The 57,671-nt window shown below is 33.0% G+C and carries 50 protein-coding genes (1 of these 50 running past the window's edge); 36 read left to right on the forward strand and 14 right to left on the reverse strand.

All coding sequences use genetic code 11. The features are described from left to right. The coding region (locus BLT80_RS17140) for a DUF4397 domain-containing protein (protein ID WP_139181096.1) at window positions 1-503 on the reverse strand (503 nt) is incomplete at its 3' end. 217 nt (window positions 504-720) lie between these two features. Here BLT80_RS17140 and BLT80_RS17145 point away from each other — a divergent pair. Further along, window positions 721-1,725 (forward strand): App1 family protein, encoded by a 1,005-nt coding sequence (locus tag BLT80_RS17145; protein ID WP_092470262.1) that lies wholly within the window; start codon window positions 721-723, stop codon window positions 1,723-1,725. Here BLT80_RS17145 and BLT80_RS17150 read toward each other — a convergent pair. The 5 genes from BLT80_RS17150 to BLT80_RS17170 all read right to left on the reverse strand — a co-directional run bounded on the left by BLT80_RS17150 (window position 1,715) and on the right by BLT80_RS17170 (window position 5,928). After that, the gene (locus BLT80_RS17150) at window positions 1,715-2,032 is read right to left on the reverse strand and encodes a glycosyl-4,4'-diaponeurosporenoate acyltransferase CrtO family protein (RefSeq protein WP_175455641.1); all 318 of its coding nucleotides are present in this window, start codon (window positions 2,030-2,032) and stop codon (window positions 1,715-1,717) included. The genes BLT80_RS17145 and BLT80_RS17150 overlap by 11 nt on opposite strands. 141 nt (window positions 2,033-2,173) lie before the next feature. After that, complete coding sequence (locus tag BLT80_RS17155; RefSeq protein ID WP_092470266.1) at window positions 2,174-2,788, reverse strand: deoxynucleoside kinase; 615 nt, start codon at window positions 2,786-2,788, stop codon at window positions 2,174-2,176. 3 nt (window positions 2,789-2,791) lie between these two features. After that, on the reverse strand, window positions 2,792-3,586 hold the full coding sequence (locus BLT80_RS17160; protein WP_245710290.1) for a hypothetical protein: 795 nt from the start codon (window positions 3,584-3,586) through the stop codon (window positions 2,792-2,794). A 127-nt stretch (window positions 3,587-3,713) separates the two neighbouring features. Next, window positions 3,714-4,397: a response regulator transcription factor gene (locus BLT80_RS17165; RefSeq protein ID WP_092470268.1), complete on the reverse strand. Its 684-nt coding sequence runs from the start codon at window positions 4,395-4,397 to the stop codon at window positions 3,714-3,716. Then, a complete protein-coding gene (locus tag BLT80_RS17170) occupies window positions 4,390-5,928 on the reverse strand; it encodes a sensor histidine kinase (protein WP_092470270.1) in 1,539 nt (512 codons plus the stop codon). The genes BLT80_RS17165 and BLT80_RS17170 overlap by 8 nt, the downstream gene beginning before the upstream one ends. A 124-nt stretch (window positions 5,929-6,052) precedes the next feature. Between BLT80_RS17170 and BLT80_RS17175 the strand changes: the two genes are divergently transcribed. The 5 genes from BLT80_RS17175 (at window position 6,053) to BLT80_RS17195 (ending at window position 12,056) form a co-directional block, all read left to right on the forward strand. Then, window positions 6,053-6,445: a hypothetical protein gene (locus tag BLT80_RS17175; RefSeq protein WP_092470272.1), complete on the forward strand. Its 393-nt coding sequence runs from the start codon at window positions 6,053-6,055 to the stop codon at window positions 6,443-6,445. Next, window positions 6,445-7,296 carry a GLPGLI family protein gene (locus tag BLT80_RS17180; protein ID WP_092470274.1) on the forward strand — a complete coding sequence of 284 codons (852 nt, stop codon included), beginning with the start codon at window positions 6,445-6,447 and terminating at the stop codon, window positions 7,294-7,296. The genes BLT80_RS17175 and BLT80_RS17180 overlap by 1 nt, the downstream gene beginning before the upstream one ends. Before the next feature lie 137 nt (window positions 7,297-7,433). After that, on the forward strand, window positions 7,434-8,261 hold the full coding sequence (locus BLT80_RS17185) for a GLPGLI family protein (protein WP_092470276.1): 828 nt from the start codon (window positions 7,434-7,436) through the stop codon (window positions 8,259-8,261). A 116-nt stretch (window positions 8,262-8,377) separates the two neighbouring features. Continuing rightward, window positions 8,378-9,253: a GLPGLI family protein gene (locus BLT80_RS17190; RefSeq protein ID WP_092470278.1), complete on the forward strand. Its 876-nt coding sequence runs from the start codon at window positions 8,378-8,380 to the stop codon at window positions 9,251-9,253. A gap of 76 nt (window positions 9,254-9,329) precedes the next feature. Next, complete coding sequence (locus tag BLT80_RS17195) at window positions 9,330-12,056, forward strand: TonB-dependent receptor (protein ID WP_092470280.1); 2,727 nt, start codon at window positions 9,330-9,332, stop codon at window positions 12,054-12,056. A gap of 187 nt (window positions 12,057-12,243) precedes the next feature. Here the strand turns inward: BLT80_RS17195 and BLT80_RS17200 are convergent, their stop codons facing one another. Next, window positions 12,244-14,664 carry a sodium-translocating pyrophosphatase gene (locus tag BLT80_RS17200; protein WP_092470282.1) on the reverse strand — a complete coding sequence of 807 codons (2,421 nt, stop codon included), beginning with the start codon at window positions 14,662-14,664 and terminating at the stop codon, window positions 12,244-12,246. Between the two features lie 145 nt (window positions 14,665-14,809). Further along, window positions 14,810-15,337: an inorganic diphosphatase gene (locus BLT80_RS17205; protein WP_092470284.1), complete on the reverse strand. Its 528-nt coding sequence runs from the start codon at window positions 15,335-15,337 to the stop codon at window positions 14,810-14,812. Window positions 15,338-15,577: 240 nt separating this feature from the next. Here BLT80_RS17205 and epsC point away from each other — a divergent pair, with 240 nt between their 5' ends. After that, on the forward strand, window positions 15,578-16,366 hold the full coding sequence (gene epsC, locus BLT80_RS17210) for a serine O-acetyltransferase EpsC (RefSeq protein WP_092470285.1): 789 nt from the start codon (window positions 15,578-15,580) through the stop codon (window positions 16,364-16,366). Between the two features lies 1 nt (window position 16,367). After that, a complete protein-coding gene (cysM, locus tag BLT80_RS17215) occupies window positions 16,368-17,246 on the forward strand; it encodes a cysteine synthase CysM (protein WP_092470287.1) in 879 nt (292 codons plus the stop codon). Between the two features lie 56 nt (window positions 17,247-17,302). Here the strand turns inward: cysM and BLT80_RS17220 are convergent, their stop codons facing one another. After that, on the reverse strand, window positions 17,303-19,813 hold the full coding sequence (locus BLT80_RS17220) for a DUF5686 and carboxypeptidase-like regulatory domain-containing protein (protein WP_092470289.1): 2,511 nt from the start codon (window positions 19,811-19,813) through the stop codon (window positions 17,303-17,305). A gap of 90 nt (window positions 19,814-19,903) precedes the next feature. Continuing rightward, window positions 19,904-20,881 (reverse strand): pyruvate dehydrogenase complex E1 component subunit beta, encoded by a 978-nt coding sequence (locus BLT80_RS17225; RefSeq protein ID WP_092470291.1) that lies wholly within the window; start codon window positions 20,879-20,881, stop codon window positions 19,904-19,906. A 317-nt stretch (window positions 20,882-21,198) separates the two neighbouring features. Between BLT80_RS17225 and BLT80_RS17230 the strand changes: the two genes are divergently transcribed. The 6 genes from BLT80_RS17230 to BLT80_RS17255 all read left to right on the forward strand — a co-directional run bounded on the left by BLT80_RS17230 (window position 21,199) and on the right by BLT80_RS17255 (window position 27,015). Beyond that, window positions 21,199-21,945, forward strand: a complete 747-nt coding sequence (locus tag BLT80_RS17230; protein WP_092470293.1) for an electron transfer flavoprotein subunit beta/FixA family protein — start codon at window positions 21,199-21,201, stop codon at window positions 21,943-21,945. Window positions 21,946-22,027: 82 nt separating this feature from the next. Continuing rightward, window positions 22,028-22,990, forward strand: coding sequence for an electron transfer flavoprotein subunit alpha/FixB family protein (locus BLT80_RS17235; RefSeq protein WP_092470295.1), 963 nt, complete (start codon window positions 22,028-22,030; stop codon window positions 22,988-22,990). A gap of 188 nt (window positions 22,991-23,178) precedes the next feature. Beyond that, complete coding sequence (locus BLT80_RS17240) at window positions 23,179-23,796, forward strand: bifunctional nuclease family protein (protein WP_092470297.1); 618 nt, start codon at window positions 23,179-23,181, stop codon at window positions 23,794-23,796. Between the two features lie 16 nt (window positions 23,797-23,812). Continuing rightward, a complete protein-coding gene (locus BLT80_RS17245; protein ID WP_245710291.1) occupies window positions 23,813-25,612 on the forward strand; it encodes a NupC/NupG family nucleoside CNT transporter in 1,800 nt (599 codons plus the stop codon). 155 nt (window positions 25,613-25,767) lie between these two features. Continuing rightward, the gene (locus BLT80_RS17250) at window positions 25,768-26,592 is read left to right on the forward strand and encodes a thymidylate synthase (protein ID WP_092470503.1); all 825 of its coding nucleotides are present in this window, start codon (window positions 25,768-25,770) and stop codon (window positions 26,590-26,592) included. A gap of 9 nt (window positions 26,593-26,601) precedes the next feature. Continuing rightward, on the forward strand, window positions 26,602-27,015 hold the full coding sequence (locus BLT80_RS17255) for a hypothetical protein (protein ID WP_139181098.1): 414 nt from the start codon (window positions 26,602-26,604) through the stop codon (window positions 27,013-27,015). 63 nt (window positions 27,016-27,078) lie between these two features. Here the strand turns inward: BLT80_RS17255 and BLT80_RS17260 are convergent, their stop codons facing one another. After that, window positions 27,079-27,375, reverse strand: a complete 297-nt coding sequence (locus BLT80_RS17260; RefSeq protein ID WP_092470303.1) for an isoamylase early set domain-containing protein — start codon at window positions 27,373-27,375, stop codon at window positions 27,079-27,081. Between the two features lie 297 nt (window positions 27,376-27,672). Between BLT80_RS17260 and BLT80_RS17265 the strand changes: the two genes are divergently transcribed. From BLT80_RS17265 to BLT80_RS17275, 3 genes are all read left to right on the forward strand, one after another. Continuing rightward, window positions 27,673-28,605 carry a dihydrofolate reductase gene (locus BLT80_RS17265; RefSeq protein ID WP_092470305.1) on the forward strand — a complete coding sequence of 311 codons (933 nt, stop codon included), beginning with the start codon at window positions 27,673-27,675 and terminating at the stop codon, window positions 28,603-28,605. 182 nt (window positions 28,606-28,787) lie between these two features. Then, window positions 28,788-29,672 (forward strand): ABC transporter ATP-binding protein, encoded by an 885-nt coding sequence (locus BLT80_RS17270; protein WP_092470307.1) that lies wholly within the window; start codon window positions 28,788-28,790, stop codon window positions 29,670-29,672. 22 nt (window positions 29,673-29,694) lie between these two features. Beyond that, window positions 29,695-33,276 (forward strand): M1 family aminopeptidase, encoded by a 3,582-nt coding sequence (locus BLT80_RS17275; RefSeq protein WP_092470309.1) that lies wholly within the window; start codon window positions 29,695-29,697, stop codon window positions 33,274-33,276. A 105-nt stretch (window positions 33,277-33,381) separates the two neighbouring features. Here the strand turns inward: BLT80_RS17275 and metK are convergent, their stop codons facing one another. After that, on the reverse strand, window positions 33,382-34,671 hold the full coding sequence (gene metK / locus BLT80_RS17280; protein ID WP_092470311.1) for a methionine adenosyltransferase: 1,290 nt from the start codon (window positions 34,669-34,671) through the stop codon (window positions 33,382-33,384). Window positions 34,672-35,004: 333 nt separating this feature from the next. On the opposite strand from metK, the gene BLT80_RS17285 reads away from it, so the two are divergent. The 10 genes from BLT80_RS17285 (at window position 35,005) to BLT80_RS17330 (ending at window position 44,296) form a co-directional block, all read left to right on the forward strand. Next, window positions 35,005-36,210 carry a polysaccharide lyase family 7 protein gene (locus BLT80_RS17285; RefSeq protein ID WP_175455642.1) on the forward strand — a complete coding sequence of 402 codons (1,206 nt, stop codon included), beginning with the start codon at window positions 35,005-35,007 and terminating at the stop codon, window positions 36,208-36,210. A 32-nt stretch (window positions 36,211-36,242) separates the two neighbouring features. Then, window positions 36,243-36,653 carry an RrF2 family transcriptional regulator gene (locus BLT80_RS17290; RefSeq protein ID WP_092470315.1) on the forward strand — a complete coding sequence of 137 codons (411 nt, stop codon included), beginning with the start codon at window positions 36,243-36,245 and terminating at the stop codon, window positions 36,651-36,653. Between the two features lie 124 nt (window positions 36,654-36,777). After that, a complete protein-coding gene (locus tag BLT80_RS17295) occupies window positions 36,778-37,038 on the forward strand; it encodes a DUF2061 domain-containing protein (protein WP_092470317.1) in 261 nt (86 codons plus the stop codon). Continuing rightward, entirely contained in the window at window positions 37,035-37,655 is a 621-nt protein-coding gene (locus tag BLT80_RS17300) for a phosphoadenosine phosphosulfate reductase domain-containing protein (RefSeq protein ID WP_092470319.1), read from the forward strand. Before BLT80_RS17295 ends, BLT80_RS17300 begins: the two co-directional genes overlap by 4 nt. A 9-nt stretch (window positions 37,656-37,664) precedes the next feature. After that, window positions 37,665-39,752: a HEPN domain-containing protein gene (locus BLT80_RS17305; RefSeq protein ID WP_092470321.1), complete on the forward strand. Its 2,088-nt coding sequence runs from the start codon at window positions 37,665-37,667 to the stop codon at window positions 39,750-39,752. A gap of 10 nt (window positions 39,753-39,762) precedes the next feature. Next, window positions 39,763-40,542 carry a uroporphyrinogen-III C-methyltransferase gene (gene cobA, locus BLT80_RS17310; protein WP_092470324.1) on the forward strand — a complete coding sequence of 260 codons (780 nt, stop codon included), beginning with the start codon at window positions 39,763-39,765 and terminating at the stop codon, window positions 40,540-40,542. 2 nt (window positions 40,543-40,544) lie between these two features. Beyond that, entirely contained in the window at window positions 40,545-41,123 is a 579-nt protein-coding gene (locus tag BLT80_RS17315) for a precorrin-2 dehydrogenase/sirohydrochlorin ferrochelatase family protein (protein WP_092470327.1), read from the forward strand. A 3-nt stretch (window positions 41,124-41,126) separates the two neighbouring features. Further along, window positions 41,127-42,176 (forward strand): NAD(P)/FAD-dependent oxidoreductase, encoded by a 1,050-nt coding sequence (locus BLT80_RS17320; protein WP_092470329.1) that lies wholly within the window; start codon window positions 41,127-41,129, stop codon window positions 42,174-42,176. A gap of 288 nt (window positions 42,177-42,464) precedes the next feature. Next, entirely contained in the window at window positions 42,465-43,556 is a 1,092-nt protein-coding gene (locus BLT80_RS17325; protein WP_092470332.1) for an acyloxyacyl hydrolase, read from the forward strand. Beyond that, complete coding sequence (locus BLT80_RS17330; protein ID WP_092470334.1) at window positions 43,553-44,296, forward strand: head GIN domain-containing protein; 744 nt, start codon at window positions 43,553-43,555, stop codon at window positions 44,294-44,296. Before BLT80_RS17325 ends, BLT80_RS17330 begins: the two co-directional genes overlap by 4 nt. A gap of 149 nt (window positions 44,297-44,445) precedes the next feature. Here BLT80_RS17330 and gldA read toward each other — a convergent pair whose 3' ends face one another. After that, window positions 44,446-45,342, reverse strand: coding sequence for a gliding motility-associated ABC transporter ATP-binding subunit GldA (gldA, locus tag BLT80_RS17335; protein ID WP_092470337.1), 897 nt, complete (start codon window positions 45,340-45,342; stop codon window positions 44,446-44,448). Window positions 45,343-45,704: 362 nt separating this feature from the next. Between gldA and BLT80_RS17340 the strand changes: the two genes are divergently transcribed. The 5 genes from BLT80_RS17340 to BLT80_RS17360 all read left to right on the forward strand — a co-directional run bounded on the left by BLT80_RS17340 (window position 45,705) and on the right by BLT80_RS17360 (window position 51,479). Further along, on the forward strand, window positions 45,705-46,532 hold the full coding sequence (locus tag BLT80_RS17340) for a prephenate dehydratase (RefSeq protein WP_092470339.1): 828 nt from the start codon (window positions 45,705-45,707) through the stop codon (window positions 46,530-46,532). Beyond that, window positions 46,529-47,671, forward strand: a complete 1,143-nt coding sequence (locus BLT80_RS17345; RefSeq protein ID WP_092470342.1) for a pyridoxal phosphate-dependent aminotransferase — start codon at window positions 46,529-46,531, stop codon at window positions 47,669-47,671. Before BLT80_RS17340 ends, BLT80_RS17345 begins: the two co-directional genes overlap by 4 nt. A 30-nt stretch (window positions 47,672-47,701) precedes the next feature. Continuing rightward, window positions 47,702-48,553: a prephenate dehydrogenase gene (locus BLT80_RS17350; RefSeq protein ID WP_092470344.1), complete on the forward strand. Its 852-nt coding sequence runs from the start codon at window positions 47,702-47,704 to the stop codon at window positions 48,551-48,553. A gap of 21 nt (window positions 48,554-48,574) precedes the next feature. Further along, window positions 48,575-49,657: a bifunctional 3-deoxy-7-phosphoheptulonate synthase/chorismate mutase type II gene (locus BLT80_RS17355; protein ID WP_092470346.1), complete on the forward strand. Its 1,083-nt coding sequence runs from the start codon at window positions 48,575-48,577 to the stop codon at window positions 49,655-49,657. Window positions 49,658-49,829: 172 nt separating this feature from the next. Then, complete coding sequence (locus BLT80_RS17360; protein WP_092470348.1) at window positions 49,830-51,479, forward strand: hypothetical protein; 1,650 nt, start codon at window positions 49,830-49,832, stop codon at window positions 51,477-51,479. 61 nt (window positions 51,480-51,540) lie between these two features. Here the strand turns inward: BLT80_RS17360 and BLT80_RS17365 are convergent, their stop codons facing one another. Continuing rightward, a complete protein-coding gene (locus BLT80_RS17365; protein ID WP_245710295.1) occupies window positions 51,541-51,954 on the reverse strand; it encodes a hypothetical protein in 414 nt (137 codons plus the stop codon). A 140-nt stretch (window positions 51,955-52,094) separates the two neighbouring features. Here BLT80_RS17365 and rsgA point away from each other — a divergent pair, with 140 nt between their 5' ends. The 4 genes from rsgA to BLT80_RS17385 form a co-directional block, all read left to right on the forward strand. Next, window positions 52,095-53,045: a ribosome small subunit-dependent GTPase A gene (gene rsgA / locus BLT80_RS17370; RefSeq protein ID WP_092470352.1), complete on the forward strand. Its 951-nt coding sequence runs from the start codon at window positions 52,095-52,097 to the stop codon at window positions 53,043-53,045. 47 nt (window positions 53,046-53,092) lie between these two features. Continuing rightward, window positions 53,093-53,545, forward strand: coding sequence for a D-aminoacyl-tRNA deacylase (dtd, locus tag BLT80_RS17375; RefSeq protein ID WP_092470354.1), 453 nt, complete (start codon window positions 53,093-53,095; stop codon window positions 53,543-53,545). 248 nt (window positions 53,546-53,793) lie between these two features. Next, the gene (locus tag BLT80_RS17380; RefSeq protein WP_092470356.1) at window positions 53,794-55,710 is read left to right on the forward strand and encodes a DUF3857 domain-containing protein; all 1,917 of its coding nucleotides are present in this window, start codon (window positions 53,794-53,796) and stop codon (window positions 55,708-55,710) included. Window positions 55,711-55,749: 39 nt separating this feature from the next. Further along, on the forward strand, window positions 55,750-57,671 hold the 5' portion of the coding sequence (locus BLT80_RS17385) for a transglutaminase domain-containing protein (protein ID WP_092470358.1). It continues 31 nt past the right edge of the window; the window shows 1,922 of its 1,953 coding nt (coding positions 1-1,922); it begins with the start codon at window positions 55,750-55,752; its stop codon lies beyond the right edge, outside the window.

Raw genomic sequence — 57,671 nt, forward strand, 5'->3', positions numbered from 1 at the left:
GGATAAGAAATATCGTCAACTAAAATGGCAGGACCAGTTACTTCATTAACATCAACAGTTGGAGCGTCAGACGCACCGTGATGTACCAAAATATCTGTATTACCTATTGTGCTAGCAGCTTCACGTGCACCAGCAAATACTTCAATTGCAAAGTTAGAAGTTGCAGTATATCCAGAGGCACTAATATTTCCATCAGCCACAAGGATATAAGTCTCGTTAGCTGCTAAAGTTGGATTGATTTCATAAATCGCATCAGCAGATGAGGCACTGTTTCCTGGTGCCACTTTAAGGCTAAGTTCTACACCAGCAGGTGCATCAATAAAAGGAGATGCTGTTCTAAATTGAAAATCGTTTAGTAGAATAATATCATTAAGATAAACATCTACAGTTTCGGCTGCTAAATCGGCAGAATTGTGAATTGCTTGAATTCTAGCAGTTTGAGCAAATGTAAATAAGGATGTTAACATGATCGTTAAAATCGTTAAAAAGTCTTTTTTTTCCATTTTTGATTCTTTTTAGTTATTAATTTTTTATAAAATTATAGAATGAACTATAGTTAATATTTAAATTTTTGTTAAACTTTTTTGGTAAAAGATTAAACAAAATGAATTATTTGAGCTGAGATTAGTGTTTACACGACTTTTTAATGAAAATTTATTTTTAATGAAAAGATGAATTAAATTAAGAAGTGCCTTAACTTGTTAAAAAAAAGAGAGATTAATGCCTATTTTTAAAAAAGACCCTTTGCAAATCATTGCTTTTCAGAGCTATGGAACGGATTCGCATTTTTATGCTAGAGGCAGAGCTTTAGAAGATGAGTCTATTGATTTAGAAGCCAAGAGTACATGGCAACTTATTGTTAACTCATGGAAACGTTTTGGAACCGATGAAATTAAGAATGTCGGTTTAAATTTAAAACTAGCTAACAATAAGGTTTTAAAAGCGACAACGGATCACAAAGGTTATTTTAGAATTGAAGCCAATCTTGAAGATTTAAAAGCACTAACCAACGAGGAAGGTTGGTTGTTTTTTGAATTATCCTATAACGACGTTAACATCAAACGGAATATTCAGAATCAAAATCGGTTTCCTGGTGAATTATTAATTCCATCAAGCAAGGCGCAGTTTGGAGTGGCAAGCGATATCGATGATACTATTTTGCACACAGGCGTGGTCTCCTTATTAAAATGGAGGTTAATTTACAACTCCCTTTTTAAGAGTGCTAAAAGTAGAATTCCCCTCGAAGGTTCGGTAGATTTCTTTCATAAATTGCATCGTGGAGCATCTGGTGAAAATGCAAATCCTATTTTTTATGTCAGTCATAGCCCATGGAATTTATACCGCTATCTAGAACTCTTTTTAAAACAGAATGATTTTCCTAAAGGGCCAATTTTATTAAGGAGTGTTAGCGAAGCATTGAAGAAAAAACAACAAGGAGAAAAGCCTCAAAAACAAAAAGAGATTTTGAACCTTCTTAAAACATATCCTGATTTACCTTTTATCTTAATAGGAGATAGTGGAGAGCACGATCCCGATATTTACATGGAAATTGCAGATGAATTTCCAAATCGAATTTTAGCAATTTACTTACGAAGTGTAAAACACAAAAAGAAAATGTTACGTGTTAAAAGTATAGTAGATAGTTATAAAACAATACCAATTTTGTTAGTAAAAAATAGCCAACAAGCCATAGAACACGCTAGGCAAAATGGATTTATTGCTTAAGAATAGTATCAATACGTTTTTTATTGTGTTGCTGTAATAATGCAGGATATAGGTTGAAAATAACATTAAACACAAGCATAATTAATGCTGACATATACTGAGCACTCCAAAGTTTTATAAGTATGATTATTATAATAAACGTAAAGCCAATAATATGGCCTATTTCAGCATAAACCATTTCATTTCTGAGCTGTTTTAAATCTTCACGAGAAGCTCTTTGTTTAAGTTTTATATTTTGATTGAAAACTTTAAAGAAGCTATTTTTGATAATCCATCCAAAACTATTTAATCCCAAAATTTTGCTCAACCCGTCGTTCTTAATAAAGTTTAAGTTTGATATTTTGGAATAAAACTTGGCTGTTTTAATGGCGTTGTTAAGTAATAATCCAATTGTCCAGGATACAAAAGTGATGATAATGGCATTTAGAAAATGGAGTACCACAATTCCTTAGAATAATCCATTTATCTGAGCATCAATTTTATTAATAATGTCACCTAAATCTTCAGGATTGGCAACAAAATCTAGATTATCAACGTCAATTATAAGCAAGTTCCCTTTGTCGTATGTAGAAATCCAGGCTTCGTAGCGTTCATTTAAACGACTTAAATAATCGATACTGATGGTGTTTTCATAGTCGCGACCTCTTTTATGAATTTGAGACACTAAATTAGGAATAGAACTGCGTAAGTAAATTAGTAGGTCTGGTCCATTTACAAATGATTCCATAAGTTGAAATAATGACGAGTAATTTTCAAAATCACGATTGGTCATTAAACCCATGGCATGCAAGTTAGGTGCAAAAATATGGGCATCCTCATAGATGGTTCTATCTTGTATAATGTCTTTTCCACTATCATGGATTTGATTCACTTGGCGAAATCTGCTGTTTAAGAAATAGACTTGTAAATTGAAGCTCCATCGTTCCATCTGATTATAAAAATCATCTAAATAAGGGTTATCTACAACGTCCTCTAATTGCGCCTCCCATTTAAAGTGTTTGGCGAGTAATTTTGTGAGCGTTGTTTTTCCAGCTCCTATATTTCCTGCAACAGCAACATGCATAATCTATTCTATTTTTAATTGGTAATGACGTAGTAAATTTAAGCCGTAAATATACACCGTTTCATTGGTTACCAAAAACTGTTTTATTAACATTTTTGGATGTTTTATGGGGTGAATTATAGCTTCGTTTTTTTCTAAGATAAATAATGATTCCCCCTTTTTTAACACCAAATGCGCTTCGTTAAAAGCTAAACTTTCGTAGCCTGAATTTTCTATTTTTCGGATTAAACTTCCAAAGTAATTATAAACGTAGAGGTAATTTTTAGTCAATAAATAACAATAATTATAATCGCTTTTTAAATCTAAAACTTCAGATTGAACAGGAACCGTTTTGAGTTTTATCTTATTGGTTTGATAATCGTATAATTCGAGATACTGGTAATCTTGATTAAATAGCCATAACGAATTATCATAACCAGAAGACACAAAAGAGACGTTTTTGTAGGGTTGAATAGAATTGAAATCTACTTTTTTAATTTCAGCTAAACGATTATCTAAAACTACAACCGTATTAAAGTCTTTATAAAATAAATTTATTTTTAAAGGATTAAACGTGTTTGCAGAAGTAATGTCACCAAGTTGAAAGTTGGCGTATGTAATAATGGTATCCTTTGTTTTTTTATGAAAGGAATTGTTTTCCGTAGCATAATAGAATGTCCCAAAATTATCAATTCCAAAAATGGCTTTAGCTTTAAGCTGTGTCGAATCTTTTAAAGTCGCTTTAATTTGCCGTTGCGTTTTATCTTGAGAAAAACTGAACAAACTAAAGAAAAGAAATAAAAGGACTAACTTATGCATAATTGTGGGCGAATGAACTTGAAAAATACAACAATTACTCCAATTTCTCTTTACAGAGCTTTGAGGTTATACTAATTAGAAAGAACTTGTGAATAGATTTTAAATAGTATGGATTGACACTTTTAAATTAATCCGTCAACTTATACCCAAAACCACGGACATTAATGATTTGAATATTTTCATCTTTACTTAATTGCTTTCTTAATTTACTTATAAAAACATCCATGCTTCTAGCGGTGAAAAAGTCGTCTGTTCCCCAAAGTTTATTCAGAATTAAGGAACGATCTAAAACTTGATTTTTGTTATTAATTAAATGAAATAACAAATGCGATTCTCTATGAGTCAGCTGAATCGATTCTTCATCCTTAAATTTTAATTGCTGTTTAGCTAAATCAAAGGCGAACTCCCCAATAGTTATGATTTTAGTGGTCTTTTGAGTTTTAGTTCTGTCAACCAAATTATGAACCCTAACAATTAACTCTTCTATACTAAATGGCTTTTTGAGATAATCATTGCCACCAATTGAGAAACCTTCAACCACATCTGCGGTTTGCGACTTGGCTGTTAAAAATATAATAGGAATAGTGTCGTCAATAGCTCTGATTTCTTTAGCTAATGTGAAACCATCTTTTTTGGGCATCATCACATCTAAAACTAAAATTTCTGGAGCTTCAGATTTGTAGTTTTCAAAAGCTTTGTCCCCGTTTTCGCAAAGAATGACTTCAAAATCTCGTGTTTCAAGACTTTCTTTTAGTATTTGTCCTAAAGCAGCTTCATCTTCAGCCAATAATAATTTGATTGTATTAGCCATTTGGAAGTGTGATTTTAAACGTAGTTAAATTTTTATTGAGTTCTAAAGTAATTGATCCGTTATGCTTGTCAATTATGGTTTTGGTGTAATAAAGGCCTATTCCAAACCCTTTTACATCGTGGGTATTCCCTTTTGGAACACGATAGAATTTATCGAAAATCTGATGTTTGTTTTCATGGGTTAAACTATTTTCATTATCTGAAATTGAAACTTCAAAATTAGTTTTCTTTGTTTTCAATTCAATTGAAATAATCTCTCCTCCATACTTTACGGCATTATCTAAAATGTTGTTTAGGGCATTTTCAATATGAAAGATGTCAGCATTAATAATTAAACTTTCGAGATGAATATTGCTGTTAAATGTCTTATCAGGAAATTGAATCTTATACTTACTAACCAAAGCATCAAGTAAACTAATGATATCGAAATTTTCTTTATTCAATTCTAAATTACCACTATCTAAAGTAGCGGTTTCTAATAGTTTTTCGACCATAACATTCAACTTTCCTAATTGCTGGGAAGACATGTTAAGGTATTTTTTAGTTTTGGCTTTATCGTCAATAGCATTAAAATTACTAATGCTTTCTAGTGCTGCACTTATAGTTGCGATTGGTGTTTTAAACTCGTGCGTAATATTGCTTATAAGGTCATTTTTAACTTCGGCGAGTTGCTTTTGATGTTTAATGATTTTTAATAGATAGAATAGACAGCTGATTACGACTAAAACTAAAAGTGTTGAAATTAAGACGCCTCCAAGAATGCGGTATAAAATAGCTTTAGTGGTGTTGGTAAATAAAATGGTTAAAAACGTGCCTTTCGGTAGAAATCTAGATTTTGTATCCGTTTGAAGGTAATCGTCAGACATGTGATTAGGATCTAATTCTGGTAAGGATCCGTTTACCATAAAATAGCCAGCGTTACGTTCGAGGTCTTTATAGTCTAAATAAAAATCGACATTAATGCTTTTTCGTTCTAGTTCTATCGCTATTAATTCTTCAACAGCCTTAACATCAAGTGTGTCATTTTTTATCGAAATCATCACTTTAGAGGTCAGAAATTCGGCATTTTTTAAATTGACATCTTTATTGTTGCTTTTAAGACTATCTATTTTTAATTTTAGTTGATCTCTTGATAAGGGGTTGTGTGTTTTATCATGAGCCTCTGACATTGAATCTGCCTTAAATCCTCTAAAAACCGTTATACCTTTAATACTATTTGTATCTAAAGAATCAAGGTTTGTAAACTCTTTATTAGATTCATCAATGTTTTTAAAAAAATTTTCCAGCTCACCACCGTCTTCGAAAGCATTTTTTTGCTGGTCACCTTCAAGAATAAAACCAAAAGTGGTGCGCTCTGCTAAAGCTGTATAATAATCATCTACCGCTTTATCTAAACTAATTTGCACATCGTTAATCAGCTGCTGTTTATTGGTTTGATAGTTTTTATAGTTCCAATAGACTTGTATGCCAATCGTAGCCGTGATTACGGCAATGATGGTGTATAAAATTAGGCGATACCGTTTATCATTCATGTTTCAAATGTATAAAGTTATTATTAAGTATAGGTTATCGGTTAACACACGTTAACACTAGTTAACCTAAAAAATCAATTGGTGTTGAGATATTTGTAAGGTATTAATCATAAAACCATAAAAAATGAAATCAAAGATGCGTGACTGTTTTAGTCTAAAAAAAGTGTTGACTTGTTTAGTGATGTTAATTTCTGTTGTTGGATTTAGTCAGTCTAAAGTTGATGAAGAATCAGTAAAAGTTGATGCGTTTAGTATTGAGGTTACAATTGATTCTCTTGAAGAACTAGAATCCACTTTTAAAGCGGAAGATTTAGATGAATTATTTATGATGATGGATAACAATGAAGAATTGAGTTTTACTTTAAATTGTAGCTTTTCAGAGGTTAAGGATAATCTAAAAGGTAGCATGACTTATACTGTTGTAGGAAGGGCAAATGAAAAAGAAAAACTTCTAAAGAATATTGAAAAAATGAAAGCTACAGCATTGAAATTTTATAATTTAAAAAACAGAACATAATGACAACAATTACTAGAATTCTAATTTTGATATTAATAGGAGTTATTTCCTCTGTTAACGCACAAGATTTCCAAGGTGTAGCCACTTACAGAACCCATCGCGATTTGGATATTAAAATGGATAGTACCAAAATGAATGATGCGATGCAAAAGCAGATGATGGAAATGATGAAAAAGCAGTTTCAAAAAACATATATCTTAACTTTTGATAAAAGTGCGTCATTATATAAACAAGAGGAAGAATTAGATAAGCCACAAGTTGGTAGTGGTTTTCAGATGTCTTTTGGTGGGGGTGGCTCTGATGTATTTTATAAAAATATGCAAAACAAAACTTATGCGGATCAAAAAGAGACAATGGGTAAAAAATTTCTAATTAAAGATTCTATTTATCCAATCGAATGGCAGCTAGAATCTAATACCAAACATATTGGCGAATACATGTGTTTTAAAGCAACGTATACAAAACAAGTGCCTAAAGTTAATAGGAATTTTAGTAGCATTTCAAGTATAGATGATGACAATGAAGAAGAAAAAGAACCAGAAATGGAAGAACGTATTATTACTGCTTGGTACACTCCTCAAATTCCTGTTAATAATGGGCCTGCGAAATACCAAGGATTGCCAGGATTGATTTTAGAAATACACGATGGGAAGCTAACTGTGATTTGCAGTAAAATTGTCATCAACCCAGAAGACAAAATTGAGATTAAAGAACCAACTAAAGGAAAAGAAGTGACTCAAAAAGAGTATGACGATATTATGGATAAGAAAACCAAAGAAATGATGGAGCGCTACGCACCTAGAAAAGGTGGTAAGAGTGGTGATGCCATTGAGATACATATTGGTGGGTAGTATGCTTATGTGTTTAAATTCAAAACACTAGGCTGATGCGGATTTCTTAAATGCACTGTTAATTTTGTGGTAAAGTGAAATATATTGTTTAGCATAACTATATATTTGTTAAACAAAATAAGTAAACTTAATTTATTATGAAATCAATTCTATTAAAAATCAGTGTAATTTTCCTTACTATCGGCTTATCAAATGGTTTTACTACAGATGGCGCTGAAGACATACAAGACTTTCAAGGTAAAGCCTACTATTTTTCAAAAGCTAAAATGGATTTAGGAACTTGGGGAGCACGTCTAAGCGAAGGTCAGAAAAAGGAGATTGAAGCCCGAATGAAAAATAGATTGCAAAAAAACTATGTTTTAACTTTCAATAGAGAAGCGTCATTTTTTGAAGAAGCAGAACAATTAGATGCGATGTCTGGAGCAACGGATTCTTGGGGGAAAAACTTTACACCTGGTCACCAATATAAAAATGTAAAAACCAATTCACAGGTTCAGAATCAAGAATTCTATGGAAAAAACTTTTTAGTAAAAGATAGCTTGCAGCCTATTGAATGGGTTATGGAAAAAGAAACAAAACAAATAGGAAACTATACATGTTTTAAAGCTACCGCATCAATTTCTACTCATGATCTAGCTTGGTATAATTTTTCTTGGAACACATTAAACGACGACTTAGATGGTGATACCGAAAAAGAAACTCCAATGACAGCTGTTGAGGCTTGGTATACTCCTCAAATTCCTGTTGGGCATGGTCCATTAGAATATTGGGGTCTTCCAGGATTAATTTTAGAAGTTAGTGCAGGAAATACAACCATGTTATGTTCTAAAATAGTATTGAATCCTAAGGATAAGGTTGAAATTAAAGCTTCCGATAAAGGAACAATAGTAACAAAGGATGAGTATCAGCGTATTATCAGTGAAAAAATGAAAGAGTTTAGAGCCAATAGAGGAGGACGCAGATAACGTTAGTTTTCTTAACACAAGTTTAACAAACCTGGACTTAACTTTTCTTCAATTGTGGAGTCTTATGGAAGTAAGATTAACATAATTTGTTATAATATTTAACTAGACTATTTAAAATGAAGAAATTACCATTAAAAATTGCATTACTCTTAACTGTGTTTTTTGCCAGTTCTAATTTGTTTGCTCAAGATTTTCAAGGCAAAGCTTACTACATGTCGAAAACGACCATGGATCTCGATCAATTTGGCGGACAAGACATGAGTGCGGAGCGAAAAAAGCAATTTGAAGAACGTATGAAGAGCTTTTTAGAGAAGGAGTACACACTAACGTTTACAAAATCAGAGTCTATTTATAAAGAAGAAGAAAAGTTGGCTGCACCTGGTGGAGGTGGTGGACGAGGAGGCTTCGGTGCGAGTTTAACCGGAGGACCAAAATATAAAAATGTTCAAACTAAAGAAGTCATCCAAGATCAGGAGTTTTTTGGAAAGCAGTTTTTAGTTAAAGACGAATTAAAAGATTTAGAATGGAAAATGGGTACGGAAACCAAATTAATTGGTCAATACACTTGTTTTAAAGCTACCGCAACTGTAGTTCCTAGTGGATTTGATATTAGCAGTTTTAGAGGGCCAAGAGGTAGAGATCAAAAAAGTGAAGGAGAAAAAGGTAAAGATTCTACAGATTCAAACGAGCCTAAGGCACCAAAAACAATAGAGGTTGTTGCTTGGTACACACCACAAATTCCTGTAAACCAAGGGCCAGATGATTATTGGGGCTTGCCAGGATTAATATTAGAAATAAATGCAGACCGTACAACCATACTTTGTACTAAGATTGTATTAAACCCAAAAGAGAAGGAGTCTATTGATAAGCCTAAAAAAGGAGAAGAAGTTACACAAGCTGAGTACACTGAAATCACGACAAAGAAGATGGAAGAAATGCGTGAAATGTACGGTGGACGTAACGGTAGAGGCGGAGGACGCGGTAGAAATTAAAATTATAAAAAACGAACTCTAATGATGAGCAGAGTATAAATCACGCTCTCAAATACCAACCAAAGACATTATTTATATGAAAAATATTTTAGCACTGCTATTTACTTTAGTAGTTATGAGTTCTTTTGCTCAAATTAAAATGACCGGTATTGTAAAAGATAGCATTGGCTCTCCTTTAGAATTGGCCAATATTATTGCTATCAATAAAGAATCTAATACATTAGAATCTTATGCCATTACTGATGCTAGTGGAAAATATGTGATTTCACTGGGAAAAAACGGAACTTACAATATTCAAGTGAGTTATATTGGTTTAAAATCAGTTGATGAAACTGTGACAACTAAAGAAGTTGATATTACGAAAGACTTTAATATGGTTTCTGATAATATGTTAGATGCTGTAGAATTGACTTATGATATGCCAGTAACGATAAAAGGAGATACTTTAATTTATAATGCAGATTCATTTAAAAATGGTACCGAACGAAAGCTTGAAGACGTTCTTAAAAAATTACCAGGTGTAGAAATTACAGCAGAAGGTAAGATTGAAGTTGAAGGTAAAGAGGTTACAAAGCTGATGGTAAATGGTAAAGATTTCTTTGATGGGGATTCAAAATTAGCGACAAAAAATATTCCTTCAAACGCGGTTGATAAAATTCAAGTGCTACGTAATTATGCTGAGGTAGGCCAATTAAGTGGTGTTCAAAATAACCAAGATAATGTAGCCATTAATATTAAATTGAAAGAAGGAAAAGAAAACTTCTGGTTTGGAGATGTTACTGCTGGTGGAGGTGTTGCGCCATCACCAAATGACAACCTATATCTCTTGCAGCCAAAATTATTTTATTACAGTCCTAAATACAGTATTAATGTTATTGGTGATATCAACAATATTGGTGAAGTTGCATTAACCGGTCGTGATATTCGGAATTTTGGTGGTGGTTTTAGACGTCCAAGTTCTAGTAGTGGAACAAGTATTAATCTTGGTGATAATGGATTAAGTGGTTTAACAAATCTTGGGGATGCACAAACTATTGAATCTAAACTAGGAGCAATGAACTTCAGTTATGCTCCGAATAAGTCATTAGACCTTAGTGGATTTTTAATTTATAATGCGAACCGTTTAAAAACGAGACAAGAAAGCTTTGTACGTTATACAAATCCAGAATTAGGAATTCCTGATGAAGAAACAGTTCAAACAGGTAGAGAAGCGACCAACCAAGGTTTAGCAAAATTAAGTGCGAGTTATAAGCCAAATGCTAATAACCAATTGAATTATGATGTTTTAGGGCGTATTTCTAGCGATTCTGAAATGCAAAATGAATTTTCTTCTGTAGTTGGAAATACCAATGAGTTGAATGAAGCAAAGCCATTTAGTATTAATCAAAATGTAAATTATTATTACACGCTAAACGAAAATAATATTTTTGCTTTCGAAGCGCAGCATTTAATTAAAGATGAAGATCCTTTTTACAATGTAATAGGATTAAAAGAAGAAGGTGCTTTTGAAAGTACAGCAAACAGTTTAGGTTTAAATACAGGTCAGGCTAATTATGATCTTAACCAAGAACGTCGTATTAAATCTAATCAGCTAGATGCTAAATTAGACTACTACAATATTTTAAATTCTAAAAGTAACATCAACTTTACGTTAGGTACTATTTTAAGTTCTCAAAAATTCAACTCTAATATTTTTCAATTTTTAGATGATGGTTCTTTTTATGATCCTATTGCTAGCCTAACAGATACAGATGGTAACCTATTACGTAATGAAAACGATACAGAATATAACTTTAGTGATATTTATTTAGGATTCCATTATAGATTAAAGACAGGGAAATTTACAATTACACCTGGATTCTCAGTTCATACATACGGAAACAAAAACACACAGTTTGGCGAAACATATGAAGATAATTTCTTTAAAATATTACCAGATTTTGAAACGCAAATTCAATTTAAAAAGAGTGAGAGTTTAACGTTCCGTTACAATATGCAAAATTCATTTACCGATGTTACAAGTTTAGCAGAAGGGTTGGTTTTAAACAATTATAATAGTATACAATATGGTGAGCCAAACTTACAGAATTCATTATCGCATAACTTAAACTTACGTTACTTTAGTTTTAACTTGTTTAACTACACTAATGTATTTGCATTTATTAATTATAACAAGAATATCGATCAAATTAGATCACTTACTAATTTTGATAATGTAATCAGAACCAACACATATTTCAATTCAAATTTTGCGGATGAGAGTGTTTCTGCTAGTGGTCGTATACAACGTACTTATGGTAAGTTAAGAGCAAGTATGCGTGTTGGTCTTAACTACAGTAAGAGTAATCAATTTGTTCAAGATGTAAGATCTGTTAATGAAACGTTTTCTCAGTCGTATACTCCAGAGTTAAGTACTAACTTTAGAGAGGCACCAAACTTTACGTTAAAGTATGGGTATAGCGTTAGTGATACAAATCAAGGAGATAATGATACGCAGTTTATCACTAATGCTCCTTCAATAGAATTTGATGCTTATATATGGAAAGCTTTAACACTAAGATCTGATTATTCATACACAAGTCAAAGCAGTAATGTTAGTGATACCCAGTCGTATCAAACATGGAATGCGAGTTTAGCATACAGAAAAGATCAAGATGCTAAATGGGAATATCAACTTAAAGCCACAAACTTATTGAATATAGATTCGGAAGTTAACAATGGGTCGAATAATATCTCTGTATATAGCTCAGAAACATTTATTTTACCAAGATTTATAACGTTTAGGTTGACTTATACCTTATAGAATATAATTGTAATAATAAAAGCCTCATATTTTGTTTTAAAATGTGAGGCTTTTTTGTTTATATATTGAGACTTAAGTGATCTCTCAAAATTTTAGATTCTTTCTATATGATCTATGTCTCTAAAAAATAAAACCCTCAACATTTTGAATAATGTTGAGGGTTTTTAAATACGTGTATTTCTAAGATTTAACTTTTAGAAATATCTACTTTTTCAATAACTTTTATAACGTCACCAGCTTCGTTTGTAAGCGATGCTTCAAAATTATTTAATTCTTTTTCAACTTCGACCTGTGTGCCTTCGAAAATAATAACTTCAGATGTTTTCTTTCCTTCTTTTATGGTGGAATAATTAACGGTGGCTTTAGCTAAATCTTTAGAGTCAACAATCATTTCAATAGAAACGTTTGTGTCATTATTAGCTAATCCAGTTTCATCAGCATGACCACCTAAAATTGGGGCAATGACTAAACCAATTAAACACGTTAATTTAATTAAGATGTTCATTGAAGGACCAGATGTATCTTTAAAAGGATCTCCAACTGTATCTCCAGTTACTGCTGCTTTATGAGCTTCAGAACCTTTAAATGTCATTTCACCATTAATTTCAACTCCAGCTTCAAAAGATTTTTTAGCATTATCCCAAGCACCACCTGCGTTGTTTTGGAAGATTGCCCAAAGCACACCTGAAACCGTAACACCAGCCATATAACCACCTAACATTTCTGCGATAGCTAAAGGATCCATTCCAAAAATCATTGGAATAAATGCAATTGCTAATGGGAAACCTATAGTTAATAAACCTGGTAACATCATTTCTTTTAAAGACGCTTCCGTAGAAATCGCCACACACTTATCGTATTCTGGTTTTCCTGTACCTTCCATAATACCTGGAATATCTCTAAACTGACGACGTACTTCCTCAACCATTTCCATAGCTGCTTTTCCTACAGCATTCATTGCTAAAGCAGAGAATACTACGGGCACCATACCACCAACAAATAACATCGCTAATACTGGTGCTTTAAAAATATTAATCCCATCAATTCCTGTGAACGTAACATAAGCAGCAAATAAAGCTAATGATGTTAATGCCGCAGAAGCGATAGCAAATCCTTTTCCTGTTGCAGCTGTTGTGTTACCAACAGAATCTAATATGTCTGTACGTTCTCTAACGATAGGTTCTTGCTCACTCATTTCAGCAATACCACCTGCGTTATCAGATATTGGTCCAAAAGCATCAATTGCTAATTGCATAGCCGTAGTTGCCATCATTGCAGAAGCCGCTAAAGCAACTCCATAGAATCCAGCAAATGCATACGATGCCCAAATAGCTCCGGCAAATAATAATACGGATGGGAATGTAGAAATCATACCTGTCGCTAAACCTGCAATAATGTTTGTTCCTGCTCCAGTACTTGATTGTTGTACAATATTTAAAATTGGTTTTTTACCTAACCCTGTATAGTATTCAGTTACAGAAGAAATTACAGCACCTACGACTAAACCAACTAAGGTGGCATAGAACACGCGCATTGAAGAAATCTCTTGTAAGCCTTCACCGAAGAAATTCATTTGCATCGTTTCTGGTAACATCCAAGTTACTAATCCGAAACATGCAGCAGCAACTAATATGATAGACGTCCAATTTCCAATATTTAAAGCTCCCATAACTTGAGCTTCTTTAGCGTCATTACTTTTTATTTTCACCAACATGGTTCCGATGATAGAAATAATAATTCCTACACCAGCAATTGACATTGGTAATAAGATTGGTCCAATTCCTCCAAAAGCGTCAGAGATTGAGCCACCCATATCTTTAATCACATAGTTACCAAGAACCATTGCAGCTAAAACGGTCGCCACATAAGATCCAAATAAATCGGCTCCCATACCTGCAACATCACCTACATTATCACCAACATTATCTGCAATTGTAGCAGGATTACGAGGATCATCTTCTGGAATACCAGCTTCAACTTTACCTACTAAATCGGCACCAACATCGGCAGCTTTAGTATAAATACCTCCACCGACTCTAGCGAATAATGCGATAGATTCAGCACCAAGAGAGAAACCAGCAAGTGTTTCTAATACGATGGTCATATCCATTGTGTTAGTCCATTCGCTTCCCATAAAGAACCAAAAGAAGAATATGAAAAATGCTGTTAATCCTAAAACAGCAAGACCAGCAACACCTAATCCCATTACAGTTCCACCACCAAAAGATACTTTTAGTGCATTTGGTAAACTTGTGCGAGCGGCTTGTGTTGTTCTAACATTTGTTTTAGTGGCTATTTTCATTCCGATGTTTCCAGCGAATGCCGAAAATACAGCACCGAAAATAAAAGCAATTACGATAAGCCAATGCGTTGTTGGTACTATAAATGAAACAACGGCAAGAAGTATACTTACGATAACTACAAAGACTGCTAGTAGTTTATATTCAGCATTTAAGAAGGCGAGAGCACCTTCATATATATGATCTGAAATTTCTTTCATTTTGCCGTCTCCAGCATCTTGTTTCATTACCCAAGATTTCTTTACAAGCATGTAAATTAATCCTAAAGTCGCCAATGCTATTGGCATATAAATCATCATTGATTCCATATTACATTTATTAATTTGATTAGTTTTTAGCTGGGCAAAAGTAGTAAAATGAATCATATTTTTACGAAAAAAGCAATATCAATTATAGATATTGCTTTTTCGACAGTTTTTTTGATAAAAAATTTTTGAATTCTAAATAAGAATTTTAAATCGTAAATGTGCGTTTCTTTTTATGTTCACTTTCATCATAACGTTGTACACATTCATGATAAATTTTTACAGCTTCTTTAGCATCTCCCCATCCACCAACATCAACTTTCTTTTTCTCTAAGTCTTTATATACACGGAAAAAGTGCTCAATTTCTTTTAATCTGTGTGGATTTAAATCGCTTATATCTTTATTGTTACTCCAAATAGGATCTGAAACTGGTACACAGATAATCTTTTCATCTGGTCCTTTTTCATCCGTCATATGGAAAACACCAATTGGTCTTACTTCCATAACTACCATAGGGTATGTTGGTTGGTGTCCTAATACTAAAACGTCTAAAGGATCACTATCTAAAGCTAAAGTTTCTGGAATAAAGCCATAATCACCTGGATACATCATAGATGAAAAAAGCATGCGGTCAAACCTTATCTTGTGTAATGTGAAATCGTATTCATATTTATTACGGCTTCCCTTAGGTATTTCAATGAGTACATCGAAAGTTAATTCTTCTGATTCTGACATGTTTTAATTTGTATTTGGGAGTTCTAATTTACTTAGAACCATTATTATATTCTCTGTTAAAATTTAAGTTCCGCAAAGATAATATATTGTATGAGTTAGACAATTAATTATCTATATAGTAGTTTATTGAATTGTTATCAATTTAGACCTTCTACTTTTCTTGTTCAAATTGTTTCATTAAATTCGTTGAATCTGTAATGTATACTATAATTATACGTCTTTTAAAAGAGTTATCTAAGTATGAATTTGAACGTAGTAAAAGTCATAAATGACCACAAGGAAATAATTAAGGTTTCAATGACTTTAAAAGAAGAGTCTCAACGATTCACAAAATTGCTTTTTAAGGCGTTTTATGATTGTGATACAGATGCCGAATTGGCATTACAGCAATTGGAAACATTGTTTATCACAATTAGAAATAGGGCATGTCCAGATATTAAGAATAAGCCTTGTAAACTTTGGAGTGATTTTAAAGAAAACATTCCTGATTTATATTGCAGTTTAAAAAAGGATGCTGAAGCGATTTATAACAATGATCCCGCATCAAAATCCATAGAAGAAATTTATTTAGCCTACCCAGGGTTCTTTGCAATTTCAATCTATAGAATGGCAAGAGTCTTTTTTAAATTGAATTTGCCATTCATACCAAGGTTAATGACGGAATATGCCCATTCTATTACGGGGATAGATATACATCCTGGAGCCACAATCGGTGACTCTTTTTTTATAGATCACGGTACAGGATTGGTTATTGGCGAAACTACAGAAATACACAATAATGTTAAGGTGTATCAAGGTGTAACTTTAGGTGCGCTGACCGTAAAAAAACAACATCAAAATACGAAGCGTCATCCAACTATTGAGCAAAATGTTACCATATATGCCAATGCAACTATTTTGGGAGGTAATACTATTATTGGTGAAAATTCAGTAATTGGTGGTAACACGTGGTTAACGGAGTCGGTTCCTAAAAACTCTATTGTGACACACAATCATCAGGTTGAAATTTTTGCAAAATTAAAAAAGTAAGATGAATAAGACGTTAATAGATCAAATAGGAAATACACCTCTGGTTAAATCAATAGCATTGAATACCAATCCTAATGTGAGTTTGTACTTTAAACTCGAAGGGAATAATCCAGGTGGTAGTGTAAAAGATAGAGCAGCCTACAATATGATTAAAAGTGCTCTAGACTCAAAACAAATTGATACATCATCAAAATTAATTGAAGCTACTAGTGGAAACACAGGAATTGCCTTAGCTATGATTGCGAGTATTTATAAGTTGAATATTGAACTTGTAATGCCTGATACAGCTACTAAAGAACGTGTACAAACGATGCGTGCTTATGGTGCAACCGTAACATTACATCCTGAAGGTATAGAAGGAGCGAGAGACTATGCTATAAATAAGGTTGAAAATGAAGGTTACTTTTCATTCAATCAATTTGCAAATGATGATAATTGGAAAGCGCATTATAAAACCACAGGCCCTGAGATTTGGATAGATACCGAAGGTACTATTACGCATTTTGTGTCTTCAATGGGAACTACAGGAACCATAATGGGAACCTCTACGTTTTTGAAAGAACAAAACGCTGAAGTAAAAATTGTAGGTGTACAGCCAACCGATGGTTCTAAAATACCTGGGATTAGAAAATGGCCCATAGAATATTTGCCTAAAATATTTGATGCGTCTAAAGTCGATCAAACTATTGAAGTCAGCAAAGATGAAGCTATAGCAATGACACGACGATTAGCAAAAGAAGAAGGCATACTCGCAGGAATGAGTAGTGGAGGAGCTACAGCTGCTGCTTTAAAATTAGTAGACGAATTAGAGAGCGGAATTGTGGTTTGTATTATTTGCGATAGAGGAGATCGTTATTTGTCTTCGGATTTATTTGAATAAAATTTTGAATACATTTTCTAAAAAAAAAAGGATTTACTAAACGTAAATCCTTTTTTTTAGAAATAAAACCCAAAACTACCTGTAATACCAAATGGTCTTGCGTCTGGTCGGTCTAAATAATTTCCTCTAAAGTTGAAGTCTAAACGCAATACTTTAAAAATATTGGCCACGCCAAAACTGTATTCGTAATACATACGTGTGTCTGGTGCAACTAAAGGAATTTCCATTAGATTACCTGTGCTGTTTAGAGCCATATTTTCATCAGAGAGTTCTCCCCAAACACCTCTTAATCCTAAAATAGCTCTTAGGTTGTATTTTTTTAAGAACGGAATACGAGAAAAAATACGACCATTAAAATTGTGTTCTAAATGAACAGAGCTATAAGTATCTGTAACAAATTCGTAATAATCTAATTGTGTAAACGTGTTGTATATTGAAAAATAGGATTGGTTACCAGGAACAATACTCAATAATCCTAAAGGCACTTCGCCAAATGTTTTACCTAATTCTACAGAGGTCACCAACCTTCCAAAGCCACCAAGTTGCCATGGTTGTATATATGAAAACTGAACTTTAGTATAGTCAAAATCACTGTCAAACCAATTGCGATCTCCACGACTCACTTGTGCAAAAAGTCTAGCGAAATTATCATTCTTGTTTTTTCGTTCTACTCCAAAACCTGTCATTTGACGTTTTGGAAAATAGCCTAATGATAGTCGAGATTCAAATTGTTTTATTTCAGACGACACTCCGGATAGGGCTTCAATATCATTGTAGTCTAAACTAAATGTTGATGACGCTGAACTTATAGTACGGAAGCTTCCATCTATGCGCACTTCAAAATTTCGAGATGGCTCTATAGAGGCTCCAAAATTGGTTAAATTAATATTGGAAAGCTTATCATTTGTTCCGGTACCTATGACCGCTGAAGAAGCCAAGCTACGACCTAAAACATCAGAAGAGCTTGTTAAACTTGCACCAATTTGTTCAATATCGCGCCTATTACCTCCAAAAAGGGTAAATCGACTACGTTTATCTAATAACCACTTCCCTGAAATTCCGTATTTAAATTTATCATCGTTAAAACCATAAGCTAAGAAGCCTTCAATTCTCCATAAATCGTTAGGGCCAAAGTACGTTCTTCCTCCTGTTCGTAATCGCACACCTTCAACCTCGTTATAACCAAAAGTGGAAAAAATTGGACCGTAATCTAAATTAACGGAAGGAAACTCAACATAGCCTGAAGCTAGAATACTTCCTAAGTTATATAGTCGTTTAAATTTCTTAACCGTTTTTAGTGTGTCTAACATTTTATACACACCTTTTTCATCTTTACTTAAGGATTCAAGCCTATTAGTTTGCCAAAAATCATCTTCTCGGTTGTATACATCTTCATCATAATTATAAACAACCTTATCATAGAATTTTGGGTCTTTAGGTTGGTTAAATTTATAATTATCATAAATGGTAGTTCGTTTTCCATAAACACCTCGGGACATTTCTTTTTTGTTCATGGCAAAGTCCGAAAGGAAATAATCGCGTTTTATAAGAAATACAGAATCATTTAATACTTCAAATTCTTGTTCAATATAGATTTCCTTAACCCAGTTGATATTGGCACTTTTAGACGCTTGAAGATTAATTTCTTTAATAGCAAATGTCGAATCATTCACCCAAAAATCCCCCTTAAAAGTCAATTCGTTTTTTCGTCTAGGATAATAGATAATATTGTAACACCATTTATTGTCAATAAAAGCACTATCAGACAATACATAGTTATAGGTTTGAACCCCTGTTCTACTTAATGGGCTTACAAAACTCTTATCGAAGAATTTTAAGTAATTATCGTAAACATTATATTCCGAATATAAATCGTCGATAAAATCTATAATAATCTGGTTATTACTGAAACCTGAGTTTTTATTACCTTTTAAATCTTCGTGTTCTTTATTTAAGATATTGTCTCCAGATATTTTCTTTACGGATTCATTTAGGAAAATGGGTAGATAGGTTTTTCCTGTAACTTTAGACGTATCAACTTCATTAAAAACGAATTCCATACCCTTAAAAAGTTTACTCTTTATTAGGGAACTATCAATAGTGTTGAGATCAAATTCTACTTTTTCGTATTGGTCGTACTCGTATTGCTTAAACTGGCTTAAGCCATTTTGACGTTTACGTTCCCAAATCTTTTTAAGAATTCTGATAGCGGGATTCTCTGATGCTTTTTTAGATTGTTTTCCTGTAACAATAAGCACTTCATCTAATGAGGATGCTTCTTCTTTAAGAATGAACTTTAAATCATAATTAACAGATTTGGTTAAGGGGATTTCTAGTATCTCAAAACCAATAAAAGAAACGATTAAATTATCCCAACTGTTATCGGATTCTAAATAAAATTTACCGTCTTCATTGGTGATAGTTCCTTCTGTAGAACCTTTAAATAGAACATTAGCAAATGGAATAGGGACATTGTTTTCATCAAAAACATGACCGCTAACTTTAGTCTGCGCTATTGCAGAAAAAAATCCAAGAACTAGAAATGAGATAAGTAGTTTTAGTTTCATATTAAAAAATAAACTTCATCAACAACCGTGCTAAACATAAGTTAGAGGGTTACGAATGAAGTTTACTAAACGCAGATATCTGCAATTTATTTATTTGTACATTACTTTTTTTACTGCTTTAACAACATCATCGCTGTTAGGCAACCATTCTGCTAATAATACAGGAGAATAAGGTGCAGGTGTATCTGCAGTATTTATTTTAATAATTGGTGCATCTAAATAATCAAACGCTTCAGATTGCACTAAGTATGTAATTTCAGTAGCGACATTTCCAAAAGGCCATGCTTCTTCTAAAACAACTAAACGGTTTGTTTTCTTTACAGATTTTAAAATTGCAGCTCTATCCATAGGACGAACGGTTCTTAAATCGATGATCTCACAAGAAATACCTTCTTTTTCTAATTCGTCTGCAGCTTTGTAAGCTTCTTTAATGATTTTACCAAAAGATACGATTGTAACATCTGTTCCTTCGCGCTTAATTTCAGCAACTCCAATAGGTACTACATATTCGCCTTCTGGCACTTCACCTTTATCACCATACATTTGCTCACTTTCCATAAAAATAACAGGATCGTCATCTCTAATAGCAGCTTTTAGTAATCCTTTTGCATCATAAGGGTTAGATGGTACAACGACTTTTAATCCTGGAGTGTTAGCAAACCAGTTCTCAAAAGCTTGTGAGTGTGTTGCTCCTAATTGACCTGCAGAAGCTGTTGGACCTCTAAAAACAATAGGACATTTAAATTGGCCACCAGACATTTGTCTAATTTTAGCCGCATTATTTATAATTTGATCAATTCCAACCAAAGAGAAGTTAAACGTCATATATTCTACAATAGGACGATTTCCTGTCATTGTAGATCCAATAGCTATACCAGCAAAACCAAGCTCTGCAATAGGTGTGTCTATAACACGTTTTGCGCCAAATTCGTCTAACATACCTTTAGATGCCTTGTAAGCACCATTATATTCTGCTACTTCTTCTCCCATAAGATAAACGCTTTCATCTCTGCGCATTTCTTCGCTCATGGCTTCACAAATAGCTTCTCTAAATTGAATTGTCTTCATGTTCTTGTTTTTATTCGAGTAGCAAAAATAATAATTCTATACTATATAATGACATTAAAAGTAGAGTGAAAAAATAAAAATTTATGAAGATTTATGTTTTTTCTGATTTATATGATTTTGAATAGATATATTTTTATTTTAGGATGGTAAAATAGTCATTGAATCATCAGAATATCTTTAAATTTTTGAAAAATTGATAGTTTAATAGAAAATAATTGAATTTTTATAAAATATACTATGCGTGCATAGTAAAATTCAAATTATTATTTTTATCTTCGTACTCAAGAAAAAAGACGTTTAAAATAAATCATTTATATATGAAAATATTAGTATGTATTAGTCATGTGCCTGATACAACCTCAAAGATTAATTTTACGGATGGTGATACAAAATTTGACACCAATGGTGTTCAATATGTCATCAATCCTAATGACGAATTTGGTTTAACACGTGCCATGTGGTTTAAAGAAAAACAAGGTGCAAGTGTAGATGTTGTTAATGTTGGTGGAGCAGAAACAGAACCAACGTTAAGAAAGGCCTTAGCCATTGGTGCAGACTCTGCAATTAGAGTAAATACATCTGCTACAGACGGTTATGCAGTTGCTAAACAATTAGCTAAAGTTGTGAATGATGGTGGTTACGATTTAGTTATAGCTGGTAGAGAATCTATTGATTATAACGGCGCAATGGTTCCTGGAATGTTAGCAGCAATGATTAATGCTAATTTTGTAACTAATTGTATAAGTTTAGAGGTTGATGGTACCAACGCTAAAGCGGTTAGAGAAATCGATGGAGGAAAAGAAACCGTTAGTACATCTTTACCTTTAGTCATTGGTGGGCAAAAAGGATTAGTTGAAGAAAGTGATCTTCGTATTCCAAATATGAGAGGTATTATGATGGCTCGTAAAAAACCGTTAACGGTTGTAGAACCAACTGACGCTAATGCAGAAACTAAAGCTGTTAGTTTTGAAAAACCAGCTCCTAAGGGTGCGGTTAAGTTGGTCGATGCCGATAATATAGACGAATTAGTAAACTTACTTCATAACGAAGCTAAAGTTATATAAAAAAAACAAATCTCAAATTCCAAAATCCAATCGCTCAGTCTTTGGGATTTGGTGCTTGAAATTTTAAATTTTAAAAAATATTATGTCAATTCTAGTATATACAGAATCCGAAAACGGAAAATTTAAAAAGGCGGCTTTAGAAGTGGTATCTTATGCTAAAGCTGTTGCAGATCAAATGGGAACTTCAGTAACTGCTGTGGCTGTTAACGCGGATGATGCAGAAGTGCTTGGAAACTATGGAGCCTCTAAAGTACTTTTAGTAAAAGACGAGTCTTTAAAAGCATTTAACGCCCAAAAATATGCAGGTATCTTAGAAGATGCTGCAAAAAATGAAGGTTCAAAAGTGGTTGTAGTCAGTGCAAGCGCCAATAGTAAATATTTAGCACCGTTATTAGCTGTAGGTTTAGATGCAGGTTATGTGTCTAATGTTGTTGCAGCACCATCTAACGTATCACCATTTACAGTAAAACATTCAGCATTTACAAATAAAGCATTTGCTAATACAGAAATAGCTACTGATGTAAAAATTGTTGGTTTATCTAATAATTCATTCGGATTGGTAGAGTCGGGAGGCAATGCTTCTGTTGAAGACTTTTCTCCTTCAATTTCAGAATCTGGTGTTACTGTAGAGTCTGTAGATAAAGCGACCGATAAAGTAAGTATTGCAGATGCAGAAATCGTTGTTTCTGGTGGAAGAGGATTAAAAGGTCCTGAAAATTGGGGAATGATTGAAGAACTTGCAGAGGTTTTAGGAGCAGCAACAGCATGTTCAAAACCAGTATCTGATTTAGGATGGAGACCACATAGTGAACACGTTGGTCAAACAGGAAAACCTGTTGCATCTAACCTTTATATTGCTATTGGTATTTCTGGAGCTATTCAGCATTTAGCAGGTATTAACTCGTCTAAAGTAAAAGTGGTTATCAATACAGATCCAGAAGCACCTTTCTTTAAGGCAGCAGATTATGGAGTTGTAGGTGATGCATTTGAAGTTGTACCAAAATTAATCGAAAAATTAAAAGCTTTTAAAGCTGCAAACGCATAATTTTATTACCTTGTAGTCTTCAATACCAAATCCGTAATAAAATCGATGAGGTATCAATAAGGACTGTTTAAATTTAGAAGTTCTCTTATTCGCTTACGTTTTATCGAAAGTATGAGGGAAATTAACCAAATCTGCATAAAGCAGTTGGTAAAGTCCAAATTTAAACAGTTCTTTGTGTTTTATAAATTATGAGTTTAGTTCGTTTAAATATCAAAGGCATTTCATACAGTCAAACCCAAAATGGTGCCTACGCTTTAATACTTAATGAAGTAGATGGTGACCGAAAATTGCCAATAGTTATTGGTGCTTTTGAAGCGCAATCCATTGCTATTGCTTTAGAGAAGGAAATTCGTCCTCCACGTCCTTTAACTCACGATTTATTCAAAAACTTCTCAGATCGTTTCGATATTGTTGTTAAGCAAGTTATTATTCATAAATTGGTTGATGGTGTGTTTTATTCAAGTTTAATTTGCGAACGCGATAAAATTGAAGAAATTATCGATGCTAGAACGAGCGATGCTATTGCATTGGCTTTACGTTTTCAAGCACCAATATTTACCTACAAAAATATTTTAGATAAAGCCGGAATCTATCTTAAAGTCAATCCTAAAAAGGAAGACGACGAAGAACAAGATAGTATTCTTGTAGATGATCTTATTGTTGAAGAGATTGAAGCTGCATCAGCAGAACAAGAAGGTTATAAAAATAAATCCATAGAAGAACTTAATACACTCTTAGAAGAAGCGGTTAATAATGAAGATTATGAAACGGCTGCTAAAGTAAGAGACGAAATTTCTAAACGCTAACTAACACTTATTATTTATGAATCAGTTTTTCAAGGTTTTTCTCGCTATTTTTATTGGGTTTTCATCAATTACAGCACAAGAACTTGAGAAGCCAAAAAATGATTCCATTTATATTGACGATGTCAAAGAAGTACCAGTATATCTAACTAAGATTGAGGATTTAAAACTTAATAATTGGCAGTTGTCTCAACATGTCATTTATGAAAACTACCCAGACAGTATTCAAGATCATAAAAAGTTTGCGAAAGGTAAAGAATATCTTAATTTACATAAAAACGGACAATACAAATCAGTACTTAATGGTAGTCTCAATGAAGGAGTTTGGCTTCAAAATAATAACCTTTTAGTCTTTAAGCAAAAAGTACCAACTGCTGTTGATATTTATTATGAAGTTTTGAAGCAAGACGCTACCACTTTACAACTGAAAAAGGATAATACAGTCTTAACCTATGTCTCAGAATCACATCCAAACTACCTAGTTTTAGATGCGCCAATTAGTGTTATAATTGAAAGTGAAGGTTTTACATTCAATAGTTTCTGGCGTGGAGTTTTAGGTATGATTTCATTAATATTTATAGCTTATCTATTTAGTAGTAATCGTAAAGCGATAAACTGGAAAACGGTAGGAATTGGTTTAGCTTTTCAACTCATTATAGCTATCGGTGTACTGCGAGTTGATTTTATAAAAAATATATTTGAAGGCATAGGACAAGTATTCATAAATATTTTAGACTTTACAGGAGCAGGTAGTGAATTTCTATTTAGTGGAGTTATGGATGTAAATTCTTATGGTTTTATTTTTGCATTTCAAGTTTTACCAACAATTATATTTTTCTCTGCATTAACTTCGGTGCTTTTCTATCTAGGTATTATACAAAAGGTTGTAAAAGCAATGGCTTGGTTGTTATCTAAAACTTTAAAAATATCGGGTGCCGAAAGTTTAAGTGTCGCAGGAAATATCTTTCTTGGTCAAACCGAAGCACCTTTACTAATTAAGGCGTATTTAGAAAAAATGAATAAGTCTGAAATTCTCCTTGTTATGATAGGTGGAATGGCAACGGTTGCAGGTGCTGTTTTGGCGGCTTACATTGGATTTTTAGGCGGTGATGATGCTGAGTTACGACTATTTTATGCCAAACATTTATTAGCAGCTTCAGTAATGGCAGCTCCTGGAGCTATTGTAATTTCGAAAATATTATTTCCACAAACAGAAGACGTCAATACAGATGTTTCAGTGTCACAAGAAAAAATTGGTGCCAACCTTCTTGATGCTATAGCAAATGGAACAACAGAAGGTCTAAAATTAGCTGTAAATGTTGGGGCAATGCTTCTTGTATTTGTTGCTTTTATAGCCATGATAAATGGTATTCTAGGTTGGGTTGGAGATATAACGACCTTAAATGGTTGGATGGCAGCAAATACACCTTACCCTAGCTTTTCTCTTGAAGCTATTTTGGGAACTGTTTTTGCACCATTGATGTGGTTAATTGGAGTTGCGAAAGAAGATGTGATGATGATGGGCCAACTTTTAGGTATTAAATTAGCAGCCAGTGAGTTTATTGGTTACATTCAATTAGCAGATTTAAAAAATGCTGCAAATACAACGCATCTAACGTACGAGAAGTCTATTATTATGGCCACTTATATGCTTTGTGGATTTGCTAATTTTGCTTCTATAGGAATTCAAATTGGAGGTATTGGTTCTTTAGCTCCAGGACAGCGTACACAATTGTCTAAATTTGGAATGAAGGCTTTAATCGGAGGAACAATTGCTTCTTTAATTTCTGCGACTATCGCGGGAATGATTATTGGGTAATAGAATTATAAAAAAAATATTTCACATATACTAAAGCATCAGATATCACATTTGATGCTTTTTTTCTTATTTTCGTATTGCTGATAATCTAGTCAGTAATTTAGAATTACAGTAAAGTTTAATTAAAAGAGATTCCCACTTTCGTGGGAAATGTTATGAAGCAATATCACGATTTAGTAAAGCATATTTTAGCAGAAGGAAACGAAAAAGGTGATCGTACTGGGACAGGAACGAAAAGTGTTTTTGGTTACCAAATGCGTTTCGATTTAAGTGAAGGATTTCCAATGGTAACGACTAAAAAGTTACATTTAAAATCTATTATATACGAATTGCTTTGGTTCTTAAAAGGAGACACTAATATCGATTATCTTACTGAAAACGGTGTAAAAATATGGAATGATTGGGCTGATGAAAACGGTAATCTTGGACCCGTTTATGGTCATCAATGGAGAAATTGGGCAAGTGAAGATATTGACCAAATTAAAGAAGTCATTACAACTTTAAAAAATAATCCAAATAGCCGTAGAATGTTGGTTTCTGCTTGGAATCCTTCAGTTTTACCGGATACATCAAAATCATTTTCAGAAAATGTCGCTAATGGAAAAGCAGCTTTACCTCCTTGCCATGCCTTTTTTCAATTTTATGTTGCTGATGGAAAATTATCTTGTCAACTCTACCAGCGAAGTGCAGATACGTTTTTAGGTGTGCCGTTTAATATTGCGTCTTACGCCTTATTTACGATGATGATGGCTCAAGTTTGTGGTTACGAAGCAGGTGATTTTATCCACACTTTTGGTGATGCTCATATTTATAATAACCATAAGGAGCAACTAGAATTACAATTGTCTAGAGAGATTAGACCATTACCAAAGATGATTCTGAATCCAGAGGTAAAAGATATTTTCGATTTTAAGTTTGAAGATTTTACATTGGTTGATTACAATCCGCATCCACATATTAAAGGTAAAGTTGCCGTATAAATTTATTTAATGAGATATCTAGTTTTAGTAGTAACGTTTCTTTGTAGCTTGTTTTTAAGTGCCCAAGATAAAGAAGATGCAACATATCCTGTGTATAGAGGGTGTAACCAAGAATTAAGTTTTGAGGAGACAAAACAATGTACTTCAGATAAAATTATAGATTATATTAAAGTGAGTTTTAATTATGAACTCGCTGATAAAGTCTTTCCAACGGATTTAACGACTCAATTCCATGTCGAATTTGTTATAAATAAGAAGGGCAAAACGGAGCAAATAAATGTCAAGGCACATCACAAAGCGATTGCTGTAGACGTTATTCAGCTTATAAAACGAATGCCAAAATTTAAACTGCCAGGAACAAGCAATGGAAAATCTGTTGAGACACGCTTTAGTGCTTTAATGACGATTCGGTTATTAGGATGAATAAAAAAAGCGTCTCGATTAAATTTGAGACGCTTTTTTTATGTTTTGTTTTATAGAAATATCCTATAAATTGATAACGCAGTTTTCTTCTCCTGCAAATTCGTTAAATGCATAAGAATCAGCTTGGTCATCATTGATGTAAGCGCCATCTACAATATATCTAAATTCGTAAGATGTATCTTTTGCTAAATCTAGAGTACCTTTAAAAATACCGTTTTTTTGTTTTTTCAATTCAGTAGCTTCAGTATTCCACTCGTTAAAGCTTCCAACAACTGCTACACTTTTTGCCTCTTCTGCAGGAACAGAAAATGTTACCTTACAAACTGGCTTACTTTTTAAATACTGTTTTTTAATTGCCATAATAATATAAAATATAAATTTATTTATGAGTACAAAAGTATAAAAGAATACAGCAAAAAATATCTATTAAATATCTAAAAACTAAAGAATTATCAATTTCGTAGTATCGCAATTATTTTTCGTTTAAGAATGTAATATTTATATACTTATATTATAAGATTAATAACATAAGATTGATTTGCTTGATATCTGATAATCAGCTATATCGTTTTCGATTATCACGCTATGTTAATCTCTTACAATCACAATTAAGATTTTCTAAAAAAACAAGTATCTTTATCTTATTAAATTACGATCATGTTCGGTAAGAAAAAGCAAGTTACAACTATAGATAAAGACCAGTTAGAGCTCATAGAAAATGCTCAAAAACGCATTAGGCAAAAGAAACGTTTGTATGTGCATTTTGTGATTTTTTTAATTGGTGCTGTCTTTTTGATTTTAGCAAATACGGTACTAGGAATTGGAAAGGATTTTAAAATTGCAGGTGTTGATTGGTTTGTCTATGCTATTTTAGCATGGTTTTTTCTATTTATCTATCACTTTGTTAGCGTTTTTATTACCAATAAATTTATGGGTAAAGATTGGGAGAAACAACAGTTAGAAAAATTGGTGAATCTACAAGAAGTACGCATAGATAAGTTAAAACAGAATCTTGTTAAAGAGGAAACTAAAATTGCGCAGACACAAGTTTATACCGAAACGAGTAAGAAAGACAGTATAGCACAAAAAAAAAAGACATCTGAACTAACTATTATTGTGGCCGCAGGTGAAGATAATGCTATAGGGAAAGACAACGATTTAATATGGCACCTAAGTGATGATCTTAAACATTTTAAGTCCTTAACTAACGGTCATCATATTATTATGGGACGTAAAACGTTTGAAAGCTTTCCAAAACCCTTACCAAACCGTACTCATATTGTTATTACAAGGCAAGGCAATTATAAAGTTCCTAGTGATGTTATTGTTGTTAATTCACTTGATGATGCATTAGATGCAGCACGATTAGATAAACAGCCGTTTATTATTGGTGGTGGAGAAATCTATAAGCAAGCGATGTCTTTAGTGGATAAGCTTGAAATAACACGCGTACATGCTGAGTTTGAAAATGCCGACACTTTTTTCCCGGAAATTGATGACACTATATGGCAAGAAGTCAATAGAACAACGCATGATGCTGATGAAAAGCATGCGTATGCGTTTTCGTTTATTACCTATTTAAGAAAGTAACACTTATTTTTTTACGAATTTACGAAACTCAATTTCTTAACTGAGTAGGCAACCATTTGCCAAATTTTTGCGTCTTTAATTATAAAAGGATACCTTATTGGAAATTAAAAAGTTACGGTTAGTGTAACACTTTTTAATATAGGCCGTCTTATTTATAACTAATCAACCAAAAAAATCTTTTCATGAGTACGCTAAAAATCAATAATTTATCAAAAACATATGCTAATGGTGTCAAAGCTTTAGATAATGTAAGTCTAGAATTGGAAAACGGTATGTTTGGACTTCTAGGTCCAAATGGCGCTGGGAAATCTTCATTGATGCGAACACTAGCCACATTGCAAGAAGCCGATTCTGGGACAGCTACTTTGGATGATATTGATATTTTGAATCAGCCTGCGGAATTACGCAAAGTCTTAGGTTATTTGCCACAAGAATTTGGAGTATATCCTCGTATTACTGCAGAACAATTGCTAACTCACTTAGCCATTTTAAAAGGAATCACCAATAAATCTGAACGCAAGGAACTCGTTAATTATTTACTAGACAAAGTAAATCTTTACGAAAAACGCAACAAATCAGTTAAAGGTTTTTCTGGCGGAATGAAACAACGCGTTGGTATCGCACAAGCATTAATAGGGAATCCGAATTTAATTATTGTAGATGAGCCAACTGCAGGTCTAGATCCTGGTGAACGTAATCGTTTTTACAACTTATTGGCAGATGTAGGCAAAGATGTTATAGTTATTCTCTCAACACACATTGTAGATGATGTAAGAGAGTTGTGCACTAAAATGGCAATTATGAATTTAGGAGAAATTGTATATCATGGTTCTCCACAGTCTGCAATAGAAGACTTAAACAGTAAGGTATTTAAAAAAATAGTTAGCAGAGATGAACTTCAAAATTATGCTAACGATTATAAAGTAATTTCAAATAAAATGGTAGGTGGACAACCATTGATTCATGTGTTTAGTGAAGCGCATCCACAAAATGGATTTGAGCCCGTTGCTCCTGGTCTAGAAGATGTCTTCTTTTCTAAAATCAACACATCAAACGTACTTGTTTAATCCATCTTAACTATTTGAAATCATGTTTAAAACATTCTTTTTATCGGAATTAAAATATACGCTTAAGCAACCTATGGTGTATATTTTCATATTCATTCTAGCATTGATGGAATTCTTTGCTACAGTGAGCGACAATGTTCAAGTTGGTGGAGCTATTGGTAATGTCTATCGAAACTCACCTTATACAATCACGATACATGTGACTATATTCTGTATTTTTAGTCTCTTAATGGCTGTCGCATTCTTTAATAATGCAGCTTTACGAGATCATAATAACGAATTTAATGAAATACTTTTCACAACTCCTTTAAGTAAACCTGGTTACTTTTTTGGTCGCTTTTTTGGTGCCTTATTTGTATCGACATTACCACTGCTTGGTGTTTTTATAGGAATGCTTTTGGGTACTTATATGAATTCAATTTTTGGTTGGCTAGATACGTCACGCTATGGCGATTTTTATCTCGAAACCTTTATAAACAACTACCTTTTGTTCATTTTACCGAATATGTTCCTTGCCGGAACTGTGATTTTTGCAATGGCAAATAAATGGAAGAGTACAGTTATTTCTTTTGTTGGTGGACTGGTAATTATAGTGGCTTATATCGTTTCAGGCTCACTAATGTCTGATGTAGATAATGAAACCATTGCTGGTTTAACAGATATCTTCGGAATCAATACATACGCTATTGAAACCAAATATTTTACACCAGCCGAAAAAAACACAATTAGTCCAGGTTTTTCAGGAATTCTATTTTGGAATCGATTAATATGGATTAGTGTTGGTCTTATAATTTTAATGATCTCGTACTTTAGTTTCTCTTTTAAAAAGAAGAATCAAAAAATTAAAAAGGAAAAGGTAAAAGCATCTACAGGAGATACTGTATTTTCACTTCCGAGCTTAAATCCTTCGTTCTCAAATGCTACAAATTGGGTTCAATTTAAAAGTTTCTTTTACACTAACTTTTTAAGTATTGTAAAGAGTGTTACTTTCAAAATTTTATTTCTGTTCTGTATTATTATTCTTGTTGCAGATTTAAGTGGAGGTTTTGAATATTTTGGACTTCAATCTTACCCATTAACCTATAAACTTATAGACTCAATAAAAGACAATACAGACATCTTTATTATTATCATTGTTGTGTTTTTTAGTGGCGAATTAATTTGGCGCGATAGAGATTATAAAATTAATGAAGTCATAGATGCTACAGCACATACATCTTTTATATCTATGGCTGCGAAAGCATTATCACTCGTATGTATCGCTTCCATTTTAAATATTTTCTTTTTATTCATTGGTGTTGTTTACCAATTACTCCACGGATTTACACGTATAGAAATCGATGTTTATCTTTTAGATTTCTTTTATGATAATCTTCCGCTTTTTATTGCCTTTGGAGGTATAACTATATTAATTCAGGTATTGGCGAGCAATAAATATATTGGGTATTTTATTTCCATATTAGTACTTCTTGTTTGGGAAATTGTACTTAGTATAATGGACTTAAACTCTAATATGTTAGATGTTGGTGGTGGACCTTCTACATATTACTCAGACATGAACCGTTTTGGGCCAGGAGTTAAAGGTGCCTTATGGTTTAATCTCTACTGGGCATTGTTTGCCGTTTTAGGATTACTCGTTGCTGGTGCTTTATGGAATCGTGGTTCTAAAAGTTCTCTATTAAGCCGATTTAAAACAGCCCGTAAGGAAGTTCCTAAAAGCTACAGAAGCGTTATTGTCGTTGCCTTAATTGCTTGGCTTGGAGTGGCTAGTTTTGTGTATTATAATTCCCAAGTTTTAAATCCATATCGTTCTAGCGATACGACTGAGCAATTGATGGCAGAATTCGAAAAGAAATATAGCAAGTATAAAGATGCTGAGCATCCTAAAGTAACTGATGCTAAGTATTATATAGATATTTTTCCGAATAAAAGGGATATCCATGTCAAAGCAGATATAGCATTAACCAATGAATCTGATGTAGCAATTGATTCGCTTCACTTCTTTAATGGTGAAGGTTGGGATACAAAACTAAATATTCCCAATGCAAAATCGGTTTATAAAGACAGTATTTATTTATATACAATTTATAAATTAAGTCCAGCTCTGCAACCAGGAGAAACGATAGTAGTGAAATTAGATAATAAATATATTACTAACGGATTTCAAAACGGAACTGGTAATACTATGATTGTTAAAAATGGAACTTTCTTTAATAATAGAGAAATCCTTCCAACTATGGGTTATAATGAGGCTTATGAAATTGGTGATAAAAACACGCGAAAAAAATATGGACTTGAGCCAAAAGAACGTACCCCAAAATTATCTACTGAACTCAACGAATTACACAATCGCAATTATCTAAATAATGGTCAATCTGATTTTATTAATGTAGAAACTGTGATATCTACAATAAAAAGTCAAACCGCTATCGCTCCAGGATCTCTCATAAAAAAATGGGAAGAAAACGACAGACGCTATTATCATTATAAAACAGATACACCTTCGTTAAATTTTTATGCTTTTATGTCGGCTGATTACGAAATCAAAACACGTAAATGGAATGGTATCGATATTGAAGTTTATTATGACGAAAAACATCCTGAAAATGTGGATATGATGTTAGACGCTGTAGAACGGTCTTTAGCTTATTATACTGAGAATTTTGGACCTTATTTTCATAAACAATGTCGTATTATAGAGTTTCCACGTTACGCTTCTTTTGCGCAAGCATTTCCGGGAACGATGCCATATTCTGAAGCCATAGGATTTGTCATTAATCTTGAAGATGAAACAGGAAATAACGTCGTTGATGCTGTAATTGCTCACGAAATGGGTCACCAATGGTGGGCACACCAAGTTATCGGTGCTAATATGCAAGGAGGTACTATGATGAGTGAAAGTTTTTCGGAATATTCGTCTCTAATGACAATTAAAAATATTACTGAGAATCCGATGAAAATGCGCGAATTTTTAAAGTACGATCACGATCGTTATTTAAGAGGTCGAAGTGGAGAACGTGAAAAAGAATTACCCTTATATAAAGTGGAAGATCAAGGTTATATTCACTATGGAAAAGGAAGTTTGATTTTATATGCATTACAGGATTATATTGGTGAAGACAAAGTAAACTTGGCAATGAAGAATTTCTTAGAGGAGTATCGCTATAAAAAACCACCTTATCCAACATCTTTAGATTTCTTAAGACATTTAGAACCTCAGGTACCTGATTCTTTAAACTATTTAATTAACGATTGGTTCAAAGAGATTACATTATATGATAACCGTCTTAAAGAAGCGAATTATAAAACCCTTGATAACGGTAAATACGAAGTGACTTTAGAGATCGAAAGTTCTAAAATAAAATCGGATAGTTTAGGAAACGAAACTCAAACCGCTATAAACGATTGGATAGATGTTGGTTTCTTTATGGATGATGCTGAAGAACGTTTATATAGTCAAAAACGTGTAAAGTTTAATAAAGAGAAATCATCGATTACGATGCAGTTAGATTCTTTACCAGTAAAAGCTGCAATAGATCCAAGACATCTTTTAATAGATCGTGTTTATAACGATAATATTAGAAGCATTAGTTTAGAAGAGTAAATAATGCTTACTAGTTTAAACAAAAACACCCTAACTTAATTTTAAGTTAGGGTATTTTATTATATGTTATAATGATCTAAGATCTAACCTATTTCAAAATAAAAATTAAATTTCAAAAGCAACTTTTACCTTATCAACATAATCTAATTTTTCCCAAGTAAATAACTCTACGTCTAATGTAATAGGTTCTCCATTTGGTTGCTGAAACGATTTAGTAACCACTTCGTTCTGTCTTCCCATGTGACCATAAGCCGCAGTTTCGCTATACATTGGTTGACGTAATTTTAAACGTTCTTCAATAAAAGCTGGTCGCATATCAAATAGGTTTTCAACGGTTTTTGCAATCTCACCATCTGTCAAATTAAAATGACAAGTACCATAAGTATCAACAAAAATACCCATTGGTTTAGCAACACCAATAGCATAAGAAACTTGTACTAAGATTTGATCACATAACCCAGCAGCAACTAAGTTCTTAGCAATATGTCTTGTTGCGTAAGCCGCACTTCTATCTACTTTACTTGGATCTTTTCCAGAGAAAGCTCCACCACCATGTGCACCTTTTCCTCCGTAAGTATCCACAATAATCTTACGACCTGTTAAACCAGTATCACCATGAGGTCCACCAATTACAAATTTCCCTGTTGGGTTAATGTGGTAAGTAATATCATCATTAAATAAGTCTTGAATGTGCTCAGGTAATTTAGCAATAACTCTAGGAATTAATATTTCAATAATCTCTTTTCTGATTTTAGCTAACATTTCATCATCTGCAGCTGCAACATCAGCTTGAGATTGTGATTTAGGTGATACAAAATCATCATGCTGCGTAGATACCACGATAGCGTCAATACGCTGTGGGACATTATCGTCACTATATTCTATAGTAACCTGACTTTTAGAGTCTGGTCTTAAGTATTTAATGTCTTTATTCTCGCGACGTAACTCAGCTAATTCTATTAGAATTCTGTGTGATAAGTCTAAAGCTAAAGGCATGTAATTTTCGGTTTCGTTGGTTGCATAACCAAACATCATACCTTGGTCACCAGCACCTTGTTCTTCTTTTGAGGCTCTGTCTACACCACGATTAATTTCTTCAGATTGCTCATGAATGGCAGAAAATACTCCACAAGAATTGCCATCAAACATATAAGCACTTTTAGTGTAGCCTATTTTGTTAATGGTATCTCTTGCTATTTTTTGCACGTCTAAATACGTATTAGATTTAACTTCACCAGCAAGAACAACTTGTCCTGTAGTTACTAAAGTCTCGCAAGCAACTTTCGATTCTGGATCAAAAGCTAAAAAGTTATCGATTAGAGCATCACTAATTTGATCTGCTACTTTGTCTGGATGTCCTTCAGATACACTTTCTGAAGTAAATAAATATGGCATATGTCCTATGTTTAGGTTATATTAAATCTACGGAAAAATTTCAGATTGCTTGGTCGCTAGAGAAGTAGAAAACTTACTGCTTTAGCATTTTTTGTTTCAGCAGAATAAAATTCCGCGTCAGAGGTTGCAATCAGATCAAATTTTTCCTCTCAATTTTTGATGGTACAAAAGTAGAAAAATTATATGAAATGAGATTTTAATTCTCTTTTTTTATGAGTTTATTAGGTTTTGAATTATTTTGAAAGCATATTTCATGTAGAAAGTTTAAGTAGTTACTTCGATGTTTTTTAGGTTTCTATGATCTTTAGATGTTATTTTTGTAAAAAACAAATTATGAAATTAGTACACATTGTTTTTACACTTATAATTACGACAGTTCTATTTAGTTGTAGTTCTAAGGATGCCGAAGAAGAATCGGTAGTAGAGAATTTAGTTGTAACTTCAGTTTCAGGGTTTTCTGGAAACGAAGAAACACAGTCTGTGAGTGTAATATCTAATTTAGATTGGAGCGTAAGTTCAGATTCTAACTGGATTACTACAACACCTTCAAGTGGAACTAATAGTGGAGCAATAGCAATTTCTGTAGAGACAAACCCAACTTATAATGATCGTTCAGGAACTGTAACAGTTTCGGGTGGGACTATGTCAAGAGATGTAGCAATTACACAAGCCGCTGCAGAAGAAACCAACGGAACCTTAGACCCAAATAAAACACCTTCAGAAAATTTTGATTTATCCACTTGGAATTTAAGTATTCCTGAAGATCAAGGGAATGGTACAGCAACAACTATATCGGTTAGTCAGATTAACAATAACTATGAAAATAGTAGTTATTTTTATACGGCAGCTGATGGTGGTATGGTTTTTAAATGTCCAGTAGATGGTTATAAGACTTCTGAAAATACAAGTTATACAAGAGTAGAATTACGCGAAATGCTTAGAGGTACAAATACAAGTATTAGTACACAGGGTGTTAATGGAAATAATTGGGTATTTGGTACTGCTCCAATCGCTGATATAAATGCAGCAGCAGGTTATGATGGAGAAATGAATGCTACGCTTGCAGTAAACCATGTCACAACAACAGGGAGTAATAGTCATGTCGGGAGAGTCATTATTGGACAAATACACGCTAATGATGATGAGCCTATTCGTATATATTATAGAAAACTGCAAAATAATGCCTTAGGTTCAATTTATTTTGCCCATGAACCTACAGATGGAAATGGGGCGGAACAATGGTATGAAATGATTGGTTCTAGAAGTAACAGTGCGTCTAATCCTGCGGATGGAATTGCGCTTAACGAGGTGTTTAGTTATAGGATTAAAGTTGTTGGTGATGATTTAACAGTTACAATCATTAGAGAAGGAAAACCAGATGTTGTTGAAACTGTAAATATGGTAAACAGCGGCTTTAATGTGGGAGGACAATACATGTATTTTAAAGCTGGAGTATATCAAGGGAACAATTCTGGAGATGATGATGATTATGTACAGGCAACTTTTTACGCTTTAGAAAAAACACACACTACAAATTAGTAAATAGTGTTAAAAATACTTATCATAGCACAATGCTTTCAAAGAAAACAAAATACGGAATAAAAGCCTTGGTGCACTTAGCACGACAGAAAGATCGTGTACCTGTTCAAATATCTACGATTTCAAAAACAGAAAATATATCTCAAAAATTTCTGGAAAGTATATTGCTAACCTTAAGAAAAAACGGAATGTTAGGCTCTAAAAAGGGCAAAGGAGGTGGGTACTATTTACTAAAGGACCCAAAAGAAATTCCTATGACCACCGTAATGCGTTTATTAGAAGGGCCAATTGCAATGGTGCCTTGTGTGAGTTTAAATTTTTACGAAAAATGCGCGGACTGTATAGACGAAGATGCATGTGCGGTAAATAAATTGATGCTTAAAGTGCGCGATAATACGCTCGAAATATTCCGTAATACAACCTTAGCTGATTTGTCTAATTAGCATATTCCCAATTTTTTAATCCTTTTTTTTCGAAATAATTAGAGTTTAAACTGTAATTAATTTATATGTTTGCATTATCCTAGTAAATCTATAGGGTAAAGAGAATATAAAATTAATAGCAATTATGAATCGTGTATTACAAGCAGATTTAAGTTTAGAAAATGATAAACAAGAATCTAATACTACTCAAGAAAATATTAAACGCAGCATTGTAAAAACTATAAGTTGGAGAGTTGTCGGAACATTAGCGACAGTAACCATTTCTTATCTAGTTACTGGGACTTTGGCCTTAGCGTTTTCAATTGGAGGTATAGAATTAGTATCTAAAATGGTGCTTTATTTCTTTCATGAACGTACTTGGAATTCTATAAAGTGGGGAAAATGATAGACATAGATATAGACGTTTGGAATAAAAAATTACGAGATAAAACTCCGAATGAAATTGCAGAATGGGCTTTAAAATTATCTGATAATAAAATTGTGACGACCAGTTTTGGCATCTATTCTTCGGTATTATTAAGTACTATGTCTCAACTCGATAAAGATATAAGAGTCGTGTGGTGCGATACCTTATATAACCAACCGAGCACGTACGAACATGCGTCTCAATTAATAGAAAAATATAATCTTAATATTCTAAAATATCAAAGTTTATATACTCGAGAAGAGATTGATTCTACTATTGGATTACCAAGTTTAGAAGATGATAATCATGCGATTTTTTCAGAAGCTGTAAAGCTAGAGCCATTTAGACGTGCCTTAAAAGAACAGAATCCAGATGTGTGGTTTACAAATATTAGAGTAAGGCAAACTGAGTATAGAGATAAGAAGGATATTTTAAGTTTCAGTAAAGACGGTATTCTTAAAGTGAGTCCATTTTACTATTGGAGCGATTCGGATTTAGATCAATATATAGAGGATAACCAATTAGCGAAAAACAATTATTATTTCGATCCTATTAAAGCACTTCTCAATAGAGAATGTGGTATACATTTTCAATAAATAGAACAGATGCAGAGTTTTAGAACAGAATTAGAAAATCCAGTAGTACAAAAGGATATCCTTGAATTAGCCAATAAAATTGAGCTTTTTCAAAAGGGGAAAATTGACGAAGAAAAATTCAGAAGCCTCCGTTTGGCTAGAGGAATTTATGGTCAACGCCAAGAAGGTGTACAAATGATTAGAATCAAATTACCTTATGGTAAAGTTTTGAGTCATCAATTGCGTCGTATTGCTGAAGTTTCAGATGAATATTCTAGAAGCCGCTTGCATATTACAACACGTCAAGATATTCAAATTCATTATGTGGATATCAATAGAACACCAGAACTTTGGGCCGAATTAGAGCGCGATGATGTCACTATCAGAGAGGCTTGTGGTAATACGGTTAGAAATGTCACCGCATCTGAAACAGCAGGTATTGATCCTAACGAACCTTTTGATGTTTCTCCTTATGCAGATGCCTTATTCAAATTCTTTTTACGGAATTCTGTGTGTCAAGAAATGGGTCGAAAGTTTAAAGTATCCTTTTCGGCTTCAGATGAAGATACAGGGTTATCGTACATGCACGATTTAGGTTTTATAGCTAAAATTGAAAATGGAATAAAAGGTTTTAAAGTAATGTTAGGTGGTGGTTTAGGTTCGCAACCAAGACATGCCGATTTGTTTTATGAATTTTTGCCGTCAGATAAAATTATTCCTTTGATGGAAGGAGTTTTAAGAGTGTTCGATCGTTATGGAGAACGTAAAAGTAGAGCCAAAGCACGACTTAAATTCTTAATAAAAGATTTAGGATTAGAAGCGTTTAAAGTTTTGGTTGAAGAAGAACAAAATGCCATAGAATTTAAAACAGTTACGATTGACGATACTAATTATAAAGTTTCAAAACCAGTTTCTGTAACGGCTCCAAATGTAGAAATTAAACATACGGAGGCGTATAATTTATGGAAATCGACCAATGTAATTCCTCAAAAACAAGAGGGGTATGTTGCGATTGGAATCAAAGTTTTATTGGGTGATTTCTACACTGATAAAGCACGCTTATTAGCCGATTTGGTTGAGTACTATGCGGCAGGTGAATTGCGATTGAGTTTACGTCAGAACATCTTAATTCCTTTTGTGAAAGAAGATTTGTTACCATTTTTTTATGTTGAATTAGAGAAGTTAGGTTTCGTTGAAGCGGGTTATAATAAAGCTGTCGATATAACAGCATGTCCTGGTACGGATACTTGCAACTTAGGGATTGCAAGTAGTACTGGGATAGCTGAAGAATTAGAACGTGTTATTAAAACGGAGTATCCTCAATATCTCGAAAATTCTGATTTAATGATTAAAATTAGTGGTTGTATGAATGCTTGTGGACAACATAATATGGCAAATATCGGTTTTCAAGGGATGTCAATTCGGACAAAAGATAAATTAGTAGCTCCGGCATTGCAAGTACTTTTAGGTGGTGGAAATCTAGGAAATGGAAATGCGTATTTCGCTGATAAGGTGGTTAAAATTCCGAGTAGAAGAGGGCCAGACGCTTTAAGAAGAATCTTAAATGATTTTGAAGCGAATGCAGAAGGCAAACAATTCGTCGACTATTACAAAGAAAAAGGCGAAAAGTATTTCTATCACTTATTAACGGATCTATCGGATACTGAAAATTTAACTCAAGAAGATTTTATCGATTGGGGAACAGAAGAACAATATGTAAAAGCCATCGGAATTGGAGAATGCGCCGGAGTCGTTATCGATTTAATCGCCACACTATTCCTAGAAAGTGATGAGAAAATTGAAGAATCAAAAGAGGCGTATGCTAACAAAGTGTATTCGAGTGCGATTTATGAAGCGTATCGTTCTATGGTAAATTCAGCAAAAGCCATTTTGCTTTCAGAAAATATCAGCACTAACACCCAAGCTGGCATCATTTCACAATTTGATGAACTTTTTGTAGAAACTAAAAAAATAGAATTAGGAACATCTTTTTCAGATCTTATTTATCAAATCAAAGTATTTCCACCAACTAAAGACTTTGCCAATAATTATATAAACGCAGCAGAACAATTTTTAAAAAGTGTCAGAGCTTTTAGAGATACACAAGTTGTTGCATAAAACTAAGAGTATGACACCAAGATTAACCATAGTAGGCGCAGGCCCAGGAGATGTAGATTTAATTACTATAAAGGCCATTAAAGCCATAAAATCTGCAGATGTCATTATGTATGATGCACTTGTAAATGTAGAATTGTTACAATACGCAGCGCCAAATACAGAGTTAATTTTTGTTGGTAAACGAAAAGGGTGTTATGCGTATCAGCAAAATCAAATTAACGAATTAATAGTGCAACGCGCTTTAAGATTTGGTCATGTGGTGCGTTTAAAAGGTGGTGATCCTTTTATTTTTGGTCGTGGTGCAGAAGAATTAGATTATGCTAAAGAATATGCCATTGAAGTAGCTGTTGTTCCTGGTATTTCGTCGTCGGCTGCAGTGCCAGCATACCAAGGTATTCCATTAACGAAGCGGAATGCCGCTGAAAGTTTTTGGGTAATTACAGGAACCACAAAATCCCATGAAATTTCTAGTGATATTGCTTTAGCAGCAAAATCGACAGCTACTGTGGTTATTTTAATGGGAATGAGTAAGCTTTCCGAAATTGTTCAGATTTTTTCTAAGGAAGGTAAATCTGAAACGGCAATTGCAATCATTCAAAATGGAACTAGACCGAATGAAAATGTAGGTATTGGTAAAATGTCTAATATCGAAGCTATTGTCGAAGACAAACAATTATCAAATCCTGCAATTATCATCATTGGTGAAGTCGTGAATCAGCGCGTCGATCTTACAGATATTTATACCAAAGCAGATTTAGCAAAGTATAACATACAGAAACAAACGGCTTAGTTATGGAACGGAATAATTTATATCCCATCTTTTTAAAAGCTAAAAATCTCAATGTTTTAATTGTGGGTGGTGGCAATGTCGCAGAAGAAAAATTAACGTTTCTTTTAAAATCGAGTCCAGATGCAAATGTTACTATGGTCTCACCAATGTATAGAGAAGGAACGATTGCAATGGCTAACACCGGAAACGTAAAACGTGTTGACGATATTTATAAAAACGGCTATTTAAAAGATCACCATATAGTCATTGCAACAACAGATCAACCTGAAGTAAATATTAAAATATATAAGGATTGCCGTTCGCAAAACAAATTGGTTAATGTAGCAGACAATCCGCCATATTGTGATTTTTATATGGGAGGCATCGTCACAAAAGGCAATGTAAAAGTGGCGATTTCTACTAATGGACAATCACCAACCACAGCCAAACGATTACGTCAGTTTTTTGAAGATGTAATTCCAGAAAACATTGATGATTTAGTAAAGAATCTCAATATATATAGAAAAACAATTAAAGGGGACTTTGAGCAGAAAGTTGAAAAATTAAACGAATTCACTAAAGGTTTAGTCGAAAAAATGTAGATTATGATTACAACAGATATACTTATTATAGGAGCAGGACCAACAGGTTTATTTACAGTATTTGAAGCCGGATTGTTAAAATTAAAGTGCCATTTAATTGATGCATTGCCCCAACCAGGTGGTCAGTGTTCTGAATTGTATCCTAAAAAACCGATTTATGATATTCCGGGATTTCCTGAAATTTTAGCTGGTGATTTAACCTCTAATTTATTAGAACAAGGGAAACAATTTCAACCAGGTTTTACATTAGGTGAACGCGCAGAAACCATTGAGACCTTAGACGATGGTAGTTTTATTGTGACGACAAATAAAGGCACCCAACATCACGCTCCAATTATAGCTATTGCTGGTGGTTTAGGAAGTTTTGAACCAAGAAAACCACAATTAGAAAATATCGATAGCTATGAAGATAACGGTTTAGCCTATTTTATTAAAGACCCAGAAGTGTATCGCGATAAAAAAGTGGTGATTGCAGGCGGAGGAGATTCAGCTTTAGACTGGGGTATTTTTTTAGCAGATGTTGCTTCAGAAGTGACTTTGGTTCACCGACGAAATGAATTTAGAGGTGCTCTAGATTCTGTGGAACGTGTGCAAGAATTAAAATTGCTCAACAAAATAAACATCATTACTCCTGCAGAAATTACAGCATTGCATGGTGAGCATAAAATTGAAGGAGTAGCGGTGACTAAAGATGGAGACACTCAAATTATAGAGGCAGATGCTTTTATTCCACTATTTGGTTTATCACCAAAATTAGGACCAATTGGAGATTGGGGATTGGAGATTGAAAAGAATGCGATTAAGGTAGATACAGTAGATTATCAAACGAATATTCCTGGTATTTATGCTATCGGAGATGTCAATACCTACGAAGGAAAACTAAAATTGATTCTTTGTGGTTTTCATGAAGCTACCTTAATGTGTCAATCAGCTTATAAAAGACTAAATCCAGGAAAGAAATTTGTTCTAAAATATACGACAGTAAGTGGTATAAACGGTTTTGATGGTACAAGAAAAGAATCACCAAAAGCAGTCGTAAAAGCAATTTTATAAATAAGAATAGATTTTCTAAAAACTTACATGTTTCAAAGGTTAAATACATAACAATTTCTTAGATTTTAACTAACAAAAGAATCTTTTTTTAATTAGATATTTGCACTTTATTATTAAGCCCTTAATCATGAAATTAATAAATAAGTATAAATCAGATTTTAGATTTGCTGTGCAACTTTTGGTGTTAACTGCCATATCATTAATCGCTACTTTATTTGTATAAAGTCTTGTGCGTTACTTAAGCAGCTAATTGTAATTATTGTCTATTTTTGCACCTCAATAATTGCCATGCGAAATCTACTATGTTCATTTTTATTACTACTGTCTATAGGACTCTACGGACAAGAAGAAAAGCATAGTACGTATTTTGATCTAAATTATTTTGGTGGCAATATAGCACTTCATAATAACAGTATTCTTCACTTAATTAAAGACCATCCTGAAGGTTTTATTTTTAGTTGGAACAAAAAAACGTTTGGAAACGAAGCTTGGGAACACCGGTTTAATTATCCAGATTATGGAGCATCCTTCATTTATCAAGATTTAAAGAACGAGACATTAGGTAATAATTTTGGTCTCTACGCGCATTATAATTTCTATTTTTTTAAACGTAATGTCATGTTGCGTCTTGGTCAAGGATTGGCATATTCAAGTAATCCTTATGATAAAATTGAAAACCCAAAAAATGTAGCTTTCGGTTCTGATATTTTGAGTTCAACCTACTTGATGGTTAATTATAAAAAAGACAGACTCTTTAATCGTATTGGTTTTCAGACTGGGTTGTCTTTAATTCATTACTCTAATGCTAATGTTAGAGCACCAAATACAAGCGTAAATACTATTGCTTTTAACGTGGGCATAACCTATCATTTGGATGTTGAGGATGCGGAATTTATCGAGACTAACGATGATGAGAAATTCACTGAAAAAATAAAATATAACCTCGCCTTTAGATCTGGCATTAATGAAAGTGATGTCATCGGAAGTGGACAGTTTCCGTTTTATGTGTTGTCTGCTTATGCCGATAAACGTCTAAGTCATGTTAGTGCTATTCAGTTTGGTGCAGATGTGTTTTTCTCAAATTTCTTAAAGGAGTTAATCTATTACTCATCGGTTTCGCTACATGAAGAAAATGTTAGTGGAGATGAAGATTATAAACGTGTTGGGCTTTTTGCAGGACATGAATTATTTATAAATAGAATGTCGGTTGAAACTCAATTAGGTTATTATGTGTATTACCCATTTGATTTTGAAGGCAGAACTTATATAAGAATAGGATTAAAACGGTATTTCGGAAAGAAGCTTTTCGGAGCTATAACGTTGAAATCGCATGGAGCAAAAGCAGAAGCTGTAGAATTTGGAATAGGAGTAAGATTATGAGAAAATTAGTTTACATATTTAGTTTGTTACTATTAGCTTGTAATAGCGAAGATGCTAACGATTGTTTTCAAACATCAGGAAGCATCATTCAGCAAGTGATTTCTATATCTAGTTTTGAGCGTATTCTTGTTCATAGAGATATTGAATTAATTATTAAAGACGCCCCTAATTATAAAGTCACAATTGAAACAGGTGAAAATTTAATTAACGATGTAGAGGTCGAAGTTATAGATGGTCAATTGGTATTAACAGATCATAATTCTTGCAACTACGTTAGAGATTATGGTATCACCAAAATATATGTTGAAACACCTACGCTTACTGAAATAAGAACATCTACCCAGTATGATATTTCATCTGATGGTGTTTTAAGTTATGATACGCTAAATTTACTTTCTGAAGATTATAATGAAACTAACGAATTTACGGTTGGTGATTTTAGGCTCAATATTAATTCTAATAACCTTTCTGTTTCATCTAATAATCTGTCGTTCTATTATATAAATGGCGCTGTAGATAATTTGTTTGTTGGTTTTTATGCAGGTGCTGGACGTTTTGAAGGTGAAAATTTAATAGCTCAAAATGTTCAAGTTTATCATCGTGGCAGTAATGATATGGTTATAAATCCACAACAATCTTTAACGGGTAAACTTTATGGTACAGGTGATTTGATATCTGTTAATGAACCACCAACAGTAGATGTTGAACGTTTTTATAATGGTCAATTACATTTTCAATAGTTTTGAATACATCAACAAAATGAAAAATACATTCTTGTTAATTTTAAAACACAACGGTTTGGGTTATTGGAAATTGAAAATGTTCCAGAACTTTTTAATATAGAAGGTTTAACCGAAGTACCAATAGAGGATTTTGATTTCTATAAGCCTTAATTACTCGTTAATTCACGAAATAAACTTTCTAAACTCGCATTCTTCTGATTCAGTTGTAGAATTTTCAGTTCATTATCATGTGCAAAATCAAACACATGTGAGCGCATATCTTCTTTAGTGGAAAACGTAATTTCATAAACAAAACCATACGTGTTCTTTACCGATTTTACTTTTGGTAATTTTAATAAAAAGGCATCTTCCACTCTAAAGTCAAATTCAACAATTACAATTTGTTCCTGGCCATCTCGTAAATCCTTCAAATATTTATCGGCAACTACTTCTCCTTTATTAATAATAATTACACGGTCGCACATGGCTTCAACTTCTTGCATAATATGTGTGGATAAAAACACGGTTTTTTCTTTTCCAATGTTTTTGATGAGGTTTCTTATATCTACGAGTTGGTTTGGATCTAAACCGGTTGTAGGTTCGTCTAATATTAAGACATCAGGATTATGTAACAACGCATTTGCTAAACCAACACGCTGTCTGTAACCTTTAGAAAGTTGACTTATTTTTTTGTGAGCTTCTGGTTGTAATCCCGTTAGTTTTATAACCTCTTCTATGCGCGATTTAGGCGTGCCATAAACATTCGCGTTAAAATTCAAATATTCTTTAACGTATAAGTCTGTATAAAGCGGATTGTGTTCTGGTAAATACCCAACACTACTTTGTACATTCTTCTTTTCTAAAGTCACATCAAACCCATTAACACTTGCAGAACCTTCAGAAGCTTCTATGTACGTAGTTAAGATTTTCATCATAGTGGACTTTCCTGCGCCGTTTGGACCCAGAAAACCAACGATTTCAGCATCATTTACCTTAAAAGAAACATTGTTAAGTGCTTTCTGATCTTTGTATAATTTGGTAATATTTGAAACTTCGATTGACATACAGATATAATTTATTCAAAAATAGTTAATTCCGAATATTGTAATGCAATTATTGTTAATTCTTTAAAACTTAGCAATTATTTAGAAAAAACTAATTCAACAATTTTGATTTGTAAAAATAATAATTACATTAGCCCTATAATTAAAGATTTCCACTGATGTGGAAAATGAATATGAACATATCTAGAGCATATTATAACTGGTTTTATTTCTTTTTTAGCTAAAGGAACGAGACTGAGTATGTTTTATTTAAAATATAGTTTTAAAAGTCTCGATTTAATCGGGACTTTTTTTATGTCAATTTTTAAGGAGCTGATAAACGTTAAACTGTTTTCAGAATCGGTAAACAAGAAAAATAAATTGTGAAAAAACCAATTGCTATACAAGGGATTAAAGGATCATTTCATCACGAAGTCGTTCAGAATTATTTTAATGGTGAAGCTGAGGTTGTAGAATGTATGACTTTTGATAGTGTTATTGATACATTACTAGAGGAGCAAACGGATGAAATTGTAATGGCTTTAGAAAATTCTATTGCAGGATCAATCATCCCTAATTATGCGCTAATCGATAATCATAATTTAAGTATTGTTGGTGAATGCTATTTAGATATTCAGCATAGTTTAATGGCGCTAAGTAATCAAAGTATTGAGGATATTTTAGAGGTACATTCACACCCTATGGCATTATTACAATGTAAGGTGTTTTTTAGAGAGTATCCGCATATAAAATTAGTGGAAGCTAAAGATACAGCTGATGTTGCAAAACAAATTTCAGAGCAAAATTTAAAAGGCATTGCAGCCATAGCGAGTAAAAATGCTGCACAGTTATACGGTCTTAATGTTTTGGCAGAAAGTATTCAAACGATAAAACATAACGAAACGCGTTTTGTTATTGTGAGACGGGAAAATAATCATACTGATAACGCTCATATTAATAAAGCATCTTTAAAGTTTGAATTAGATCATAAGCGCGGCAGTTTAGCGGCTTTATTAAATGTTTTAAGTGATTGTAAACTTAACCTTACCAAAATACAGTCATTGCCAAAAATTGATACACCTTGGAAATATGCGTTTTTCGTAGATGTTACTTTTGCGGACTATAAAGATTATGAAAAAGCCAAGTCTATTATAGGTTTAATGGCAGAGAATTTTAAAATATTGGGAGAATATAAAAATGCAAGACAATGATAGAAGTTGCAAAGCGATTACAAAATGTTGAAGAATACTACTTTTCTAAGAAGTTAAGAGAAGTGGCGCTTTTAAAGTCTCAAGGTAAACCTATTATTAATTTAGGTATTGGGAGTCCAGATTTAGAGCCACCTTTTAAAGCATCTATGTTGCTTCAAGATAGTTTATTAGATGAGAAAGCACACCAATATCAAAGTTATCAGGGCTTGCCAGAACTGAGGGAAGGGATTTCAAGTTTTTATAAAAACCATTATCAAGTTCATTTAAGTTCGCAAACAGAAGTATTGCCTTTAATGGGAAGCAAGGAAGGTATAATGCATATTTCCATGGCTTTTTTAAATAAAGGTGATAAAGTGTTAATTCCTAATCCTGGGTATCCAACATATGCATCGGTAACTAAACTTTTGGAAGCAAAGCCGGTATTTTACGACTTAAAGGAAGATAATAATTGGGAACCAGATTTTGCTGCTTTAGAGCGTTTAGATTTAAAACGTGTAAAAATTATGTGGATTAATTATCCGCATATGCCAACAGGTGCAAACGCAACTAATAAATTTTATGATAAGGTGATTGCGTTTGGAAAACGTCACGATATTTTAATAGTAAATGATAATCCTTACAGTTTTATTCTGAATGATAAACCAATAAGTATTTTAAGATACAAGAATGCTAAGGATGTTTGTTTGGAGTTAAACTCATTGAGCAAAACCTTTAATATGGCTGGCTGGCGTGTTGGAATGTTAGTTGGGAATTACGATTTTATAAGTGCTGTTTTACGCGTAAAAAGTAATATGGATTCTGGTATGTTTTATGGCATACAAAAAGGAGCTATTGAAGCTTTAAAATGTTCAGAAATGTGGTTTAAGAGTTTAAATAGTGTCTATCAATCCCGAAGAGCATTGATATGGAAATTAGCTAAAGGACTGAATTGTACTTACGATGAGCATGCTTCCGGATTGTTTGTTTGGGCAAAATTGCCACCACATTTAAAATCTGAAGAATTTACAGATTTAGTATTAAAAGAACATTCTATATTCATTACGCCAGGGACTGTGTTTGGTAGCAATGGTGAAGGCTATGTTAGGTTTTCATTATGCGCTCCAGAGGAAGTTATTGAAGAGGCCATTGCGAGGGTGTAGTTAATAAGCAGTAAAATTAAAAAGTTAAAAGTGAATAATATTTTTATTATAGGAGTAGGATTAATTGGAGGAAGCTTTGCGTTGGATATAAAAGCGTTGCATCCAGAATGTAAGGTTTTTGGTATTGATACAACTGAAGCACATCTTGAAGAGGCTTTGCAATTAGGAGTTATTGATGAAAAAGCAAATTTTGAAGATTTAAATAAAGCAGAAATTGTAATTATAGCGATTCCGGTAGATGCAACTTTAGAGGTTTTACCTAAGGTTTTAGATCATATTTCAGATGACACTATTGTCTTTGATGCAGGTTCTACTAAAGAGGATATTTGTGATAAAGTAAGAAATCACCCGAAGCGAAGAAATTATTTAGCAGTGCATCCTATTGCTGGTACAGAGCATTCTGGGCCAAAAGCAGCGATTCATGGCTTATATAAAAACAAGACGAATATTATATGTGAAGTTGAGGAAACAGCCTTCAAACTTCAAGAAAAAGCATTAAAGTTGTTTTCAGATTTAGGAATGCGAATTCGCTATATGAATCCTAAAGCACACGATAAACACATCGCTTATGTTTCACATTTATCGCATATAAGTGCGTTTATGTTGGGTAAAACGGTGATTGATAAAGAACGAAATGAACGCGATATTTTTGATATGGCAGGCAGTGGATTTGCAAGTACAGTGCGTTTAGCAAAAAGTTCGCCAGCGATGTGGACACCAATTTTTAAACAAAATAAAACAAATGTTATAGAGACTTTAGATGAGTATATCGATAATCTAAAGCACTTTAAGCAGTTGATGGAAGACAATGATTTTGAAGCTGTTTATAACGAAATGGAAAAAACAAATCACATAAAAGATATATTAAACGGAATACAATAGTAATTAAGAATAAAAGCAAAAATGGAAAACAAGAAAGAAATGAGAACTTGGTTGGATGATATGAATCTCGATCATCCATTAGTAATTGCAGGTCCTTGCAGTGCGGAAACAGAAGAACAAGTATTAAGAATAGCACACGAGCTAAAAGATACTGATGTTAATTACTATAGAGCAGGTATTTGGAAACCAAGAACACGTCCAGGTAATTTCGAAGGAGTAGGAGCTTTAGGTTTAAAATGGTTACAAAAAGTAAAGGCAGAAACAGGAATGAAAACCTGTACAGAAGTTGCAAATGCAGCGCATGTAAAGTTAGCCTTAGAGTATGATGTCGATTTATTATGGATTGGTGCACGTTCTACAGTGAGTCCATTTATTATGCAAGAAATTGCTGATGCCTTGCAAGGCACTGATAAAATCGTATTGGTTAAGAATCCAGTAAATCCAGATTTATCATTATGGTTAGGTGGTATTGAAAGATTGTATTCTGCAGGAATTAAAAATTTAGGAGCTATACATAGAGGATTCTCTACGTATGAAAAATCTAAATATAGAAATATACCAGAATGGCAATTGGCTATTGAGTTTCAAAATAGATTTCCAGATTTACCTTTAATTAACGATCCATCTCATATTACAGGTAATAGAGATATGATTTTAGAAGTGTCTCAAACGGCTTTAGATCTTAATTTTGACGGTTTAATGATTGAGACTCATTTTGACCCTGAAAATGCATGGAGTGATGCTGCACAGCAGGTAACGCCAAGTAGTCTTGTTCAGATTATGAAAGATCTGAAGATTAGAAAAGAATCAGATCCTGAAGCAGAATACAACTCTGAACTTAATAATTTAAGAGCTCAGATAGACGTTGTAGATAATCAGATTATCGATTTGTTAGGCAAACGTATGAAAGTTGCTGATGGTATCGGATTACTTAAGAAAGAAAAGAATGTTGCCGTGTTACAAAATAAGCGTTGGAATGAAATCTTGGGTAAAATGGTATTAGAAGGTAATGAAAGAGGATTAAGCGAAGAATTCATTTTAAAAATGTTTAAAGCGATTCACCAAGAATCTATTGTTCATCAAGAAAAGATTATAAATAATTAAAAATAAAAAAGGCTCGCAAATTGCGAGCCTTTTTTATTTAAAGTGTTCATTGTCAGAAATGAAGTCGTTTTGTTTGTACTTTAATGAGACGTGTGCTAAGATTAAATGTTAAAATCATGAAGTATTTACGTTATAAAACACTTATAATTGTGATCTCATCAACAAAATTAAAATGATTTATAAAAAACCGCTATTACTTGTATTTGCTTTATTAGTTTCTATATCAATGTATTCTCAAATTCAAGTTGGGGATTTTACGTTTACCCACGGTACGGAAATTGAAGATAATTCTCAGAAAATAGTCCGAATTGCTGGTGAAGTAGATGGTAAGATTTACGCACTTGCAAACAAGAAGAAAAACTATTTTATAAAAGTGTTTAATTCGTCAGATATGTCACTTATCTCAACAAATGAAATAGACCTATCAGATTTTAAAGATCGTTCTATAGACTTTGAAGAAATTACGCTAATAGGAAGTAAAGTTTACGTTTTTGGAAGTGTTTATACAAAAAAAGAAAAAACAGCTCACTTATTTGGTGTGGAGGTTTTATCTGATGGAAAACTGTCTACGGAGTTTGTGAAAATATTTTCTACCAAAGTCACTAAGAAAAGGGAACAAGGTGCTTTTTACTTTAAGGATTCGCCAACAGGAGATCGGTTTTTAATTATGCATGCTGCACTTTTTGATAAAGAAGAAGTTATTCAATACGAAATTAAATTGCTAGATGAAAATTTGAATACAGCAATGTCTCATATAGAGAAAGTGCCCTTTGAAGACAGAAAAGATTTAGAATTTACGATATCTGATTATGATGTTAGTGTTAATGACGATGTGTTTTTAGTTATTAATGAAAGCTTTAGAGACCGAAAGACAAAAACGAATAACGAAAAATTTGAAGTGCATGCTTTTAAAAGTGCTAATGGCTATGCTAAAGAAGTTATCGATATAAAATTCACAGATAAGGAAATTATTAATTGTGAAATGTTAGCAAATAAAGAAGGTAAACTTCATTTGGTTGGTTTCTATTCTAGCGTAAGAAAGAATGGTAAAGCAAATAAAGAATTAAAAGGAATTTATGCCGCATCTATAATAGTTGCGACTAATGAAGTTGAACGTCTTAATTTTAATGAGTTCGATTACGAGACTAAAGTGAAACTAATAGGTGAGCGTCGCGCTAAGAAAGGAAAAGATGTTAAGCCTTTATATGTAACACATAGTTTAATTGAAAAAAATGATGGAGGTTTAATATTGTTATCAGAGTATCAATTAATAGTCCAAGGACAATCTTCTGGAATTGGACCTCTAGCATTTACACCAATTACGTTTATAAACAACGAAATTATTGTAACCTCATTAAATCCAGATGGTACGGTAGCTTGGTCTAATGTTATTCCTAAAAAACAAAAGGCAAGTTATACAACACTGTCATTAGGAATTTTTGGTTTTTCAAATCAAGGAAATTTTAGTGTAAGTGCAGGTATTATGGTGCCATTGACAGTAATGGGAAAAGGCCCTGAATACTTAAGCGCAATGCCTGTTTATCATAACGGTAAGCTGACTGTTATTTTTAATGATAATACTAAAAATTATGGCGTAACAGATATTGAAGATATTAAATGGTTAGGAAACTATAATAAAGCGGTACCAGCTGCCATGACTTTTAATAATGACGGAAGTTTCACGAGATTAGATCAAGAAAATGTTGAAAAATTTCAATTAATCTTGCGACCAAGAGTGTATTATAGAACGTCGCCATCTGAATATATTATTTATTCTTCAAGAAAAAGCAAGGATAAATTGGGTAGGATGTCAATCAATTAGTAGGAAAAATAATTAGATATAAAAAAGGCTCGCAATTTGCGAGCCTTTTTTAAGTATATATCTATTTTACACGTTTAAATGTATATCGGGTTACAAAAATACCTTGGCCATCATCTTTACCACTGTCGCTTTCTACAGCACTGTTTATAAACATAAGCTCCCAACCTTCTTTTGCCATATTCGTAAGTTTAGAACTAACAAGAGCATCATTTGAAACTATATTTTGAAAACGAATACCACCAATATTATAGAAGTTTAATAACTTGGTTTCTTCAAAATCCTTTACACGTATATCTTTTCTTTTAGATTTATTTCTACTGTTGTTGTCTTCTGTTTGCTCAGAAGTAAATTCTTCGTAATCTACGTTAGCATTAGATGATATTAATCGTGAACGTCCTAAGCCACTAGATACGATAGATTCAATGCTAGTAATTACTTTGTATTCAATTTCTGTAACTGGCCTTTCTTCCTTCATAAAAGAGAAGGAAATAAACCCAGCAATAAGTAATCCGATAATAAGTAATTTTTTTTTCATGATAAATGTTTTAAGTTTTATGACTGTAAATTAAGTACTTTTTTAGTTTAAAATCGTTTCTTTGTTATACTATAAAAAACATGACAGGAACAGTATATAAATCTACAGGCAGTTGGTACACTGTAAAAACCCTAAATGGTAAATTCTATGAATGTAGAATTAAAGGCCGTTTTAGATTGGCTGGTATTAAAAGTACCAACCCAATTGCTGTTGGCGATAAAGTAGAGTTTGAGCTAGAAACTAAGAACAACACAGAAACTGGTGTAATTCACCGCATTGAAGAACGTAAAAACTACATTGTTCGTAAGTCGGTAAACCTTTCTAAGCTAACGCATATCATTGCGTCTAATATCGATCAGGTATTTTTATTAGTGACTATTGATAATCCTCCAACATTTACCACGTTTATCGATCGGTTTTTAGTGACTGCCGAAGCCTATTCTATTAAAACAGTGCTACTTTTTAATAAAGTAGATACGTATAGTGAAGAGACGTTGCTAGAGGTGAAATATCTCGCTAGTGTTTATAGAGCTATAGGTTACGAATGTATTGGTATTTCTGCAACCACAGGAAAGAATATAGACAAGGTAAAAGCCTTAATGGAAGGTAAAGTAAGCATGTTTGCTGGGCATTCTGGTGTTGGTAAATCGACGCTTGTAAATGCCATTGAGCCTTCTTTAGACTTAAAAACAAAGGTTATTTCTACACAACATAGCCAAGGACAGCATACCACAACATTTGCAGAAATGTTCGACCTCAGTTTCGATGCGGTTATTATTGATACTCCAGGAATTAAAGGATTTGGAGTGGTTGATATGGAAAAAGAAGAAGTTGGTGATTATTTTCCTGAGTTTTTTGCGTTAAAGCAAGATTGTAAGTTTAATAATTGTATTCACATCAACGAGCCAAAATGTGCCGTTAAAGATGCTTTAGAAGCCAATGAGGTTTCTTATTCAAGATATAAAAGTTATGTGCAAATTTTAGAAGGTGAAGATGAGCATTATAGAACAGATAATTGGGACGAGGTTTAATAATTAATTTTTAGTTGCAGTAAATAGTCGAATTAAGTCGTCATGTTATGAGAATAGTAATACAAAGAGTTTCTGAAGCTTCAGTTGTTATAGATAATTCTAAGGTTGCAACAATTCAAAAAGGGCTTGTAATTTTATTGGGTATCGAAAATGATGATAGCCAAGAAGACATCAATTGGCTTTGTAATAAAACAGCTAATCTTCGTATTTTTCCCGATGACGATGGTGTAATGAATATCTCCTTAAAAGTTTCAGAAGGAGATGTTATCTTGGTAAGTCAATTCACACTTCACGCTAGTACCAAAAAAGGAAATCGACCAAGTTATATTAAAGCTGCGAAACCAAACATTGCAATTCCGCTTTATAAGGCCTTTATTAAGACACTTCAATCCACATTGGGTAAATCCATACAAACGGGTGAGTTTGGTGCAGATATGAAAGTGTATCTGGTCAATGACGGTCCGGTTACTATAATCATCGACTCTAAGAATAAAGAGTAACACTCAAGAGCAATTCATAACGCATATAATTCTAAATTTAGATCTGTCATTTCGTTAAGTTGAAATGGTGTAATATGTTTCGAAAATGATTCATAATAAATTATGGGTCTATAAAAAATCAATCAAATTTTGAAATAAATAGGACGGTCATCGAATAATTTAGAAACGTAAGAAATTTATATTAGAAATAGTTTGGGATATTGTTTTTCCTTTATATATTGTAAAGCTAAACCTGTTAAAACTATCTAATGCTCAAATCACTACCTAACAATATTAGTCTTTTTTCTTACTTGTTTTTTGTTTCAATATCTAGCTTCTCTCAAACTGAAGACGCCTATATAGCATTGCTTGCTCCTCAAGAATTAATGACTAAAGTTAATGCCATTGTCAGATACGATAATCAGAGGATTGAAATTAACGCCATTGACGATATGGTAGTGCATACCAAACGTGTCGTAACTATTTATAATAAATACGGAGATAAACATGCCAATTCTTTAGAATTTTATAGCGAGAACTCTAATATTAAAACGATAGAGGCTAGAATTTACGATAGTTATGGTGAAGAAATAAAGAAGATAAAAAAGAATGACTTTACCGATAATAGTGCCGTAAGTGGAGGTACATTATATTCAGATAGTCGTATTAAATATTACGATTATACACCAATAAGTTACCCTTACACTATTGAGTTTATATCTGAAGTAAAACATAATACCACAGCTTTCATTCCACAATGGAGACCTGTAAATGGTTATTTTTTAGGTATTCAACATGCAGAATATAAGATTGAAAATAATTCTGGAATACCCTTAAAAGTCAAAAAGGAAAATATTGAAAATAATAAAGTTGTTGAGGTTTCAGAAAATCATTTTACAATAGAAAATTTACCAGGTGTTCATTACGAATCCTATAGTCCGTCTCTTGTCACATTTACGCCAAGTGTAAAGCCTGCATTAACTAAGTTTAATATGAACGGTGTTGAAGGTGTGAATACCAATTGGCAAGATTTTGGAAAATGGGTTTATGGTGAGTTGTTAACAGGTACAGACATATTGCCGCAATCCGCTATCGATGATGTAAAGGCATTAACGAATGGTGTAGATGATAAAATAGAACGCGCAAAACTTGTTTATAAATACATGCAAGATAAAACACGATATATCAGTGTTCAAATTGGTATTGGAGGTTGGAAGCCAATGTTGGCAGACGATGTAAATAAATTGGGTTATGGTGACTGTAAAGGTTTAACTAATTATACAAAAGCATTGTTGGAAGCTGTAGATGTGCCGTCCTACTATACCTTGGTGTTTGGTGGTAGAAATATATTAGATATTGATGATGAATTTTCGTCCGCTCAAGGGAATCATGCTATTCTGTGTGTGCCTAACAACGATGAAAATATTTTCTTAGAGTGTACGAGTCAAACAAATCCTTTTGGGTTTTCAGCCGGTTTTACAGATGATAGAGTTGTGTTGTTGGTTAAGCCAGAAGGAGGTGAAATTGTACGAACCAAAATTTATGAAGCAGACGAAAGCGTTCAAAAAACAAATGCAAATGTTATAATGGATGCTACTGGTGGTTTTACTGCAGATGTAAGTATTGAAACGACAGGGTATCAGTATAGTCTTCACGAAGGCATTGAAAATAACACAGAACGCGATCAACATAGTCATTACAAGGACTATTGGGATAATATCAATAACATTACCATAGAAAATATCAATATTGTAAATGATAAAGAAAGTATTCTTCTTAGTGAAAACGTAAAATTATCGGCAACTAATTACGCTTCAAAAAGTGGTGATAGACTTATTTTTCAGCCTAATATGTTTAATACGGTAACCACAATTCCTTCAAGATATACAGATCGAAAATTAGAATTTAAAGTAGACCGCTCTTTTAAAGATGTAGATGAATTTATTATTCAATTACCAGAAGGTTTAATGGTTGAAGCCATGACAGATTCTAAAGAAATTAAAACCCAATTTGGAAGTTATAGTTTTAAGTTAGAAACATTAGATGATAATAAATTGAAATATACACGAACGTATATTTTACTCAAAGGAAACTACCCAAAGGAAGATTATAAAGCATTTAGAGACTTTAGAAAACAAATTGTAAAGCACGATAAAAGCAAAATAGTATTAATTAAAGCTTCATAATTTCCAATATCATAATTCAACCTAATAATCAATTCAATAATGAAAAATCTACTACTTACATTCGTAATAGTCTTAAGTTTTAACTTTTTAAGTGCTCAGGATTATGACTTCGGTAAAATTTCAGATGCCGAACTTCAAGAAAAGTATCATCCAAAAGATTCTGCGTCTTCGGCAGCTATATTATATCGTAACGAGGATATAAGTTTCTTTTTCTCTTCAAATGAAGGGTTTATGCAACAGCGTAAAGTTCATGAACGTATAAAAATATACAACAAAGATGGTTTTGATTGGGCAACGAAAAAAATCTATCTATATCAAGGGACAGGGCAAAGAGAAACCGTTAATGGCTTAAAAGGATTTTCCTATAATCTTGTGGATGGTAAGATTGAAAAGGATAAATTGAAAAGTGATGGTAAATTTGAAGAAGATTATAGCGAATTCACCAAAATTAATTCATTCACCTTACCAAACGTCAAAGAAGGCACTGTAATTGAATATCAATATACCGTTACATCTCCTCGAATTAGTATAGACGATATCATTTTTCAATTTAGTGTGCCTATTAATAAATTAGATGTTAGAATTGCTACACCTGAGTATTATATATATAAAAAGCAGACGAATCTTCAGGCTAAATTTACGCCTAATGTAAATGAAACTTATATAAACACGAGGACGCCATTCGATTATAAAATTAATATTATTAATATCAACGAGGAGAATATTCCGGCCATAAGATCTGAGGCGTATGCTGGTAGTATTAATAATTACAGAAGTAAAATGGCAATGGAGTTGACGGCGACTTTAAATAATATGAAAATTATTAATAAGACATATTCTACAACTTGGGAGTCAGTTTCAAAAACTATTTATGATAGTGAAGATTTTGGAGGGCAATTATCTAGATTTAGCATTTATAAAGACGATTTAGAAGCGGCATTAGATGGCATTGAAGACGATTTTGAAAAAGCAGCAGCCGTAGAAAAATTAGTAAAATCTAAAGTAAAATGGAACGGCAGATATGGTAAATATGCGCAAAATGGAATTAGATCAGCATATAAAGATGGCGAAGGTAATGATGCGGATATAAATTTAATGGTGGTTTCCATGTTGCGTTCTCAAGGTGTTAATGCTAATCCGGTTTTAATAAGTACAAGAAACAATGGTATTCCGCTATTTCCAACACGCGAAGGGTTTAATTATGTGATTTGTAGTGTTCAAAAAGGGGAAGAGTATTTATTAATAGATGCTACTGAAGAATATAGTACTAATAATGTATTGCCACAACGTGTACTTAATTGGCAAGGTCGATTGATTGAAGATAATAAAGTATCGCGTTGGATTTCTATTCAGCCAAATAAAAAATCATTAGAGTCTTCAATGCTTAATGTAACAATTAATGAAGATTTTTCAGTATCAGGAAAAGTAGCACAGCATCTTACCGATTACGTGGCTTATTCTCATAGAAATAGATATGCGGTCCTAACAGAAGAAGATCATATAAAATCATTAGAAAAGGATAAAGGTGATATTGAAATAAGTGAATTAAATATAGAAAACACAAAAGATATAACGCAACCAATTAAAGTGAGTTACGAGTACGAATTGTCAGATGGTATTGATGAGGTTGGTGATAAACTCTATTTTTCTCCATTATTGTTTTTAGCGACGAAAGAAAATCCTTTTAAATTGGAAGAACGTGAGTATCCAATCGATTTTGTAATTCCTTATACAGATAAATATATGGTTAATATTATGCTTCCAGAAGGGTACGATGTAGAATCACTTCCTAAGTCAGAAGCATTAGAGTTTAAGGATGCTAACGTAACATTTACGTACCTTGTTCAGCAAAACGGAAAATATTTGCAATTAAAAGCGCAATTAGATATTGCTAATCCTTTAATTTTGCCGGTAGATTACAAGGCTTTTAAAGCCTTTTATAGCAAAATAGTAGAGAAACA

Source organism: Winogradskyella thalassocola (genome assembly GCF_900099995.1).
Lineage (GTDB): Bacteria > Bacteroidota > Bacteroidia > Flavobacteriales > Flavobacteriaceae > Winogradskyella > Winogradskyella thalassocola.

What these genes read in the sequence shown, in the direction of transcription:
- BLT80_RS17145 (WP_092470262.1), top strand. Translation starts at nt 721, where the DNA reads ATGCCTATTTTTAAAAAAGACCCTTTGCAAATCATTGCTTTTCAGAGC.
- BLT80_RS17155 (WP_092470266.1), bottom strand. Translation starts at nt 2,788, where the DNA reads ATGCATGTTGCTGTTGCAGGAAATATAGGAGCTGGAAAAACAACGCTC.
- BLT80_RS17160 (WP_245710290.1), bottom strand. Translation starts at nt 3,586, where the DNA reads ATGCATAAGTTAGTCCTTTTATTTCTTTTCTTTAGTTTGTTCAGTTTT.
- BLT80_RS17165 (WP_092470268.1), bottom strand. Translation starts at nt 4,397, where the DNA reads ATGGCTAATACAATCAAATTATTATTGGCTGAAGATGAAGCTGCTTTA.
- BLT80_RS17170 (WP_092470270.1), bottom strand. Translation starts at nt 5,928, where the DNA reads ATGAATGATAAACGGTATCGCCTAATTTTATACACCATCATTGCCGTA.
- BLT80_RS17175 (WP_092470272.1), top strand. Translation starts at nt 6,053, where the DNA reads ATGAAATCAAAGATGCGTGACTGTTTTAGTCTAAAAAAAGTGTTGACT.
- BLT80_RS17180 (WP_092470274.1), top strand. Translation starts at nt 6,445, where the DNA reads ATGACAACAATTACTAGAATTCTAATTTTGATATTAATAGGAGTTATT.
- BLT80_RS17185 (WP_092470276.1), top strand. Translation starts at nt 7,434, where the DNA reads ATGAAATCAATTCTATTAAAAATCAGTGTAATTTTCCTTACTATCGGC.
- BLT80_RS17190 (WP_092470278.1), top strand. Translation starts at nt 8,378, where the DNA reads ATGAAGAAATTACCATTAAAAATTGCATTACTCTTAACTGTGTTTTTT.
- BLT80_RS17195 (WP_092470280.1), top strand. Translation starts at nt 9,330, where the DNA reads ATGAAAAATATTTTAGCACTGCTATTTACTTTAGTAGTTATGAGTTCT.
- BLT80_RS17200 (WP_092470282.1), bottom strand. Translation starts at nt 14,664, where the DNA reads ATGGAATCAATGATGATTTATATGCCAATAGCATTGGCGACTTTAGGA.
- BLT80_RS17205 (WP_092470284.1), bottom strand. Translation starts at nt 15,337, where the DNA reads ATGTCAGAATCAGAAGAATTAACTTTCGATGTACTCATTGAAATACCT.
- epsC (WP_092470285.1), top strand. Translation starts at nt 15,578, where the DNA reads ATGAATTTGAACGTAGTAAAAGTCATAAATGACCACAAGGAAATAATT.
- cysM (WP_092470287.1), top strand. Translation starts at nt 16,368, where the DNA reads ATGAATAAGACGTTAATAGATCAAATAGGAAATACACCTCTGGTTAAA.
- BLT80_RS17220 (WP_092470289.1), bottom strand. Translation starts at nt 19,813, where the DNA reads ATGAAACTAAAACTACTTATCTCATTTCTAGTTCTTGGATTTTTTTCT.
- BLT80_RS17225 (WP_092470291.1), bottom strand. Translation starts at nt 20,881, where the DNA reads ATGAAGACAATTCAATTTAGAGAAGCTATTTGTGAAGCCATGAGCGAA.
- BLT80_RS17230 (WP_092470293.1), top strand. Translation starts at nt 21,199, where the DNA reads ATGAAAATATTAGTATGTATTAGTCATGTGCCTGATACAACCTCAAAG.
- BLT80_RS17235 (WP_092470295.1), top strand. Translation starts at nt 22,028, where the DNA reads ATGTCAATTCTAGTATATACAGAATCCGAAAACGGAAAATTTAAAAAG.
- BLT80_RS17240 (WP_092470297.1), top strand. Translation starts at nt 23,179, where the DNA reads ATGAGTTTAGTTCGTTTAAATATCAAAGGCATTTCATACAGTCAAACC.
- BLT80_RS17245 (WP_245710291.1), top strand. Translation starts at nt 23,813, where the DNA reads ATGAATCAGTTTTTCAAGGTTTTTCTCGCTATTTTTATTGGGTTTTCA.
- BLT80_RS17250 (WP_092470503.1), top strand. Translation starts at nt 25,768, where the DNA reads ATGAAGCAATATCACGATTTAGTAAAGCATATTTTAGCAGAAGGAAAC.
- BLT80_RS17255 (WP_139181098.1), top strand. Translation starts at nt 26,602, where the DNA reads ATGAGATATCTAGTTTTAGTAGTAACGTTTCTTTGTAGCTTGTTTTTA.
- BLT80_RS17260 (WP_092470303.1), bottom strand. Translation starts at nt 27,375, where the DNA reads ATGGCAATTAAAAAACAGTATTTAAAAAGTAAGCCAGTTTGTAAGGTA.
- BLT80_RS17265 (WP_092470305.1), top strand. Translation starts at nt 27,673, where the DNA reads ATGTTCGGTAAGAAAAAGCAAGTTACAACTATAGATAAAGACCAGTTA.
- BLT80_RS17270 (WP_092470307.1), top strand. Translation starts at nt 28,788, where the DNA reads ATGAGTACGCTAAAAATCAATAATTTATCAAAAACATATGCTAATGGT.
- BLT80_RS17275 (WP_092470309.1), top strand. Translation starts at nt 29,695, where the DNA reads ATGTTTAAAACATTCTTTTTATCGGAATTAAAATATACGCTTAAGCAA.
- metK (WP_092470311.1), bottom strand. Translation starts at nt 34,671, where the DNA reads ATGCCATATTTATTTACTTCAGAAAGTGTATCTGAAGGACATCCAGAC.
- BLT80_RS17285 (WP_175455642.1), top strand. Translation starts at nt 35,005, where the DNA reads ATGAAATTAGTACACATTGTTTTTACACTTATAATTACGACAGTTCTA.
- BLT80_RS17290 (WP_092470315.1), top strand. Translation starts at nt 36,243, where the DNA reads ATGCTTTCAAAGAAAACAAAATACGGAATAAAAGCCTTGGTGCACTTA.
- BLT80_RS17295 (WP_092470317.1), top strand. Translation starts at nt 36,778, where the DNA reads ATGAATCGTGTATTACAAGCAGATTTAAGTTTAGAAAATGATAAACAA.
- BLT80_RS17300 (WP_092470319.1), top strand. Translation starts at nt 37,035, where the DNA reads ATGATAGACATAGATATAGACGTTTGGAATAAAAAATTACGAGATAAA.
- BLT80_RS17305 (WP_092470321.1), top strand. Translation starts at nt 37,665, where the DNA reads ATGCAGAGTTTTAGAACAGAATTAGAAAATCCAGTAGTACAAAAGGAT.
- cobA (WP_092470324.1), top strand. Translation starts at nt 39,763, where the DNA reads ATGACACCAAGATTAACCATAGTAGGCGCAGGCCCAGGAGATGTAGAT.
- BLT80_RS17315 (WP_092470327.1), top strand. Translation starts at nt 40,545, where the DNA reads ATGGAACGGAATAATTTATATCCCATCTTTTTAAAAGCTAAAAATCTC.
- BLT80_RS17320 (WP_092470329.1), top strand. Translation starts at nt 41,127, where the DNA reads ATGATTACAACAGATATACTTATTATAGGAGCAGGACCAACAGGTTTA.
- BLT80_RS17325 (WP_092470332.1), top strand. Translation starts at nt 42,465, where the DNA reads ATGCGAAATCTACTATGTTCATTTTTATTACTACTGTCTATAGGACTC.
- BLT80_RS17330 (WP_092470334.1), top strand. Translation starts at nt 43,553, where the DNA reads ATGAGAAAATTAGTTTACATATTTAGTTTGTTACTATTAGCTTGTAAT.
- gldA (WP_092470337.1), bottom strand. Translation starts at nt 45,342, where the DNA reads ATGTCAATCGAAGTTTCAAATATTACCAAATTATACAAAGATCAGAAA.
- BLT80_RS17345 (WP_092470342.1), top strand. Translation starts at nt 46,529, where the DNA reads ATGATAGAAGTTGCAAAGCGATTACAAAATGTTGAAGAATACTACTTT.
- BLT80_RS17355 (WP_092470346.1), top strand. Translation starts at nt 48,575, where the DNA reads ATGGAAAACAAGAAAGAAATGAGAACTTGGTTGGATGATATGAATCTC.
- BLT80_RS17360 (WP_092470348.1), top strand. Translation starts at nt 49,830, where the DNA reads ATGATTTATAAAAAACCGCTATTACTTGTATTTGCTTTATTAGTTTCT.
- BLT80_RS17365 (WP_245710295.1), bottom strand. Translation starts at nt 51,954, where the DNA reads ATGAAGGAAGAAAGGCCAGTTACAGAAATTGAATACAAAGTAATTACT.
- rsgA (WP_092470352.1), top strand. Translation starts at nt 52,095, where the DNA reads ATGACAGGAACAGTATATAAATCTACAGGCAGTTGGTACACTGTAAAA.
- dtd (WP_092470354.1), top strand. Translation starts at nt 53,093, where the DNA reads ATGAGAATAGTAATACAAAGAGTTTCTGAAGCTTCAGTTGTTATAGAT.
- BLT80_RS17380 (WP_092470356.1), top strand. Translation starts at nt 53,794, where the DNA reads ATGCTCAAATCACTACCTAACAATATTAGTCTTTTTTCTTACTTGTTT.